Below are 50,790 nucleotides of genomic sequence, written 5' to 3' on the forward strand. Positions count from 1 at the left end.
AAATCCGTATGAAGATTGGTGTGATGTTTGGTAGTCCTGAAACCACGACAGGTGGTAATGCGCTTAAGTTCTATGCGTCGGTACGTATGGACATTCGCCGTATCGGGGCGGTCAAAAATGGCGACGAAATCATCGGTAACCAAACCCGAGTTAAAGTCATCAAAAACAAAATGGCACCCCCATTTCGCCAAGCTGAGTTTGAAATTACTTACGGTGAAGGTACCAACCATTTAGCCGAGGTCATCGACTTAGGTGTAGAGATCGGTGCTGTGGGCAAAGCTGGCTCTTGGTACAGCTACGGTGATGAAAAAATCGGTCAGGGTAAAGCCAACTCAGTATTGTTTCTAAAAGAAAACCCTGCGATCGCTCAAGAGATTGAAGCAAAAATCCGGGCAGAAAAGCTTGGAACAAAAAAAGAGAGTACTGAGGCAGAAACTGCTGAGAGTAATGAAGGCTTAGCTTCTGAGCCTGCACAGTAACGGCCCAAACATTCACCGTTGTTTACTGTTATGATGTATTATGAACATTAAAACTTTAGCTGAAATACTTGCTGAATCAGATATCGATTCAGCAAGTCATTCGCATGCCAAACCAAAAAAACCTGCCAAACCCGCTTATCCCTCATTTCAGGATAAGACCAAACAACCTGAAAAACCGTACCATCGTACAGACCATCACAACCAAAGTAACAAGCGAGGCTTATCCGACAACTCAAGCATTGATATAGAGGCTAGCGCTTCGTATTCACCGATTCAGTACGACCTGCCTCAAACTAAAAAGCAAAAAAAACGTAAAAAACGCTTTCATCCTGCGGCGACATTTAACCCTGAGCCTAGCAGTGTACCTACGTACCAACCACCTGCCGCCCAAAGCGTCAAAGAGATGTTGGCTGAGGTTAAGCGTGACGCTCATGATGTGACTAGCAATAGCGATGATCAGCAAAAAGAGTTCGCTGAAAGCTCTCAAACAGACCTTGATAACTTGCCCTCTGCACTCAAAGCGTATTTACGCACTCCTGAACAAAAACAAGCGGAAATTGACGCTATCAAAGCAGAAAGCCGTCTTCGTTGGTTGGCATTTTATTACCTATCACGCCGTGAGTATGGCAAAGCTGAACTCAAGCAAAAGTTAATCGACAAAGAACAAGACCCAGAAAAGGTTGACGCTCTGCTTGATGAGTTTGAGAAAAAAGGGTATCAAAGCGATTATCGTACTACCCTGATGCTTATCCGAGAAAATATTCGCAAAGGTCGTGGCCGTGGCCGCATCAAACAGGAGTTTTATCGAAAAAAGGTAGAGATGCCAGATAATATCGATGAGCTTATAGACATGGCAAATACAGAATCTGAAGAGTTTAGTGAGTTTGTTGACGATAGTGAAGACAGCCTAGTTGAAGGCGTTGACTGGCTTAAGCTTGCTGTCACCGCACGTATCAAAAAATACGGCAATGACATTCCTACTGAACAAAAAGATAAAGCTCGCCAACTGCGCTTTTTACAGTATCGTGGCTTTCAAAGCGACATCTGCTTTGCCGCACTCAATTATACATTAGAGACTTTAGATGAGCGTTTTTGAGTAACGCCCACCCTGCTTTTCATTGATATGGCTTCTAAGTACTGACTAATAATAACCAAGTACTTTCCACCAAATCAGACCTGCGCCTATCCATATCATTAAGTTAACCACACTCATTATCGCACCAATGCTCCACCACTCCTTTAGCGTCACATAGCCCGAATTAAAGATAACAGGAGCAGTACCTGTTGCGTAATGGGTCAAGGTCATCATGATATTTCCCGCTGCTGCAAGTATCAATGCATATAGCATCGGCGGTGCACCTAAGCTCAGTCCTACCGCATAAAAGGCAGCGAATAGTGCAGTAATGTGAGCTGTGGTACTAGCAAAAAAGTAATGAATATACAGATAAACCAAGGTCAAGATAGTCACTGCCCCTATCCAACCAAATCCAGTCGTGCCAATCATTGACTCGATGTTACTTGAGAACCAACCAATCAAGCCAAGCTCATTTAGGTAAGCTGCCATCATAATAAGAGCACCAAACCAAATGATAGTATCCCAAGCAGACTTTTCTTTAAGCACGTCGTCCCATGTGAGCACACCAGTTAGTATCAAAGTTGTCAATCCGATAAAGGCTGTCGTCGTGGCGTTAACACTAAAAGCTTCACCGAATATAAGAGCAGGAATATTCGCCCACAATATCAACATCAGTGCAAAGACACCAAGCATGATTTTTTCCTGTGTATCGATACTTCCCATTTCATCTAAATTATCTTTGGCGAAACCTCTAGCATTGGGAGTTGCTTTTATATCAGGCGGATAAATCATATAAATAATCAATGGCATAATGAGCAAGCATAATATTCCTGGTACGAACATTGCTATAGCCCACGTCGTCCATGACAGTTGAATATCCCCACCTGTCGCTTTATTAACTAGATCAACGACTAAAGGGTTAGGTGCTGTAGCCGTGATAAACATGCCTGAAGTAATGGGATTGGCATGGTAATTAACCATCGCTAAATAACGACCAATTTTATTTTGGGTGCCCTCCTCTGGTGTTGAGTTAAAACTTTTTGCAATGGACCTCATAATAGGATGAATAATACCGCCACCACGCGCCGTATTAGAAGGCGTAATAGGCGCTATTATCAGCTCAGCTGCTGTTAAAGAGTAAGCCACGCCGATGCTTTTTTTACCAAAAACTGAGATAAAGTAATAAGCAATACGTCGACCAAGGCCTGTTTTTATTAAGCCTCGTGATATCATTACTGCGATACCAATCAGCCAAATCAATGGGCTTGAATAGCTTGATAATGCATCACTGATTGCTTGCTTTGGACTATCACTCGTTACACCTGTTAATGCCACCAAGGTGACTGCAATGATAGCAATCGCCCCAATAGGCAACACTTTACCTATGATTGCCACAATAGTAGCGATAAACAATGCCAACATATGCCAAGCTTCGGGTGTAACACCAGTAGGCACTGGAATGACGAACCAAATGATCAGACCAACTAAGATAGCTATAGCAGCTTGAATAGGCTTAAATGGCATTATTGACTCAACCTTATTAAACTTTTTGGGATTGGTAAGATATTATTTATTAGCTTCGATAGCTTTGTAGTTCTGAAACCCGATTACTTGATAGTTCGAACTTATAAAGTTATGACTGCAACTAAACTATATATTGAAGCTACCATTAACTCATTATATAGCTATGATATAACGATTAGACTATTACTGCTTTGTTGCTCACTTTTTTTAACATAAATCTTCAAAGGTCAATAGTCTAAAGGGTAGTAGTGCTACAAATCTTGATTATTAATCATAAAAAAAGAGCACATTATTAAATGTACTCTTTTATAGATTAGCGCTGTTGATCACTAAAACTGGAAAATAATTATCTTACTTTAGCGTACCAAGACGACTAGATAGTTGACTGACAATCTGGTCTATCTCTTGATTGGCCTCTGCTTCATTGTCTAAATTGCCATGTGGCGTCAGCTGGTTCACTACTTCAGGGAGTAATTCAGCCAAGCCTTGGCGCACCTCGGCCTCGTTAGCGCCTGTATGTGCAGCAACTTGTTGAATCTCAGTGGTATCAAATAAGCGAGTAATATCATTAGGGTCTAGATTATCATTCGTTTCATTTGTACTCATCCAAGAGCGTGCTTGACTATCAAAACCCATGTTGGTGATTTTAGATAAGGCACCACCCAGGCCACCATTGCGCTGAATCCAGCTCATCACCATGGGTAACAGTGCGGCTATGAGCATGCCTTTGCCACCGCCAAAGCCACTTCTATTCGTCTGGCCACCTAGTACGCTGCCTAAGATATCACCTAAGCCACCAGCTCCTGAATTGGTATGGGTACGTTGATTACCACCCATCAAGCCGCCCAACACATCGTCTAAACCAAAGCCATTGTTTGCTTGAGCAGTATTAGAATTACCACCAAGCACCCCGCCTAAAATATCGCCGAGTCCACCTGTGCGTCGTGGATTGATATTCTGGTTTACGGGGTTTCTGCTTGAATCTTCTGGGTCCATAGCGCTGCGGGCCACTTGGGTAATTAAATTTCCTAACAAACTCATACTCTTCTCCTTTAATATAATATATGACTTAAGCAGTGACTCAGCTCCTGTCTAATGACTCACTATAAGATACTGCTTTAGCAAGTTATTGAGTCATGCTTTTTTATTAACATAACAAATTCTACCGAGTTTTGAGTTAAGTGTTTTGTTATCACCCGTAGCGTTTCGTTAGCTGACTGCTGCAAGCTCAAACCATAAAATAAAGCTTCATGCTTCTTTGGACTACATAGACTTCAAGTCAGCTGAATTCGCTAAAACCATCAGCTGACGCCATTGGTCTTTACTTACCTGATCTCGATATATCACAACCGTTATCTGACGTCTGAACGGCTCAACCGTCATGACATTACAGGTTATCAGCCAACTGTAGCTATTTATACTCTTTAACTCTGCCAGCCACAATTCGTCAGCACGACTTGTACGCATCAATAATTGCCAGTCTTTATCAACTTGTCTATCGACAGGGGGTTGACTAATATGCAGTAAAATCGGTTTAGTAAATACTAAATATATGCCTACCACTGCACTGATCGTTAAGACAAATATATATTGCCATAACACCAATTGGGCGAACCAAGCCAAAAACAGCATGACGCCAATCATGCTCAAATAAAGCACCGCACGTAAGCAGCTGTTTGGCTTGATGGCTGTATCTATACGTAGGGCGCGTACATCTTTAGCAGTCGTCATCTTGTCTAGCTTCTAATATACACAGGTTTTAGTCAGGTGTTTTTTGCATGACGCCACGTCTTAATCTTATTTACCAACGCCCAAATAGCATCTTCTTCTGGACGAGATTGATTGGTAAAGTAATCTAATAAGTCAGGATCTTCATGCGTAAGCATTTGGGCAAACGCTGCTTGCTCGGCAGCGTCTGCTGTCAAATATAGCTCTTTTACATAAGGGTCAATATAGAAGTCCAGCTCTTTTAATCCACGTCGAGCTTGATAGATAATACGTCGCTGCTCATTGGTGGGCTCAGGTTGAGGTTTTTTATTCATAGCATTTGTACTCATATGATCAGTCTCATCGGATAAATGTATCAAGGTAGTCGGTAAGGAGTTAACGTTGGGCCAAACTCAGTTGCTTTCATTGCGGCTGTGACAGCTTGTATTCAACTGGCTATAGCTGGATAGCTGCTGCCAAAGTGCCACAGCTTGCTGCATCATCGCCACATTGTGAGTACGGATGATACTTGCGCCCTGTTGCAAAGCAAATAAGCCAGCAGCGCTCCCTATCACATCACGCTCAGCCGCCTGAGTTTCAGCTACGCTATCAACACCACTCTTGGTCAACACATGCGCTAAAAAGCGTTTACGTGAAATACCAAACATCATTGGCAAGCCAAGTGATTGTAACTTATCAAGCTGAGTTAGTAACGCACAATGGTGTTCATAGTTTTTTGCAAAACCAAAGCCTGGGTCGATAATAATATTGCGGCGCTTGACGCCGATACCTGTCACCTCATCGATACGGTCGAGCAGCTCGCTACTGACCTCACCGACCACATCATTATACTGTGCCAGCTCATTCATCGTGGTTGGCTCGCCGCGCATATGCATCAGCATCACTGGAATGTCTAGCTCTGCAGCCAATGCTGCAGCACCGTCTCGCTTAAGCGCTCGTACATCGTTCCAGATATCAGCGCCAGCAGCAAAAGCCGCCTGCATCACTGCTGGGTTACTGGTATCAATAGACAGCCATATATCATCACCCATACTTCGTCTAATGGCTTGCACCACTGGCACCACACGTTGTATTTCAGTATATGTATCGACAGTGGCTGCATTTGGACGGGTAGACTCGCCGCCGATATCGATAATACTGACGCCCTCATTCATCATCTGCTGACAGTGGCGAATCGCTTTATCTACTGCATTAAATTGCCCACCATCTGAAAAAGAATCTGGCGTGACATTAAGAATGCCCATAATATGTGGCTGCGATAAATCCAGTACTTTATTGTGGCTGGTGACATGATAGGGCGGTAAAGGCTGAAATAGTGACATGGGCCATCCATCGTAAGTGAGGTTATGAAAAGCAGACTTAAATTTTATTATGTGGCTGCACTGCCTATGATACCAGTAAATTCTCTGCTTGTTTTACACCCCTTATGAAATAATGACCATAAAAAAGCCCTTTATACAAAAGGGCTTTTAATACTTACAGTCATTCGACGAGCAGTCCAATACCGCTAACTCTGCAGCTTACATCGCTGGTAATGGCGGCGGTGTCGGACGAGTCGTTTTGATATCATCTTTAGACAGATTGACTTCGTTAGGCTGATATACTCTTGGTGGACGTGGCTCTTCACCTGCTAAAATATCTTGTAGCTGGTCGCGATCTATCGTTTCCCACTTCATCAATGCATCAACCATCGCATGCATCTTGTCTTGATTGGCTTCAATTAGCTCACGAGCGATATCATATTGTTCTTCCAGCATACGACGTACTTCTTCGTCCACTTTTTGCTGAGTGGCTTCTGAGATGGTACGGCTGCTAGAACCAAAGTAGCCTTGTGAGCTGTCATCATCTTCATAGACCATGACGCCAAGCGCATCAGACATGCCATACTTAGTGACCATCGCTCGTGCCATCTTGGTAGCACGTTCAAAGTCATTTGAGGCACCAGTCGACATCTGATTAATAAACACTTCTTCAGCGATACGACCACCAAACAAAATCGCAATATCATTAAGCATTTTTGACTTATACATACTGGTCTGATCGTGCTCAGGCAACTGCCAAGTCACGCCCAGTGCAAAGCCACGTGGCATAATGGTCACTTTGTGCACAGGATCTGTACCAGGCAACAGTTCAGCAACCAGCGCATGACCTGCTTCATGATAAGCAGTGGCACGGCGCTCTTCTTCACGTATCACCATAGACTTACGCTCAGGACCCATATACAGCTTATCTTTAGCATCTTCAAAGTCATTCATGTCGACACTGGTCTTGTTACGACGAGCAGCAAACAATGCCGCTTCGTTGACAAGGTTGGCAAGTTGAGCACCACTAAAGCCAGGGGTACCACGAGCCAATGCATTCGCATCTACGCCAATAGTATTTGGCAGCTTTTTTAAATGTACTTTTAGAATTTGTTCACGGCCTTTGATATCTGGTAGGCCCACTTGTACCTGACGGTCAAAACGACCCGGACGTAGTAGCGCCTTATCTAAGACGTCGGCACGGTTGGTGGCTGCAATCACGATAACGCCTTCATTACCTTCAAAGCCATCCATCTCGACCAGAAGCTGGTTCAATGTCTGCTCACGCTCGTCATTACCACCGCCCATACCAGAGCCACGATGACGACCGACGGCATCAATCTCATCAATAAAGATAATACAAGGCGCACTTTTTTTGGCTTGCTCAAACATATCACGGACACGTGAGGCACCAACCCCGACAAACATCTCGACAAAGTCAGAGCCTGAGATAGAAAAGAACGGCACTTTAGCTTCACCAGCAATGGCACGTGCTAAGAGTGTCTTACCCGTACCCGGAGGACCAACCATCAAGATACCACGTGGAATCGTAGCACCAAGCTTAGTGAACTTATCAGGATCACGTAAGAAATCGACCACCTCAACGACTTCTTCTTTGGCTTCTTCACAGCCAGCCACGTCTTCAAAGTTGACGTTGATCTGATCTTCGCTGAGCATCTTGGCTTTTGATTTACCAAAGCTCATCGGTCCACCACCCTTGCCACCGGCGCCACCTTGCATATTACGCATAAAGAATAAGAACAAACCAATAATCAATAGAATTGGGAAACTGGCTATCAGTAATTGCATCAAGACGCTTTGGCGTTTTGGCGCAGTACCTTGAACTTCGACTTGATTCTCACGCAGCATTGGCATCAGCTGATCGTCAGATACAGCAGGTCTAATGGTTTCAAAGGTTGAACCATTTTTCTTTTCACCGGTGATTTGTTCACCATCAATTTCAACACTGGCTACTTGGTTTTCTGCTACTGCAGTGACAAACTCAGAGTAGTTAAGGTTATCCGGCTCAGAGGATTGATCAAAGCCGCTAAACACCAGCACTAAAATGCCGATGACCACCAGCCACAATAAGGTATTTTTTACCATGTCGCTCACAAGTTTTCCCATCCCTTACTTATTGGTGTGTCTACTAAACACGTGACGCCTTGTAACGTATCATTTAGTCTTTGCGTTATCACGCAATTTTTTAATGCAAATCGTATGTTCATACTATTATGCTCATCTTACCGCATATTTAAAGGTAAAAAGAGACAAATCAAAAGAATATATATAAAGACCTGTTACGTTATCAAACGACTTTGCTTAAAACAAAGTTAATATATAGATTTATATGTGGTATTGACCGGCATAATTCAAGCAAGAGCGCCATTTATTGGGTAAAGGTTTGTAGTGGTTTACCATTGTCACCCCATCTCGCCAGTCCTTATAGAGTAAGCATCTGTACTTAATAGTTTATTGCTATAAATTATTTGATAGCTACCCAAAACATCTCTTTAGAACGTGGTCTCGATGCCCCAGGCTTAATACTACGAATCTTACTAAAATCGTGCTGCATTTGCTTGCGTAATTCTTGTGCGCCTTCTCCTTGAAACACTTTCATAATAAGCGCGCCACCTTCTGGCAAGGTTTCTAAGGCGAAATCTACTGCAAGCTCACATAAGTACATCATTCTTGGTTGGTCAACAGCACTATTACCTGCCGTATTAGGCGCCATGTCAGACAACACCACATCGACCTGCGTATCGCCAACTTCCGCCATAATACGCTCAAACACTGCCGCTTCACGAAAGTCACCTTGAATAAAAGTGACATTTTCTAATTTATCCATTGGTAAAATATCGGAGGCAATCAAGGTGCCATTCTCGCCTACCAGCTGCCCTGCGACCTGCGACCAACTGCCTGGGGCACTACCTAGGTCGACCACGGTCATGCCAGGTTGAATGAGCTTGGTTTTTTCATTGATTTCAAGCAATTTATAGGCTGCACGGGCACGATAGCCGTCTTTTTGCGCTTGCTTAACATAATGATCATCCAGATGCTCTCTCATCCAAGCGCTACTACTCTTCGACAACTTTTTATTTTTAATGCGCGTAACCAAAATGCCTGCTCCTATCACTTATTAAAGCGTTAATGCACTTTTGTCATTAATGAAAATAAACGACTCACCATTTACGTCACTGAATTACAATAAACGCAGTCTGAATCAGATTGTTTATCACTAGGGCGTGTCCTCAATTCAATCGAAGGATACCTAAATGGGCTAAAAATGGCTAAATCTTGCCAAACAGCGTTAAATAGCTAGGTAATATCCCGATATTATCTGCGCTATTTTCCTTGTTTGACGGCAATTTATCTCATTTTTATCTCCATTTTTAAAATGAGGACACGCCCTAATGACTTTAATCACTAAATTCTATTGTCTAAACCACTGCTTTATCAGACAGTAGCGTTTATAATGTGACCAAACCTGCAGTTTAACATTTTCATCACGTAAAATCGTGCATAATCCTGCTGATCTCATGCAAGTTGATCATAGATTATCTATAATGTTCAATAACTGCTTTGGCAGTACCCTTTTTATTTTTATCAACACCTAGGAACGCTATGCAACTCGACAACGCTACCATCAAACGTCTAAAAGGCATCGGCCACGAGCTAAAACCTATCGTTATGATTGGCAATAAAGGCATCACTCCTTCAATTACTGAAGAGATAGACCGGGCTTTAGATGACCACGAACTCATTAAAGTGAAACTCCCTGCTGGCAGCAAGCATGACCGTGACTTGGTGAGTACCGAAATCGCCCAAGCGGTCAACGCTAAGGTCATTCATACCATTGGCCGCATGGCACTATTGTTGCGCCAAAATCCAAATGCCAACCCCAAGCTGTCTAATTTGGTGCGTCACCCGCAATAGATCAGGTGTGATAAAGTCGTATCCTCTTTGTTCGCTTTTTTATCAAAGAATTAAGATTGAGACCACGTTCCTTATGTTCGTGGTTTTTTGTCATTTATCATATTCACTTAGGCCATCATTATGAGCCATGTTATGAGCCAAGTTTTCAACTTACAACTCGCCCAAGATGATCTCAATACAGCAGCCAACACGCTTGGCGTGAGCATCGAGCAACTACAGGATATCAAGATACAGGTAAGGGTATCGATTAAACCCAGCTCTGCCCCTCATAATCCTGAGGCCAAAGGTTTTGATGAGCAGCTATGGTTTCATTACTGCATAACCCTACCCTCATCAATCCTAGCAAAGCAACTTGATTGGACGACTTGGCAGCAAGATAACGTGGGTTTCACGGATTACTTATGGGAGCAGACCTGTCTTGAATGCTTTATGAGTAACCGTATAGATGATGACAGCAGCTATATTGAGATCAATGTCAATCCAAACGGACAATATGCACTGTATCACTTCCACAGCTATCGAAGTCCATCCACACGGCCACCAGCGCCTTTAATGGCGGCTCAGCAGCGTGCCAACCTCATTTGGCCCAGCATGCTATCATCGCCGGCGACCTATAAACAAGGCTATCGCTATCATTGTAGTTTTGGTTTTGATTTAAACCAGCTGCCTAGCGAATGGTTTATTGAGGGCAAGGTCAGCTCTACCTGCCCTAAAAACATGTCAGGCCACCCTCTTTACTCGAATGTCAAAACCAGTAATCCCAGTAATCAGAGTAAAGCCATAGGGTATATACAGCCATGTGTTATTTTATGGTTTGGTACCACTGATTTATATTTTGCCCCTGTCCATGCTACGCCACCTGACTTTCATCAGCGTCATTTGTGGCCCTGCTTTGATCATCAGGCAGCATCGGCTCTATAAGTCTCGTGCGTCACTACTTGGTCGGTATGCGCTGTTATAAAGAGCGCTTGATGAAAACACAAAAAAACTCAGTAACATCTGCTTAGATATTACTGAGCCTGGAGAAAACGTCATACGCTATGCATGGATATGGCAATTATTAAATGCTATTACTCTGCCATAGCAAGATAGATACCACGATCTGACGCATCATCTACGTATTGCGAATCGCGCCAAGTGGTATAGCTGTGCGTGCCACTATAAGGGCTGATACTTTTTTGACGGAAATCTGATACCCAGCCATTACCATCAAAGATTTGGATATGACCGTGCGGGCGTCGTGAGGTACGGTCATAAACGACCACATCACCGATTTGTGGTGGCGTATCATTACTGATTTTGGTAAAGCCTGCTTGTGCTAGCGTACCACGAGAAGCGTACTGATACGCTGAAGGGTTTGGCGTAAACTCATAGCCAGCTGATTGTAGTGCTTTACGAACATAACGAGCACAGTAGCCTGTACTTCTAGCGTGTGCCGCTCGTGATGCTCTGGCTGCGGCAAGCGCAGGTGCTGAGTTACTATCAGGGATACGACTGCTTGCTTGCTGTTGGCGCTCATAAGAGAGGCGACTGGTTAATGAGGCCAGCTGATATTCTTTTTGTTTGGCATGAGCGCTTAGGTTATCGATAGCTTGACTGATTTCGTCGTTACTAAAGACATGAGCGCCACTATTGGTGCTATAGATATTACGGCTAGAGCCATAGTTGTTTGAGGCTGAGATATTAGTGGTGGTATGAGTCAAGGTATTATTTGATTGAAAGGTCGTTTCGACAGCACCACTCGTTTGTGCTATGCCCATTCCCAATACTGACAAAACTAATAAAGCTTGTTTCATAAATTTACTACCTATTGTTAATACAAGATTGCCTGTTATCCATAACGAAGCATCGATTAATGTGTAGAATATAATCATGAGACATTCATGATAAAATTCTGAATACAGCCGCCAGCTAACTGGTCTACAGTGTTCAACCTAGGCGTCATTGCCATTTGGGTCGTTCACCTCGTAATTAACTTGCTTGTCATTCTTGATAAGTATGAGCTTAACTCTTTTACATATCGGCTTAATCACCCACTTTCATTGCCACATCGATGAGTAAATACTATGCAAAAAAAACAGCCTAACCGGCTCGCTCAGCTTATTGATCATCAGGAGTTTGCTGGTAGCGCACTTCCTAAAACTTTAGCTGAAAATATGCACCTTTATAAACAGACCACTGATGAGGTAAAAGCGCTTTTGGTAGACTGCCTACCTGATGAAATCCTTAATACCTGCTGGGTGGTAGGCTTTACACCTGAACAACTCACACTCAGTGTTGGTTCAGTGACAGCAGCCAATCATATTCGTTATTTACACAATGCGTATTTGCAAGTATTAACAGAGCAGTCCATTACATTTCAACAACTCAAGAAAATTCGCATCGTGGTAACCAATACTGGTGCTATAAACACCCAAATCAAGCAGCAATTAGAACCATCGACACAAACGCTTAAATCACATAAAGCCAATGAAAATCAGGCGCTTAGCCAAAACACAAAGCGGACTATAACACAGGCTGCAGAGCATGTCACCACTGATAAAAACCTTAAAAAAGCCCTTTTACGCCTAGCAGAACAATAAAAAATAACGACTTACATTGTAAAGTTATGTAATCGAACAGCATAAGAAAACAGTGTGAGCAGATAAAAATATTTTTCTTTTAAATAAAAAAAATCGCCTGAACGTTAAATTCAAACTATGAACTTAACTTTCAAGCGATTAATCAACCGGTGAAACTTTTATATATTCAGGGTTTTAGAAAATATATTAACTTTCACAAATACAAATATTCACTAAAACGATTATAATCTCATCGTTTTTACGCACTACTCATGTAATCTTACGTAAATGTTTCGATACATCATGTATATTTGCGTATTCATCCTTCAACTGTCAAACCTTTTAAAGGTAAATACTCGATAGGACTGGTTACATTGTCATCAAATGTTACAATTTCAAAGTTATTTTCGTCTGACAATATTTCACGGACCAATAAATTATTTAAGGCATGGCCTGATTTATAGGCATTAAACCGACCCAAAATAGGATAACCAATCAAATATAGATCACCAATAGCATCTAGTATCTTATGACGGACGAACTCATCAGCAAAGCGTAACCCTTCAGTATTCAATACTCGCGTATCATCAATAACAATAGCATTGTCCATGCTACCGCCTAATGCAAGGTTGTTTTTGCGTAGGGTCTCAATATCTTGTAAAAACCCAAAGGTACGAGCCTCACTGAGTTGCTCAATGAAGTTTTGTGTCGAAAACTGCAACTGCGCGTGTTGGTAGTCTTTATTAAAAGCTGGATGCTCGAAATCAATCTCAAAATTCAGCTCAAACCCATCATAAGGGCGCAGCTCTGCCCATTTATCATCGACATTAACTCGTACCGGTCGCACAATTCGTAAAAACTTCTTCGGTGCATCTTGTTCACAAAAACCTGATTGTAATAGCAAGCCTATAAATGGAGAAGCACTACCATCCATAATAGGAATCTCACTAGCCGACACCCGAATCAATAAGTTATCAATACCAAGGCCCGCAATCGCACTTAACAGATGTTCAACCGTGCCTACCCGGGTCCCACCAAACACTAAGTTTGAGGACATCATGGTATCTTGTACCAAAAACGCACTGGCTGGAATCGGGGCACTTCCCTCTATATCCGAGCGCTCAAAAATGATTCCGGTATCTATCGGTTGCGGATGAAACTCTAAATCGACAGGTTCGCCACTATGTAGACCGATACCTGTAATAGCAATCGCTTTTTTTATGGTTCTCTGGTTCATGGCTACTTCCTCACATATCTTGTTACAATTAGCCTAGTGTACCATTAGCTACCCCCTGTTCGCTATAGCAAAAAATAGTAATTTGCTTATTTCTTCAATTGATTTGACTTATCATGGACATTTTTTTGGTAAAATGTACTAATTATGGGCTTTTATAACTGTAATGATATCAATGGTGACAGCCTACCCTCTCTTTTCTATTGAGGCTCACAATAGCCGAGGTCATGAAACTTATATCAAAAACAGCCAAAGCTCTTTGTTTGGACTAAATAGCGTCTAGCCTACATAAAACATAGGCTGATTGACTTTTGTAAGAGTGTTAACTTATAGAGTAAGTGCATTAAAATGATTGACTTGGCTCATAGTAAACTGAGAAATGAGCACAAAAAAAACCAGTACTTAAGTACTGGTTTTTTATAATGTTTATCAAAATATGCAAAGACAGTCTATTTTTCTACCATTAATACATGACTAAAAATGAGTATTTATCACCATGTATTTAGAGTTAAATCAAACAACCTATTTGTTTTGCTGGCGCTTTAGATAGTCTTGAATACTATTTGTTTTGGTTTGTGGCTGTTCTTGTGCCGGCGTAGAACGGGTCAAACTGTCTTGATAGGCGCGAGCTTGTGACAGTTTTTGACTGTTTAATGCGCTCGTATGCACAGTAGGATCTACTGGCTGCGTACTCGTCACAGGAGGTACGGATTGTGGTTGTTTGGCTTGCTCATTAGGACGCTCGTCTAAAGTAAGACCAGTCGCAATGACAGTGACATGAATATCATCGCCCATTTCTTCATCAACCACTGACCCATAGAATATGTTGGCATCGTCTGTATCCGTAATACCTTCTACGATTTCACTAATCTTGCTAAATTCATCCAAAGATAGGGTTTCTGATGAAATCACGTTGACCAATAGACCTTGAGCATTTTCTAAGCACAGATCATCAAGTAGAGGCGACTTAATCGCTTTTTCAGTTGCCTGACGAGCACGGTCGTCACCACTGGCACGGCCGATACCCATCATCGCATGGCCTTTAGCTGTCATAGCTGTGCGGATGTCATTAAAGTCAATGTTAATCAGACCTGAACGAGCGATGGTTTCAGCGATACCTTGTACAGCATGCAACAACACATCGTCTGCTTTTTTGAAGGCATCTTTCATAGAGATATTGCCGTAGACACTCATCAGCTTGTCGTTCGGAATGGTAATAATTGAGTCAACAAAATTGGTCAATTGCTCAATACCCGCTTTAGCAGATTTGTTACGTTTACCGCCTTCAAACTTAAAAGGTGTGGTCACTACTGCAACTGTCAGCACTTCCATTTCTTTGGCTATACGCGCAATAACTGGCGCGGCGCCGGTACCTGTCCCGCCGCCCATACCTGCGGTAATAAAGACCATATCTGAGTCTTCGAGCAATGTCCGAATGGCTTCTTCTTCACTCTCTGCCGCTTCACGTCCAACTTCTGGATTGGCACCTGCGCCCAAGCCACGGTTGGTTTTGGCACCAAGTTGTAATTTGTGCGGTACCGTTAGACGATCAAGCGCTTGCCTATCCGTATTGGCGCAGACGAAAGTAACACCTTTAATCCCTTGTTGAACCATATGTTCAACCGCATTACCGCCGCCGCCACCCACACCGAATACTGTAAAGCGGGCTTGACCGTTGTTTAGAGGTTGGTTTTCATCTGGCATGGTGTATTTTGACATAAAAAAGATTCTCCAGTTGCAGATAGCGTGATGGTCGATACGTGATAACGCACGCACATAATATACTATCGACTTACTATATATAAATGTATTTAAATTAAATAATTTCGTTTAAAGTGAGGCTTATGTTCCATTATTCTAAAGATATTTAGAGTATTTTTTTAAGTACACTAGTAAAGCGTTGTCCCACATTACGAAAGGTACTTTTCATCCCTCCCTTTTGCAATGCCTCAGGCTCGCTTTTTTCACTACGACGAAACTGCTCGCTTTGACTATAAAGCAAAGTACCAAATGCAGTCTGATAAGCACGATCATTAAGTTGTAAGTTGAGCTGCTTAAACAGTGCTTCATTATCAAAGTAACTATAGGCACTGATCGCCGGATGCGTATTAGACAATACCACAGGCATTTTCAGTAGCTTTTTGGCAAAAGGTACCATACCTTTAATCGTACTACCACCACCTGTCAATACGATGCCACGCTCAATGTAGCTGAGTAGACCTGCTTCGTGCAGCTGACGAGCCACCTCAGTAAATATTTGTATATAACGAGCCTCTATGATACGAGCCAAATTGTATACGCTGACATTGATCTCATCGCCTGAACCCTGCGGCTTAAACACAAAAAACGCACTTGGATCTATACTATGAAGGTCCACTGTGCCATGTTGTTTTTTTAATTTTTCAGCCTCTATCATGGAGATACCCATATCTGCTGAGATATCCATGGTCACCTCATGACCACCACTTGGGATACAATGAGTAAAGATAAGCTTGTTTTCTTTATAGACACAAAGACTGGTGCTTCCTGCGCCGATATCTACCAAGCAAACACCTTGTTGACGCTCTTCACTCATCAACCCATACTCTGCACTAGTAACGGCATCAAACACAATATGATCAATCCCAACATCACAGCTTTGCAGTAGTTTTTGAATATTTTGTCGACTGGCGACTGGCAGCATCATCATGTGATACATCACCGTGATGTCATGGGCAAACATCTCGATAGCATCATCTACCATGGTTTCTTGTTCATCGATATAAATGCCTTGCTGACAGCAATGCATCAAATAATAATCCGAGGGCAGATCTTTGGATTTAGCATTTGCAAGCGCCTGTACCATATCCTTAGCGCTCACCGTCTCTTCTTCTACTGTGACATAGCCTGAGCTGTTTTTGCTCAATAACTCAGGGGTCGCTATCGTCAACCATACACTATGCACGCGGCAATTGGCAGTATCTTCAGCATCTTGAATGGCCTGCTTGATAGCACCTTGCAAGCGCTCCCGATGTTTAATCTGCCCCTGATAATAATCACTGTTTTTTACCTGTCCGACACCCATAATTCGGATGTCATCTGCGGACACAACTCTGCCAATCACTGCATAGACTGCAGTGGCACTTATATGGACAACAACCAGGTTTTCAGTATTTTTCATGTTATCAAACAAATTATCGCTAAACAGGAAACCAGATGATGTTTCCATTAGATTATTAAAAGAGTGTTATATTTAAACGATTACACGACACCTTAGTACACCAAATCAAGCACTTTTCTATGGGCTATCATTTTCATTAGGGCAAATTATTGTTGCCGAATGACAATTCATCTTAATCAGATATAGCTGTGTTTGATCCAGTTACTTTCCAAGCAATAGTAAAGCCATTCTTGTAGCGCAAATCGATAGACTGCATCTCTTCAAGGCGTGTACTCAACTGATTGCCTAATAATTGACTAAGACTCAAGATTTTTTGCGCTGTATTTTCATTATCTACAATGACTCTTAAGCCATTATCAAAACGTACCAACCAAGTCATGCGAGGCGTTAAAATAATATCTTCCACCCGCATACCAAGTGGGGCGTACCAATCATTAATCTGCTGCATTTGCTGCATGATTACCGGTGCTTGACTGGTTTCTCCTTGCAGAGTAGCAAACTGGGCACTTGTCAGCTCTTGGCTGTCTGCAGGAACAAATACCGTACCTTTGGCATCTACCAGCCGTTCGGTACCAAAATGCGCCACGGCCTGTTTTGGTAGCGCAGTAATAATGATGCCCTGTTGCCAATCACGAGTGACACTCACTTGGTCAACCCAGGCCAGTCCCATCGCTATATCACGCAAAGATTGCAGATTCGTGGTAAAAAAACTATTGACCGGCTGTTGCTTCATAGTCTGATGCAAAGCCTGATGCTGAGCAGCGGTCAATCCTTGAGTGCTAACTTGTATAGACGCTGGAGGTGCCTCTCGTAGGGCTTTAATACCCATAACGAGTATCAGCAGCAACAGACCTATTCCTAAAGCGGTAAAAAAATATTTTGCCGCTGTGGGCAACTGCAAGTTGGTTTTTGGACGACGGGCGTTATCACTCATCAAGTCAGTTGCTCTGTTGACAGTTTGAGCCATAATCGCACGTGTCCCTATATTTAATATACGCTATTGAGTCATTTGTCACTTAATAATTTGTCTCAATGATTGACATCCGCTGGCCATCATTTACCAACACTTTGCTGACATTGATATATTATTAAGTCAACTTTACCCTAAAATGAGATGAATCTTGCCAAAATAAACTTATTCTTACAATATTAACGTATTTCGAGGGCAAACAATAGCCCAACTTAAGCTGTTGTTGTTGATTTTACACAAGTTTACATGATGATGTGTTATAGCAGCTCTAGAGATACATTTAATGTTTCTTAAACTGTTTGCGCTAATATATGCCAGCATAGGCTCTCAAAGTCCATACCTCTTGCCTTGGCAGCCATTGGCACCAAACTATGACTGGTCATGCCAGGTACAGTATTGATTTCCAGTAGCCAAAAATTGCCATTATTATCCTGCATGGCATCGATACGCCCCCACCCTTTTGCATCTACGGCACGAAATGCAGCCAAACTTAACGCTTGTAGATGTTTTTCATCATTATCGCTAAGGCCACAAGGAATATAATAACCGGTGTCATTACGGTTATATTTGGCTTCAAAGTCATAAAAGTTGCTGATATCAGCAGGCTCCAAACGTATCACGGGATACGCCTCATCATCTATGATGACGATGGTAAACTCACGACCAGTAATCCAGCGCTCTGCCATGACTTCATCACCACACTGGGCTGCTGTGGCATAAGCAGCTGGCAACTCATTTAAATGGTTGACTTTTGTCATACCGATGCTTGAGCCTTCATGAACTGGTTTGATAATCAGTGGTAGTCCTAGCATGTTTACCACTTGCTGCCAGTCCGTCTCGGCGGTTAATAGTGAAAATGGTGCCGTTGATAACCCGCAGCCTTGCCAAAGCTGCTTGGTACGTACTTTGTCCATACCCAATGCCGACGCCAATACTCCTGAGCCTGTTTGCGGTATGTCCAGCCACTGCAAAACCCCTTGTAGTAGACCATCTTCTCCGCCTCGACCATGCAGTACATTAAATACTCGGTCATAATCACGTAACTCAGTAATGTCTTGATACTTAGGATCAAAGTGAGTGGCATCAACGCCTTGGTTCTGTAGTGCTTGCAATACCGCAGCACCACTGTCTAAAGAAACGCTGCGCTCATTACTATGGCCGCCATAGACTACAGCGACCTTCCCAAACTCGCTGGCATCTTTTACCTTACTGCTTACAGTATGAGACATAGGCTCATGGTCTGATAGGTGATTGACTTGATCGCTTTGTTTTTGTTGTGCAGCAGCTGCCAATGCAGGCTCCGGATTGGTAATAGTCGTCGTATCCTCGGCGCTACCTATGCTATTAATGGCTTTAATAGGCGTATGCAGATGTGATGAATTACTATTGTCTTGGTCATTAACAGTCATGAGGATGGCTCCAAAAGTTCTTTAAAGGCTTACTTAAGATATAGATTATTAGCAGCCAGCTCAACCGCTATCTGGCCTACGTTGCCTGCGCCTTGGGTGAGCAGCATGTCACCGGCTCTAAGTAGACGCTGCATCGTCGGGGCCAGATTATCTTTATCGATGATTGTCGGCTCAACTTCGCCACGCAGACGGATACTACGAGCTAATGCCTTGGTATCAGCCCCTGTAATTGGCGTCTCGCCTGCTGAATATACATCCAATAATAGTAACTCATCCACACTAGATAGTACTTCTACAAACTCATCAAAGCAGTCACGGGTACGACTATATCGATGCGGCTGAAACAGCATGACCAAACGGCGCTCAGGGAAGCTTTGACGTGCCGCTTTAATCGTGGCATCGACTTCCTTAGGATGATGACCATAATCATCTATCAGCAGCACGTCCCCTTCATCGATCACTACAGGCGGATGCTGCTCAAAGCGGCGACCCACCCCTTCAAACTTTTGTAACGCACGCTCAATGGCGGCATCGTCCACGCCTTCGTCGGTCGCCATCGTGATAGCCGCTAGGGCGTTATAGACGTTATGGATACCGGGGATATTCAAGGTCAAATGCAACGGCTCACGATCACGGCGCAGTACCGTGAAGTGGGTTTTTGTACCTTCTGTGATGACATCTACAGCTTGCACATCGTTGAACGGTTCAAGACCAAAGGTTAATACAGGACGCCCAATCTCATCAATCATCGCATACAGCTCAGGGTCGTCACCACAGACTACCGCTAGACCATAAAACGGCATGTTTTGTAAAAACTGAATGTAAGCGGCTTTTAGTTTATCAAAGCTGTTTTCATAGGTTTCCATATGATCTTGATCAATGTTGGTGACAATCGCTGACATCGGATGTAAAGATAAGAATGACGCATCAGACTCATCAGCTTCGGCAATCAAAAAACGACTGCTGCCAAGGGCTGCGTTTTTGCCTGAGGCATTGAGCTTACCACCAATCACATAAGTAGGATCAAGCCCTTCTTCTGCGAGCATCGTCGTCAATAAGCTCGTCGTCGTGGTTTTGCCATGAGCGCCAGCCACGGCGATACCATGACGATAGCGCATCAACTCACCCAACATATCTGCCCGGCGTACTACTGGCAGACGAGCTTTGAGGGCGGCCGTAATCTCAGGATTACTGCGATCAATGGCGGATGACACCACGATCACATCAGCATTGGCGATGTTTCTTGAGTCGTGACCGATAAACACCTCTATACCGATGTTTTGCAGTCGCTGCGTCACTAAGCTTTCTGCGATATCTGAGCCACTCACTTGATAGCCTTGGTTGCTCATAACCTCAGCGATACCGCACATGCCTGAACCACCAATCCCCACAAAGTGCAGATGCTGAATACGGCGCATTTCTGGAATTTCAATCAAACGTTTAGGCAGGGTATTGTCTTTAGACTTAACAGCAAAAGCAGTGGGCGACATAGGGCTTCTCTTTATGAATAATAAATATAGTAGATTCAGTTCAAATGGGTTGCAGCGATACTGGGATGAATTTTCTCAGCCACTGTGTGAGCAGCACGCAAGGAAAGTTATACCAGTAGCGTTTTTAACGTTATAACAGCTTTATTGTCAACTGGCTATAGGATAGCCTAATGGGCAAAACTGGCACAAAACAGCTCAGACACTGATGCATCAGACAACCTGAAAGTACCGTTAAAGCTTTGACACGTTATTTGCTTTATAAAGCCAAATTATAACGACTGCCAAATAATATCGGCAACGTTTTGGCTGGCATGACGGTTGGCAAGCGCATGGGCTTTTTTAGCCATCGTTAAGCAGGCGCCTCGATCAAGAGCCGCAAGCTCAGCATGCAAGCGTTCGGGCGTCAAGTCAGACTGGGGTAACAAAATCGCCGCTTCATGATCCGTTAACGTGCGTGCGTTAGCGGTTTGATGATCATCGACAGCATGCGGCAGTGGGACAAAAATCGCAGCAATGCCAACGTTTTGAATCTCAGTAACCGTCAACGCTCCTGCTCGGCAAACTATCATATCTGCCCAATTATAAGCCGCTGCCATATCATCAATAAATGGCTGCACCACAAACTCGTGCAGACCCAATTCTTGCGCCTCATAAGCGGCCTGAGTCGCTGCTTCATTGTCACGTCCACATTGATGATGTACTACAAAAGGACGGTCCGTCAATGCCAATGCTTTTGGCACTGTCTCATTGAGCACCTGCGCCCCGAGTGAGCCGCCCACCACCAACAGCTTTAGGGGCGAGTCGTCATTGATATCATAGCGCTGGGCGGGCTCAGTGACACCTGTAATGGCATTACGTACTGGATTGCCCACGGTTTCGAGCTTCGCATCCTGTGAGCTATGAGCAAAAGTGTTCTCAAACGCTTGTAAGATTTTGGTGGCCATTTTGGCCAAGTAACGATTACTCATACCAGCGATGGCATTTTGCTCATGAATCACAAGCGGCGTGCCACTCAGACGAGCAGCAATACCGCCAGGCGCTGTGACATAGCCACCAAAACCTACCACCATATCGATACGATTACTGCGAATCACCTTGATGGCTGCCATAGTCGCTGACAATAAGGTAAACGGCAGTTTGAGTACTCGCCCTATACCTTTGCCGCGCAAGCCTTGCATCTCGATCGCATGAAAAGCATAGCCTGTCGGCTCAACCAAGCGGTTCTCCATACCTGAAGGCGTACCCAGCCAATGAATGACTGCACCACGTTGTGTGAGTTCCTCAGCAACAGCTAACGCTGGGAATACGTGGCCGCCTGTACCAGCAGCCATCATTAGTATATGCGGTGTCTTCATCAATCTTGCCTTTATTGTTTTTACTTTTCATCGACTACAGGGGTTCGTTAAAGTGCTGGATAGAGGCCATGGCTTAGCGCCTCAAACCTGCATAGTATAGAATAAGTTAAGTTACTTTATAAAGCTACTTATGCAAGCAACGTGCCTCTATCGCTACTATAAAATCAGTAGCTATGTCAGTACCACACTGATCATCAATCTCACGTACACAAGTGGGACTGGTCACATTAATCTCAGTGATACGGCCGCCAATTAAATCTAGGCCGACAAACATAAGGCCTTTTTCTTTTACAATTGGCGCCACTACCTCTGCAACTTGACGTTCAGTATCGGTTAGCGGCATCGCCACCCCATTACCCCCTGCTGCTAGATTTCCACGAGTCTCGCCTTTGATAGGGATACGGGCCAAGCTATAATCAACAACCTCTCCATCAACGATTAAAACTCGCTTATCGCCATCGACAATCTCCGGCAAATAACGCTGCGCCATAATCGGCAAAGTTTCAAGCTCAGTTAATATTTCTAGCGTTACCCCGATGTTTGGGCTATCAGCAGTCAGACGAAAAATACCAGTACCGCCCATACCATCGAGCGGCTTGACGATAACATCTTGTTGCTCAGTGATAAACTTGCGAATATGTGCTTGTTTGCTGGTCACAATCGTTGGGCTCATATAGTCACTAAACCAGGTCGCAAATAGTTTTTCGTTACAGTCGCGAATGGCCTGCGCATCATTGACCACCAGCACGCCTGCCGCTTTGGCGTGATCAAGCATGTAAGTTGAATAAAGAAAGCGCATATCAAACGGTGGATCTTTACGCATCAAGATCACATCGTAATCACTGACGGGACCTGTAGTCTTATCACCTAAAGTATAGAAGTTTTCAGGGTCACGCTTCACTGTCACTGGCTGCGTATCGACCATCAACTGTCCACGGTCTAACCATAAGTCATGAATCTGACAGTAGCCTAATGTATGACCACGATCTTGCGCTGACCACATCATAGCAAGGCTGGTGTCTTTTTTATAATTAACTTGCTCAATGGGATCCATAATGACAAGGATGCTCAGGGATTTATTCTCTTTTTCTTGGCTCATGATAGGACTCACTTACTTAATGTATGTTGATAAGATGGTTTAAACGCCGTACTGCTCACGGTAATGCTGCATTTTTGCCAGCTGTGCTGCCTCTTTATCCTGACTGTCTGCATCTGCTAAGTAGCTGATTAAGTCATCTATATCGACCAACGCCTGTACCGGCACTTGTAGATTGGCTGCAAGCTCCTGAATCGCTGAGTGCTCGCCCCGGCCTTTTTCTTTGCGATCAAGTGCTACGATAATACCAGCCACACTTGCACCTGCCTGCTCTAAGATGTCCACCACTTCACGCATAGCTGTGCCAGCGGTAATCACATCATCTAGCACCCATACCGCCTTGCCACTCACATCCGCACCGACTAAGTTACCACCCTCGCCGTGGGTTTTGGCTTCTTTGCGATTGTAGCCCCATTTGGCATTGATGCCATGGTGCTGCCACAAGGCTTGGGCTGTGGCTGCCACAAATGGAATGCCCTTATAGGCTGCGCCAAAGATAACCAACTCTTTATTACTCTGAGCTGCCATCTGCTTTGCTAATGCATCAGCATAGCCTCGTGCGAGCAACGACAACATCTCTCCTGTCGCCAGTAGACCGGCATTAAAAAAATACGGACTGACCCGTCCAGACTTAAGGACAAATTCGCCAAACTTGAGCACTTGGTTGTCTAAAGCCAGCTGAATAAATTGATGAGAAGAAAAAGACGTGTTTTGGATGTACTGAGCATCAGGCATAAGCGATTCCTATCAAAAAGGGGCGAATCAAAAAAAGCGAAAAAATTGCAGTATTGTACGTATTATTGTTTAGCTTGACCAACCATTGATATAGTAGCTTTGCATATCAGCATAGCGAGTTAGCAGTCGGCTACGTGATGATATATTAAAATAGCATTGCCCGTCCTTGCTAATATGTATACTCCAGCCCAAATGCACAGCAGCAACGATAATATGTCCAGAAAACAACCGTATCTGACGGTATGCATGGCGCTGCGTCGGCGCTAAGTTTACCTGACTCAGCAAGTAGCTACGGATATAACGACAAAGCTGCTCAGCATCATAACTGTGATTGATACTTTTACGGGTACTACATTGTTTTAGGGCATGTACCGCCACACTACAAGCCATAATATCAGTCGCCAGGCTGCCTACCCCTGTATCAAATTGCTGCGGCTGTAAGATAACTTGCCAGTCATCGGCATACAGGCCATTTAGCAGCTCATCGGGATTGTGGCGTTTGGCGATAGCATGCAGGCTCAGCGCTTGGCTATCATTATGAGGTACTGATGCTGTCTCAGCAGATGACTGAAACCCATAACGAGTCAGCTTCGGATATTGAGAAGTCACTGCCTGAATATCTGCCATATCCAATAAGGTCATGTGTTCAAGCGATGATAATAAAGACTGAGCACCTTGGTTGCTGTGTTGCCACTGGTTTTGGTAGGGACGGTAAAAACTATCTGGAAGCTCAATAAGCTTGGCGGCGCTTAATAACGCCAAATGCTCAGCAAAAGGCTCTGATTCGACCAGCTGCCATTTTGATAAGCTCTCCTCTCTAGGCTGATAAAAACGCACAGACTTACCATAAAGACGACGCAGCTGTTGATGGCCGCGGCGAGCAGGCTCTGGTATATCTGTTAACGGTCTGGCGGGATCAAGAGGCGTCTGACTAGGATCAAAGTTTGGGTGAACAATAGCCGGTTGAGTACTGTTGGCCCGGTGAGCTGATGAGTCAGTACCGTTTGCCGTAGACTTATCCTGCCCAAGCAATGACTGGACATGGGATAAGTGATTATCAGAAGTAAACGACTGAGTCATGCTCGCTCCACAAGTAAGAATGGGGTAATACCCCCCCTAAGACAGTATATAGTCAATCCTAAATAAAAATGACACACTATGCCACGTATTACTGGCATTCATTACAGGCAGCATCGAGCAGCATAGACATAGCACATAAAGGATATGAATATCAGTAGTCAGTAGCGCTGTGCCTGTTTTAAAGTGTGCTAACTTTAGCAACATATTTTAGAAACATTATAGCGTGACTGGCATTATTTTTACTCACTTACCACACACTTCATGCTAGTGCGTATCGGATAAACACTCAAACATATTGATGATGCTGCAAAATATCGTGATATCCGACTTGCCAATCAGGATAGCGCAGCCAAGCTAACGGAATATTGCTATGTAAGCGTTTCCCTGTCACTGAGAGTTGTTTGTCATCTATAGTAGGTGCTGTCGATCCCATCTGTGCGCTTAGCCACGTCATCAGCTCAAAGCTCGTAACTGGTGCATAATCAGTGGCTATATAAAGTGGCTTTGGCGCATCGCTCTTTAGTACTTGCACAATAATATTGACCAAATCGCTATCCATTATGCGATTGCTCCAGTGAGCCATAGGTAGGGGCTGTTTTTGTGCCTCCCGAGCCTGACGCAAGCGCATCAGACGCTCACGCCCATAAATCCCACTAGGACGGATGACAGTCGCTTGGTCACCAAAACCCTGCTGCAGTACTTGTTCAGCTTGCCATATAACCTGTGAGGCTTCACGCTTAGGCTTGACAGGCATGGTATGAACATCTATCCACTCACCCGCATCTTGTCCATATACCCCAGTCGATGAGATAAAAACAATGCGCTTGAGAGTCGTTAACTGCCCTGCAAGCTGCGCTATATGCTGATTAATAGCCAAGTAGCTGTCCTGATAGCCACTACTAGAGTACTCATCAGGGGTGACGATAATAGCGATGTGAGTAAAGCCCTGCAGGTGACTGGCTGTCAAGGTCAATGCATCCGCTTTTATAAATCGTGCCTCCTCATGTAAGTCATAATGCTCACGGGTACGACGAGCCAGCCCAGTGACCAAAAAACCATCTTTAGCAAGCGTATTGGTCACGGGCACACCGATATCGCCTTGACCGATGACAAGTATACGTTGATCACTCATAATATATCCTCAAAAATAACGCATATAAGACAGTTTTACGTCATCATTTGCTACGATACGGTCTTGCCACTCATAGCTGGCATTGATACGAAGGGCTTGTTTGCGGTCGATATCGTACTGCAGCCCAATTGTACTAATTGGCTGCCAATATCCGCTTTGAACGCCCTGCTGGTCACTGCTGCCATGATACCAATATGGTAATTGCAATTCAGCTTGAGCACGTAACCGATTGTTAATCTGATAGCGACAACCTGCATTTACCCCTGCCCCAATACGAAAACCTTTATTGATACCGCGGCCGCCTTGTACGGCACCTGTTGCAAAGGTATAACACAGCTGTGGCGGCATCTCGCCTGTATCTGTCGTTGGGGTGCCAAATACCCACGACTTACCATACTCAAGCGCCGTACTCGCCACCAGATGTGAGCCGCCCTCCGGCTGTGAGCCGTCATTAATACGTGTGGCTTCGACGTTTAACCCCCATGTCTGACCTTTTTTGGCTGAATTGACAGGATTAAAAGAGCGTCCTCGAATCAAAGTGGCGTTTTGCAAGACCACGCTTTTTGGCTGGTTGGGCTTGGCGCTGTCGGTATCGTATAAGCGTAGCGTCGCTGCCGCACCTTCAAGATCAAGAAACTGCGGAAACCCCGATGGGCGATCAAGCATACTATGATAGCCCGCCCGTAGACCAAGCTCGATGTAGCTGTTATCACCCTGACGCCCAACCCCTAGGTGTCCGCGCTGTAGGGGCTGACGATCGATTGGGTTATTGTCCGACGCCTCTATGTCAAATGACACTAGGCTTTGTTTGTCTGCTGATATGCTGGAGACCACATTCGCTTGTTCTGACTTAATGCTATTTATATCGTCTTGAGTAAATGTGGCGTAACCCAGCTGTAACGCTTCATTGGCTTTGTTGAGCTGTGCTTGACGCAAAGTGCCATCGGAAGGAGTATACAGTGTACTGGTCAGCAAGCTCTCATTATCAAGTAATTGGATCACATCGGAAGGAATGACAGCATAAGGTAACTGGCTCAATAAGCGCTGCTGCGGACGTACCACATCAATAAGGCGTAAAATCTCAGACGCACAGTTGTCGGTGGCGAAGTAGTAAGGAATATGTAGATCTTTGGTTTCCCAAACATGGCGCATGATTTGCTGCACCTCTGCTGGGGTCAAATCCAGTTGATAGGTCCAAGTATCACGCTCATCTTTTTTTAGATAGTTTGCCCACTTTTCTGGATAAGGGTCGATCTCGATACGGTTGTCATAGCCACCGCTTGCCGCTTTTATGGCAAAAATCAGAAAATTATCATCAGGATTGCCATCGACGGTATCGTTCAGCGCATAGGCGTGATGAACTTGGCTTGGGTCTGCCAAGCTGGCCTTGGAGTCAATGCGTAATAAGGTATGAGCAAAAGCTGAGATGGGATTGTCCAGATACTCTTGACCAAACATAATGGATAACTGCTCAGGCGCCAGCATCTCCATCCACTCATCTAGCTCTGAACAGGACGCTTTCAAGTTAGGGTGCTCGATACCTAGCGCCTCAGCCAAAAAACTTACCCGTGCTGGATAGCGACACAATACTGAATCACTACTTATATGCGACTGGGACAATGCTTGAGACAAGGCCATCAGCATAGCATCCAGCTCTGCTGCTGAATCATACTGGCCTTCGGTGCTCAAAAAAAACGCTGAATCACTGACGAGACTTTTATTTTTACCTTTAGTAAAGATGTTTTTATTGTCATCAAGAAAATAAAGCAGCCGTCGCCATGTGGTATGCTGAGCTAAATTATCAGCCTGCGCTTGCTGACGCCACGATGCCAGCATTGACGCGGCTGCTGTGCTTTTGATACTTTGGCGGTCATTATCACTGGTCGATAGCTCAGTATTACGGATCAGTGTTTCATGATTTAGCGTACTGGCCGTTTCTTCGTCGGCTTCCAAAACCGCCACAGGGACAGGTAAGGTAGCTTGCGCTGACACACTAAATAGCGCACCTACTATGAAGCCTATCATCGCTCCACCTGTCGTCATGGGGGCTGTCATGATACTGAACAGGGATAAACGAGGGGGAGAATCAGCCGTACAGGCATGTTTTCTAATCATGAATAAAGTCTCTTCTTTTAAAAGTACAATCTATACCGTTTATCATAGCGCTGTCGGCTACAAAATGCGTTATCATCTATCATAAATTCAGTCAGTGTCACTATTTTAGTAAAACCAGAGAAAACTATGTCATCTGCCGCTCAGACCCTGTCACACCCTTCTATGACGATTAACAATGGCCTCTTGTCCACTGCCACTTGGCTGGCTTCACCAAACTGCAATACCAGACCAGCTGATACCAGTATTGACACCATCGTCATTCATAACATTAGCCTGCCTCCCAATGAATTTGGAGCACGTGACGCAGATGGCCTGCACTATGTTAAGGCGTTATTTACCAATCAGCTAGATTGGGAAGCACACCCTTACTTCCAAACGATTAAAGGTGCAGAGGTCTCGGCTCATTTACTTATCGAGCGTGATGGTACAATCACTCAGTTTGTCAACTTTAATGAGCGGGCGTGGCATGCAGGCAGATCAAGCTACCTCGGCCGGTCTGAATGCAATGATTATAGCATTGGTATCGAACTTGAAGGGTCAGACTTTGTAGCCTTTACTGCTGCTCAATATGACACGCTCGTACACGTGATCGCTGCAATATACGACGCCTACCCCAAAACCCGCAGACACCTAACAGGACACAGTGATATTGCTCCTGGTCGTAAAACAGATCCTGGTGAGTATTTTGACTGGGCACGGCTACGGGAGGAGCTTTTCAAACATCTGACCCGATAGTATTCAACATACTCTAATACTTTCTCTACTGATGTTCACATTCAATTCATTTATCCGCATACAGAAAGTGCTATAATCCGTCAGTTTTTTGACAGTATTAAGTCAACAACTATATCCGCAGATAAATTAGCAAATAGGTTCTCATGGCAAAAAGTCGACTGTTTCGTTCTACCATGGTGGTCAGTAGCATGACCATGCTGTCACGTGTCTTAGGCCTGCTGCGTGATGTGGTGTTATTGAGTGTGTTTGGTGCAGGCGGGCTGATGGATGCCTTTTTGGTCGCCTTTAAGATCCCCAATTTTTTGCGGCGTCTATTTGCTGAAGGCGCCTTTAGCCAAGCCTTTGTGCCCGTCTTGTCTGAGTATAAAGAAAAATATAGCTTACAACAGGTACAGATACTGGTCAGTCGCACTTCAGGCGCCTTGCTATTGGTGCTGTCGATGTTGACAGTGGTAGTGATATTGATAGCACCTTGGGTCGTGACCTTGTTTGCCCCTGGATTTGCAGACCAGCCTGATAAATTTGCTGTCACCGCTGAGCTTTTGCGTCTGACCTTCCCTTATTTATTATTCATTTCCATGACTGCTTTTGCCAGCGGCATCTTACAAAGCTATGGGCGCTTTGCTGCCCCTGCCTTTGCGCCTGTTTTATTAAACCTATGTATGATTGGTGGTGCTTTGATCTTTGCACCGATGTTTGATACCCCAATTATGGCACTTGGTTATGCTGTCGCTATCGCCGGTCTGTTGCAGTTTTTGATACAGCTGCCGCAACTATGGCAACAAAAACTACTCGTCGCTCCCAAGGTTGATTTTGGCCATGAGGGCGTGCAGCGTATATTAAAGCTGATGCTACCAGCGATCTTTGGTGTGTCTGTCACTCAGATTAACCTGTTGCTCAACACCGTTTTTGCCTCATTAATGATAGGGGGCTCGGTCTCTTGGCTCTATGCTGCTGAGCGTATGAGTGAGTTACCATTAGGGCTAATCGGAGTGGCAATCGGTACAGTTATCTTGCCCAGTCTGTCTAAAAGCGAGGCTCAAAAAGACGATGTTAGCTTCAAAAAAACCATCGACTGGGCGGCACGGCTGATTATTTTAGTCGGGGTTCCAGCCTCTGCAGCTTTATTTGTACTCTCTGATGTGCTGATGCAGGCGCTGTTTTTGCGTGGTGAGTTTTCGTTGCGTGACGCCCAAATGAGTGGCCTGGCTCTGCGCAGTATGGCCGGCGGCATATTAGGGTTTATGCTTATCAAGATATTTGCCCCCGCCTTCTTTGCAAGGCAAGACACCAAGACGCCAGTAAAAATCGGTATCGTATCTGTGTTTGCCAATATGGTTTTTAGCGTGGTTTTTATCGGCATATTTTATCTGGCTGAGATGCCGCTGCATGGCGGTCTGGCGCTGGCGACCACAGGCGCTGCCTTTGTCAACGCAGGCTTACTGTATTACTTCTTGTATAAGCGTGAGATATTTCGCTTTGGCAGTCATTGGAAAAAGCTTTTTGCACAATTTATCATTGCGACAAGCGCCATGGTTGCCGTGCTTTATGTCATGCTACCTTACTTCCCGACTGCTGATGCCCAGTGGCGACGGATGGTAGCCCTGCTGATTATGTGTGCAGTTGGCGCTTTAGTATATGGTGTGGTGTTGCTGGCTACTGGCTTTAGGCCTCGTCAGTTAAGACACGGTTAGAGTCGCTAAAAAATGCCGCTTACCAAACCAAAACAAGCTTAATATGAGAATTGACAGCCAGCCATAGGATTCATTGTCATAATCAGTGATGAGCAATCAATGACGAATAAACCAACATTAAGGTTGACTATCTATGACATTAAAGTATTTTAAATCGCAAGAATGCCAAACACTATCTGCTGTGGTGACGGCAAGTATATTAAGCACTGGGCTAGTGTTGAGCGCCTGTAGTAATACAGATAGTACGCGAGTAGAGAGCGCCGCAGAGACAACCACGAATACTAAAGAGGCGGCAGCTGTGGTTGAAGATTCAGAAAACGACGCGGCGGTTCAAGTAAAAACAGTAGATGATGATGCTAAAAAGGAGCAGATAGCAGATGATACTCATGCTGATGTAGTAAAGAATGAAACCACCATCAGTAATGATAATATAAACCCTATTACCCACACTGATAAGCAACCCAGCCTGGTCACTAACGCTACTCAGCCCAACACACCTGAAGCGGCGCTAAAGCAGGCTGTAGATGCTTTGTATTATGGTGATGCAAAAACTGCTGCCACTTACTATAAAGTAGATATCGCCAACTTTGAGCAGGCGCTCGCCGACACACAAGCTGCGTTTCAACAAACGGTCGAGAGTATCACCATCACCGACACCAAATACAATGACGACAACACTCGTGCCACGATTACAGGTGAACTGAAGCTAAAAGGTCAGAGCCAACCTGCGCCTTTAAATTATGAATTACAAAAAATGGATGGCAAGTGGAAAATTTTGGGCTAAAGGTTTTGACCATTATGATTTAACGCTGTGTTGTCTGCCGTTACGGCGCGCCCTAGCATCACCACATCAGCGATAAAATCGTCCATATCACAAACTTTTGGCATATACCCCCACTGCTCGAAGCCAAGCTTACGAAACAGCCCTAAACTTGGCTGATTATGGGCAAATATCAATGCCACCACATTATGTATGCCAAGACGTGGCGCTTGTGTCAGCATCCAACGAGTGAGTAAGCTACCCAACCCGAGGCTCTGATAGGCTTGATGCAAGTAGATACTGATCTCAGTGCTGATATGATAGGCGGTACGTGCATACAGGTCACTAAAGCTGCCCCAAGCGACAATGGGCTGTTTACTCTGTGTCATGCGATAATGATAGCTGTTACTCTGATTATCTGCTGATACTGCGATAGAGCTATCCACCGCTTTAACCACATAGATAGGGCGTGTCGCACTGTTTAGGTGCTCGTTAAACCAAGCACTTCGCTCATCGACAGTCACTGGTGCCAGATTAGCCGTGGCCTGCTTACTAGGCACGCTCTGATTATAGATATCTAACACCATCGGTAAGTCATCTATACAGGCAAGCTGTACTATAAACTGATCGCTTAACTTATGTATCAATGATACGGGTGCTGTTGTGTTTGGTTCAGACACCGCTGTGTTTTGAATAATCGCTTCCTGATGAGTCATTAGAATCTACTGCCAAATAAATATGATGTACTGATATTAGTGCCAGGGCTGCTATTTTACTTTATAATGGCAAGTTTTGAACACATCTATGCTTATTATTGGTGCGTTTTTATTTATTATTTGACCTTATGATAGCCGCAAACTTATGAACACCTACTTTCTTGAGCAACTGATGGCGTCACCAAGCGCTATGCAAGATGATACTTGCCCAATAGCGCTCGCACCTTGTGTGCTGACTATTGGTAACTTCGATGGCGTACATTTAGGCCATCAAGCAATGCTTGCTCAAGTACGTGAGCTGGCAGATGAGCGCAAGCTTGGCTCAGCGGTGATGATATTTGAGCCGCAGCCACGTGAGTTTTTTTCGCCAGAGACGGCACCTGCTCGCTTGACCAATCTCACAGAAAAACAAGCTTTACTAAAAGAGCATGGTGTCGAGACCTTGATTGTTGCCAGCTTTGATGCTTCGTTTCGAGCATTATCCGCACAAGCTTTTGCTGATATATTGGTTAATGACCTCAACGTAAAAGCGTTGGTATTAGGAGATGATTTTCGATTTGGTCATGACCGCACAGGAGACAGTCAGTTTTTGCGTGACTATGGCTTGCATGTGACCAACCTACACACAGTGACAGATGTCAATACTACAGATACTGCCACACGTATTAGCTCTACCCGTGTTCGAGACTTGTTGCTTGCCGGTGATATCAGTGCAGCCAATGCTTTATTAGGCCGTGACTATGCTATCTCTGGTACCGTAGTGGGGGGCGACAAGATCGGCCGTACTATGGATTTTCCTACAGCCAATGTTGATCTGGCACGGCTAAAGCCTGCCTTGCATGGTATCTTTGCAGTCGATGTGGTCTTGCTTGATACTGATGGACAGATCATACCAAATGGGCTGGCTGATTTAGCTGATAATAAATCGCAAGTGGGTTTATCAGGTCTACGGCCTCACAGCTTATTTGGTACCGCAAATATTGGTACTCGCCCTTCGGTAACGAAAGAAAAAGAGTGGCGCTTGGAGGTGCATTTTCCAGAACTGAAAGCCAATCTATATGACAAAAAACTACACGTACGCTTTCTGCACTTTTTGCATGGTGAGCGGCGCTATGATAGCTTGGAAGCACTCAAAGACGGTATTCAAAACGATATAAAAGAACTATTGGCATGGCGCATACAACAGCTGGATTCAATGACAGCTAAAAAGCCGCAATAATGAATTACCCCTTATAAGGAGGATCTTATAAGGGGTAAGGTATGATGCGCTTGTTTAAACAATGCTTATTTAAACAAAAGATAATATTAAGCGCTCGGATGCATACGCACATTTAAATCATCGATAACCTCTACCCACGCTGCATCTTTCTTCCACTCCTCTTGCAAAAACATACGTTGACTGTCTGTCCAAACGTCTGCTTCTATAAGCTTCTCTTCTTTATCCAATTGGTTTTTTTTGATAAAGTCATCAATAGCGTCATCAGAGCTGTCCATACCTAGTTGGGCAAATAATTCATTCATGTTGTATTCTGGTTCACCTAACATATATTGTCTCCTTAAGTATTCCATATTTAATTGTGGTTATTATCAAATCGAACATGTTTATTGTAGCAAGCTTTATTCTAAGCGCTGTTAAACAATGTTTATCTAACGTTAGGGATTCTGTTAACGATAAATACCTTCTACAAAAAAACCCTCAATAAATGAGGGTTTTTGTCTTTCTTAGATAAATAACTGAGTTTTTAGTATGCTAGCTACTTATGGAAGTAGATGAGATACCGCATCACGCTCTTCACTAAGCTCTTGCTCAGTCGCCGCCATTTTCTCTTTTGAGAAATCAGAAGACACGTCTACGCCATCTACAATAGACCAATCGCCATTGCTACAAGTACATGGGAATGAGTAGATTAAGCCTTCAGCGATACCATATTCGCCGTTTGAGTATACGCCCATTGATACCCAGTCGTTTTCGTCAGTACCAAGTGCCCAAGTACGCATATGTGCGATCGCAGCATTGGCCGCAGAGGCAGCTGATGAAGCGCCACGAGCTTTAATAATAGCCGCCCCACGTTGTTGAACTTCTGGAATATAAGTGTTTTCGTACCAGTCACGATCTACCAAATCTAGCGCTGGCTTACCATTTACTGTACAAGCCGTTAAATCTGGGTACTGGGTTGACGAGTGGTTGCCCCAAATCGTCATATGCTTGATGTCATTGACAGTGCTGTCAGTCTTTTCAGCCAACTGTGCCATAGCACGGTTGTGATCCAAGCGAGTCATCGCTGTAAAGTTACGTGGGTCAAGATCTGGTGCGTTACGCTGTGCGATCAGCGCATTTGTATTGGCTGGGTTACCGACGACCAAGACTTTTACATCACGGCTTGCCGCATCATTAAGAGCCTTACCTTGTGCTGAGAAAATCGCAGCGTTGGCTTCTAGTAAATCTTTGCGCTCCATACCAGGACCACGAGGACGGGCACCTACTAATAATGCATAATCAGCATCTTTAAAAGCGACATTAGCATCATCAGTTTGTACGATACCAGCCAACAAAGGGAATGCACAATCTTCTAGTTCCATAACGACACCTTTTAAAGCATCGAGAGCTGGAGTGATTTCTAGTAATTGCAAGATAACAGGCTGATCTTTTCCTAGCATCTCACCAGATGCAATACGAAATAACATAGCATAGCTGATATTACCAGCAGCACCAGTCACGGCAACGCGTAAAGGCTGTTTCATAGACATAGAATATTCCCTAATTGATTATTAGATAATTTTGTCACTGTTGTTCTTGCGTTGCTATCAGTGCTTTAAACACAAAACGCTTTGAACGCAAAAATGGTAGATGACATATACCGAGAGGTAGTGTATCACTTCATTTATAGCATCGTCTAGATAGAATATAACGATGACAGATAATTATATTGTTACATTTTATGCTAACAAAAGTTGGGGTTCATAGAATTACTTACGCCCGGAAATGATAAAGTTTTTACCGCAGCTGTTGACGACATTGTTGCACCGGCCAAAATCATTACCTTCATAGCAGATATGCACATCAGTCAATATCGATTGTCTGCGGCTACCATCTTGACAGATCAAATCGATACTCGAAGCAGACATACCTTGATTCAGACGCGTCATTTGCTTGATAAAACGTGACTTAGAAACAGTATAACTGTTACCAGTGTTTAACTCATCAGGTAGTTTTAGCTGACCTGCCAGATTGACCACTTGACGAAAATAACTGCTTGCGCTTAGAGGGCTACAGGCGCCGTAGTGTTGCCATGCTTGGGTACGAACACTACTGTCTGGCATGATACGGTTCACGACTTTTAGTTGTAGAGGGCTGAGTCTTGGCTGACTGCCACGACCACAGCGCTCACCATATCCCAAATCTAAGCCTGATACCGTTAATGAGTACCCTTCTAAGCATTGGCGCATACGGGCACGAGAGGGTTGCATGCGACATAAAGCAGGTGTCATCTCAATCATCAGAACGCGCTGTCCTATCTTAGACGCACTGGCTGCGTGTGCTGACGTTGGCAATAAAGTCACCCCTTGCAGTACTGCTGCACTGGCAATCATTGACAATATAGAATGGCGTTGAATCACTGGATTTTTACGGGCCTTTGATTTGTGTATGCTTGGCTTAAATGGCTCGTACTTATTCGTTACTTGTGCTTTTGTCATCATAGATCGTATTACTTGACGCACACGCTGGCTGAATGCCTGACATTCAGCTTTTTTTTGTACAAGCGTGTCGTTATATTGTTTTATCATAAGTAAAGGGCTATCAAACCATTATCAATCATACACAGAGGCACTCAAGCCATCTGCTACTCAAGCGATATTGCCAAACTAAAACATACGTTTAACGAAAAAAAGGTAGGTCACTGCTATAGTTGACCCTGTATAACACGGATACGTCTTTGCATGTGCTGCCAGTATATTTTTGCGTGCTGTGCCACCTTACAGAGTGGTGCGTATTTAGCCATGAGGAGCTGAGTTTAGATTTAGGCGTACTGTTTGACAATAGTAGCAAATACCTTTTTTTAATCCATAGCTAAATCGTAGGGTTAACGTAAAAATACAATCCATTAAAAATAAAATATCTAAAGGCTACTATGCTTTGAAAACCCCTCGTTGCCACGACCGCTATAACCTCTCTAAGTCTTATGCCTGCAAAATCTATTCCACCAACGCTACAGTCTTTAGAACGCAAAGCTTATATGGGAACTTTCGACATAAAAAAGCCATTAATCTTTGTGATTAATGGCATGTAGCTGTTCAACAGCTATAAGGGCTACTGAAGTAAAGGTTTAAAATGCTGCTGGAACCACGCCCATGCGTTGACTGATCGACTGGTTTCGGCCTAGAAGGCTACTATAGATAGTGGCGTTTTCCATAACATGCTTGGCATAATTGCGAGTCTCTGGAAAAGGAATTGACTCGATATACTGATCAGCGGCAAGCGAGCCGTAGACAGGCTGCCAGCGCTTAGCATTGTTAGGTCCTGCGTTATAACCAGCGGTTGCCAGTACAGGCTGTTGGTTGAGCTTGCCTAAAATATCACTCATATACCAGGTTCCATAACGAATATTGGTATCACCGCTATTGGCACGGCTGGCGCTATAGGACTCACCCAAATTACGGGCAATATACTTCGCCGTACCTGGCATAATCTGCATAAGACCGCTTGCACCCACATTGGAGCGTGCTGAGGTGACAAAGCGGCTCTCTTGACGCATGATACCGTATGCCCACGCAGGGTCAATACCAACAGATTGGCTATAACGCACCACTGCACTTTGATGCGGCATGGGATGCGACAATGCTAGATTATGCACGCTGTCGGTATTGTCAATGGCATAAATCGCCCGATCCAGCCAGCCCATATCATAAGCCTGACGAGCTGCAGCAAAGATTAAAGCATCATCACGATTGTCACGGGCTTGCTTCACTGCCCAGTTCCATTCACGATTGGCATAAGCACGGCTGGCATCCGCATTGTATAAGGCAAACGCACGGGCGAAATGCGGGTTTTGCATGACACGAGCACGATCAGCACTACTCACGTTAGGCAGATTTCCACCACCCATACTACTGACACTAAAGCGCTGACCGACCTTGTCTTTTGCCATCAATCCATAGTAGTCATTGCTTTTAGCCAGATGTTGATACATTTTTTTGGCGATATTGCGTCTACTGCCAGCGCTGGACTGTTCATAAGCCCGTGCCAACCAATATTGCCACTGATTGGTTTTTTGAACCTCGGCATCCATTTGGGAGATTGCTTCGATCACATCATCCCAGCGACTATAGCGAATCGCTGCCATGGCGTAATACTCCGCTTCCTCAAAGCTAAAGTCATCGTCTAAGCTTTGACGAAACCAATCAACAGCCTCGCTATTAAACCCGTCATCAGTGTTATGGTTCATACGCTGAACCCCAAGGATACGGTAGGCATAACGGCGGGTTTCATCATTCAGTAACCTGGCTGAGCGTCGGTTGTCTTGTTTGATGTCATAGTCGAGCTGTAGCGCTGCTTCACGATAAGACTTGCTGGCCAGACGGCCCATGGCATATAAGTATAGATATTGATTGGTTTGACTGTTTGGCTCAAGAGCAAAGCGACCAAAAAAAGCGGCTGGATTGAGTTGAATCTCACTGAGTTTTGAGTAAGGAATTGGGGTGCCAAGACGTGACGACAATGCCATGATGTCGCCAGTTTTGCCAGCACGCAGCATACGCTTAAGACGGGCGGCTCTATCTTGATTGCTAATCAAAGCATTGTTGTTCATCTCCATCGCCAACTGATTGCACAGTGCGGGCTGCTTTTTGACAGTCAGCCAAACATCAGACTTGGCAGCCAGTGCCCGCATACTATCACCGCCATTATTGAACCCAAGCGCTATCGCACAGCGCTCACTGGCATCTGCGTTGGTAATTAGATTGGCCACTTGACGCACAGCGGCATAGTCATTTGATGCCGCTTTGGTCTCCGCAAAGTCAGCGACCAGCTTTTCTGCCATTACTGTTCCTGAGTATTGGCGTACAAACTGTGATATCGCTGCTGAGCTTTGGCTGTTTAAATCTAAATTCATGCGCCAATACGTTGGGTACATCGCAAACAGACCCCCACTCATCATCTGCTCATAGTTAAATAAGGCACTAACATCGCCTCGATCAGCGGCGATTGCAGCCGCATTGAAATGGTTGATACTACTGTCTTGGTAGCCACTGCTTTGTTGGGTACTGTTATCACCCCACGTCAGATCCGCACAAGCCACTTGTGACAACCCCAACGCCCCTACCGCTGTCGCTAGGCTCATTACGCTCAATCGCAGCGGCCTTATATTTAAGCTTTGAGATTTCTTGGGTGAGCGGATGAATTTGTTTTTATTGATCAAGCGGACAAGGTTTGGCTTTGTCATATAGGCTCTCTTGGTCTCTATACAGGTGTTTGGATGGCGATCAGATAGTCATCGCTGAAGTAATGGTATTTATCATACTATAGCCGTTGTACTCTCAACCAGTGCTCTTACCATTTATCTATAAATAGGTTAGCCCTGTGTAACACAAAGATGATATAAGCATAAGCCTCAAAGCTGATTTTGCGATCAGTAGAGTAGATACTTCGGCAATATAAACAATTGATAGTATTGCAAATAATCTAGCACAGGCCCAATGAATAGTGCGTAGTTACTTTTCACATTGCTAGACGCTTATGATAAAATACGCCACCTATTAATGGCCAAGCTGCTACCTATTATTTGCTAATCATGGATAATCCTTATGAGTGTTTCTGTATTTAACCCCCGTACCGATGAGGTAGCAGACACTACCCGGACCTCTTCTTTGATGACACTCGAAGAGCCCCATTCTCATCAAGCTTCAGTCGAGACCTCTGCTGTAAAAAAGGTTTTTATCACCACTCAAGGTTGTCAGATGAACGTCTACGACTCTGATAAGATGCTTGATGTACTTGGCGACTCACACGGTATGGTAGTCACGCATGACATCGATGATGCTGATGTACTCTTAATGAATACATGCTCGATTCGTGAAAAAGCACAAGAAAAAGTGTTTTCAGAATTGGGGCGTTGGCGCAAACTTAAAGAAAAACGCCCTGATTTAGTCATTGGTGTCGGTGGCTGCGTGGCTTCACAAGAGGGAGACAATATCCAAAAACGTGCGCCTTATGTCGATATGATATTTGGGCCTCAAACGTTGCATCGTCTGCCAGAGCTTTATGACCAATCTAGCGAACAAAGCAGTGTCGCTCCTAAAAACCGTATCGGTACGATTGACATCTCCTTCCCTAGTATTGAGAAGTTCGACTTTTTGCCTGAGCCAAAGGTCGAGGGTTACAAAGCTTTTGTATCTATTATGGAGGGCTGCTCTAAATACTGCTCATTTTGCGTGGTGCCTTATACACGGGGTGAGGAATTATCACGTCCGCTTGACGATGTTTTGGCTGAGATTGACAGCCTAGCCGAACAGGGCGTGCGTGAGATTAATCTGCTGGGCCAAAACGTCAATGGCTATCGCGGCGAAAAAGACGATGGTAGTGTGTGCCGCTTTGCCGAATTATTACATTATGTCGCACACGTCGATGGAATTGAGCGTATTCGCTATACCACCAGTCACCCGCTGGAGTTCACCGATGACATCATTGATGCTTATGGCAAACTACCCGAGCTGGTCTCGCATTTGCATCTGCCCGTCCAAAGCGGATCAAACAATATACTTGCAGCGATGAAACGTAACCACACCATCGATGTGTATATCAATCAAATCAATAAGCTCAAGGCCATTCGTCCAGACATTCATCTGTCTAGCGACTTTATCATCGGCTTCCCAGGGGAGACCGATCAGGACTTTGAAGACACTTTGAACTTGGCAAAAGAATTGAACTTTGATCACTCTTATAGCTTTATTTACTCAAAGCGTCCTGGCACGCCAGCGGCTGAGTTACCTGACGATGTTAGCCTAAAGACTAAAAAAGAGCGTTTGGCGACATTTCAAAAAGTCATCGTCGACTCCACCTTACAAAAAACCCATGAAATGGTCGGCACCACGACCCGAGTGTTGGTAGAGCAAGTCGCTGATCGTCATCCAGACTGCCTCATCGGTACCGCTGATAATACACGAACAGTGATGTTCCCATATGATGAAGATAAAATGGATGAGCTATTGGGTAAAATCGTCAACGTACGTGTGACTGACTTTGTCAGTCCACATATGGTGAAAGGTGAGTTGATTGAGGTGTTGGCTTGATTTAATACTCTGTATGTTGATGATTTTAGACTAAAAAAGCCGTTTGCCCTCACCAGCAAACGGCTTTTTTGTATTTATCTTAATCTATTAGCCCATAAACCCGCTTACCACCTCTCCCAACAAAGCCGCCGCAATCAAGATAAATATCACGCCGCAAGCACGATTAAGCCATGCCAAACGATCACCGATATCGAGCCACCCTGCCAGCTGCTTGCCACCCACAGTATAGATAGCCTGCCAAATGGTTTCACTGAAAAACAGCCCTAACGTCAAGATAATATATTGTGGCCATAACGGCATACTAAAATTAATAAACTTAGGAAAAAAGGCAGCAAAGAATAAAATCGCTTTTGGATTAGATAACGACACCCAAATGCCCGTTCGAAATAGCGTCCAATCACTAGGAGCCACTTTGACTGCTGCGCTAGACAATGAGCGTGGCTGTGGCTGTGACTGCTGGCCAAGCTTGTTCTGGCTACTAAAATAATCAGCTGCTACAGCCTCTGTACCCATCGCACTGGCATCCTCTATCAGGCTACTTTGCCCAGTATCTCGCCACGAGCTGACACCCAAATAAATCAAATACAAGGCACCAACGGTCTTTATTACATCCAACAACCAAGGGGACTGACGGCTAATAGCATCCAACCCCAGCAAGGTTGACAACAGTAAGATAAACAGCCCAAGACTTAATCCAGCCAGTGTCCATAAGGTACGTTTGACGCCGTAGTTTAGTCCATATTGAAACGCCAACAGCATATTAGGGCCTGGGGTTGCGGAGATAAAAAACGTGCTGATAAAAAACATGGTAAACAGATGCCAAGACATCAATGCCCCTTACTTCTTATGTAGAAAATTTTAAATGTGATGTCACGAAAAAAACTAGGGTCTGTTGAACCCTCAAACAGACCCTAGATACCGCCATAAAAATAATGCATTGTATGTGAACTTACCGCAAAAACAAATACTTTAGGCCATATCCTCATTTAAAAAATGACGACCATCATAGCCCACTACTGATATGAGTTATGCCGTACAGCTCTCCAGCAGCTTTTGCAAAAACCCATCACAGCGCTCAATTTCACTAAGCGCCACAAACTCATCAGCTTTGTGCGCCTGCTCAATACTGCCAGGACCACAGATAATCGTGGGAATACCGCTATTGGTATACTGTCCGCCCTCGGTGGCATAAGCGACTTTATGGCGCTCATCATCACCTGTCAGTGCGGTTACTAGCGCTTGTAGTTCAGCATTATCACCATCTCTCATCGCCGGAACGCTTTCTTCTTGCAGCAGCTCGATCCCTGTCTCTGGTGCGCGTGCCTGCATCTGCTCTGTCAGTTCAGCGATTTTCGTCTGAATCGGTGCCACAATATCATCTTGCGTCATATGTGGCAGATTACGATAATCAAAAGTAAACTCACACAGGTTAGGCACGATATTGGTCGCTGTACCGCCGTGTATGGTGCCTACAGAAAGCGTCGAGTATGGCACATCAAACAAATCGTCGTTGTCATCACGATGGCTAATCGCTTGTGCCAGCTCATCGACAAACCCAATCAAACGACTGGCATAGCTGATAGCGTTGACACCTTGGTGGGTCAATGAAGAATGTGCTGACTTACCATGCACACGGCAACGATAGACAGCAATCCCCTTATGAGCCACGACCATGGTCATATTAGTGGGTTCGCCAACGATACAATAATCAGGGGTGATGCCACGCATTTTTAGATCCGCTAATATCAAGGGCGCACCCAGACAGCCTACTTCTTCATCGAATGACAACGCCAGATGCAGGGGTCGACGCAGCTTACCTTGATTAGACAAGGCGACGGCTTGGGGCAATAACGCCAGCGCACAAGCGATAAAACCCTTCATGTCACAAGCACCGCGGCCATAAAGCTTGTCGTCACGAATAGTGGCGACAAAAGGATCAGAGGTCCATGTCTGTCCATCGACAGGCACAACATCAGTATGTCCTGAGAGTACCAAGCCATGATTGATTTGGTCAGCATCCTGTCCAGCTGGTACAGTGACAAATAGATTGGCTTTGTTTTTTTCTTTATTAAAAGTTAAGTCTACTGTCAGACCCAGCTGCTCACAGTATGCTTGCACATCGTTGATCAGCGCCAAATTTGAATGGCGACTGACGGTATCAAAGCCAATCAAGCGAGTCAGCCAATCGATACTTTTTACAGGATAATCAGTAGATGACGCCTCTTGGCTCACCTTGTTCACTGTATTTAGGCTCATAAGATGTCCTTATCTTAAAGTATTAGTCAGGTTGATGGGCACGTTGGTGTAGTGCTTTTACCACTTTATCAAGGCCAGCAACTGGGCCTTCTACTGGGATACCTGGCGCTACTTGCTGGATAGACAAGGTATTGATAGGCGATGAGGAATTAGCACCAAACTCTTCCATCCACTCACCCAACTGCGTAGAGGAGCTGACATAGACGATGCGATCAAGCCCTGCCCATGCATGAGCTGCTGAGCACATCGCACAATGCTCACCTGAGGTATAGACGACCGCTTTTGCACGAGCGTCAGCAGTCATGTTTTGTGCCGCCCACTTTGCGACAGCGATCTCAGGATGATAGGTTGCATCGACTGTATTGGCACGATTACGATCCTCTCTTAGTACCTTGCCTTCTGCATCGACCAACACACTACCAAACGGCTCATCCCCTGCCGCTAGCGCTTCACGGGCCAGATCGACACAGCGGCGCAGATGAATCATATCTTTATCAGTAATCATGGCAGTCCCTTATTATCATAAAGTTCAGCAAGTTAAAAAGTATCACTTACGATGGATTATGCTGGTTCATCACATCGACGACAGGTGGTATCGGTTTGAGCAATGCGCCCTCTGCTTGACGCTCCTGCGTGGTTTTAGCATCTATCGGCAACCCTGCTATCAGCGCCAGCTCCTTTACAGATTTGCGCTTGCGGGTAGCAAAGCTCACTGGCACCATACGTGCAAACTCATAAATATAAAGATAGGACTCTTCACCACCTTCATAATCCTCATCTTCTGCCAAACGAATAGCACCAATCTTTGCCAAATCACTCAGCATCTCGTTTTCTTCAGCTGTTAGACGACAATCGCTAATACCAAAACCCGTCATAAAGCCATTGGCCCACTGTTTCAGTGCCATTACACGCTCGTATAGATCATGTTCATCATCAGGCACCAGTGGTGTGTAGGCATAGGCATCATCTTTATCTTTGAGCTGAAACACCGTATCTTCAGCCTCCTCTGTCAGCAAAGTCAAGGCAGGCTCTGGCAATGGTGCAAAGCTGAGCTCCTCGAGCACGGTCGCCCAACCTTGCTCATCTGGCGCATAGCACGCCGTCATCAGTCCCGTCATCAAGCCATGCAGCTCGCTAATGCTAACATCATTCCATTGTTCAAAAGCTACAGACCACTCATTCCAACCAGAAATATTATCATTCATAACCTACTTCCTATCGATTTATTTACGCTGACTGATTAGCGTCTCTTGATTTTAGATAATTATCGCTCTCTCTTATCCATAGATTATCTGCTTACCCAGAATAAAACAGAGCACAATATACGTATAGTCAAGGAATTTTAAAATCGCTACAAAGCGACCGACCGCAGATAGTACACTAAGTATATCTAGGGCGAGTAACACCGTAGCGGTTTCAAAGTACTCCGACTATAATTACTTTGTTGATATAGATATTATGCGGTCACCTATGGCATTATTAAACGTAACAGAGAAAATTCATCCACGTATCACATGTTAAGGATAAAAACTGACTATGTATGACCAACTCAAAGACCTAGAAAAAATGATACTCGACATCAAAAAACAGTATCAGCTTGTCAGTGCTGAACTTAGCAGCCTCAAACAAAAACCCAACGTTGACCCAAAAGAGTTGGCAACGCTAAAAACCCAGCTCGAAAATCGCAATACTGAACATGCTCAGGCAAAAAAGCAGCTGAGCGATCTTGATAAACGCTATCAAAGTTTGGCTGAAGCTCATCATATGATTGGTGAAGAACAAGACAAACTACAAAATCAGTTTGATAAGCTGCAACAACAAAATAGCGAACTCAAGCAGCAAAACCATGATCTTCAACAACAAAATAGTGAGCTGAAACAGCAAAACCATGATTTGCAAGAAAAAAATCAATTGGCAGCAGAACGTACACAGGTGGTACTAAAACGCCTGACTCACATCGATCAGATGGAAGGGTAACTCACTAAAAAAAGCGATGAGTTAAGTATGCAGCTGATACCCGCTATCTTTGTTAGCGTCTCCATACCCTGCTCTCAGAACTCTGATGACACCTTAGAGCTACTCAATACCATTACCTTGTAGGATTTCTCATGACTGACAATAATAGTACACCCACTACCAACGAAAAGCCTCAGCAAGCTAAAGATACGCCAAATCAAGCCAACGACACAAAAAAACCGACACTAGAATCAAGCGCTGCTCAGGATACGCCCACAAAAAAAACCGATCCTGAACCTCAAATGAAAAAAGTCGATATCGTCATCGCTGGCATCACATATCAGATTTACTGCCCAGTACACGAAGAAGCAGAACTGCGCTCAGCGGTCTATTATATAAACAACTTTCTTCTCGATATCAAAAAAAATGCGCCAAGCTTGAGCCAAGAAAACTTACTGGTATTATGCTGCTTAAACCTTTATGAGAAGATTCATAGCAACGCCAAAGCTGCTGAAGATGCCGAACAAGCGTCCAAACAAGCGAAAATGCTGCTCAGCAAAATCATGAAAGATGCCCAGTCTGTATTATAAGCTGATACCGTTATCAGCCGCAGTGACAGCAGGCTGTCATCCGCCAGCTCGATAGCTCTTGCCTGCGTGATAGTCTGCTTGATGCTCATAATTGCAAAAAAACAACGGCTTTTTTGCCAAGCCATCTGTATCAGTAGCTGTGGTAGAAGGCGTTTCCAGCACCCCGCGATATTCAGCAAGGCTGTTGCCACAAAAATCGCAATGGCGTGGGGTGGTCACATCGCCTTCTTTAGGCATCATGCTTTTTGGGGGACGGGGATACATAAACTTATAAAACGCCCACATCACCGCCCAAATAATGAGAATGACAATAATAGCAGCGAACACAGTAGTGCTCCTTTTGTTAGTCTTCGATAAGTGATCATACTTACATAGCGTAAAGCCATGATATAAATTCTACGTAAACAATGCTGATAGTACAATTGCTGCCCTGTCATTTAGCAGCACCTTTGTAACGCTGATAAAAATCAAAAAACTGGCTACAGTGTAGCCAGTTTTTTATGGTTTGTTGAACCTAGCTTTGTTCATTCACTTGTTCATTGAACTGCTTTGATTCACTCATAATCAGGTCATACTAAATTCTATTGAAACTTAGATTTTAGATTTGTAGCTCGCTGATATCAGCCACTGTCAAAAACAAAGCACGCACTTGTTGTAGTAATGCTAAGCGATTGGCTTTGAGCGCCTCATCATCGCTATTGACCATCACATTCGCAAAAAACTGCGCCAATGGCGCATCCAGTTGCGCCAAGGTCTGTAGTACCTGTGTGTAGTCAGCGGTTGCAAGCAATGGCGTGACGGCTGTTTGTGCTTGCTGCGCGGCCTGATACAAGTCCTTTTCAGCAGACTCAGTCAATAGGTCTGCATCGACATGGTCAGCCACCTTACCTTCTGACTTGGCCAGTATATTTGCCACACGTTTGTTTGAATCAGCCAGCTGCTCTGCTTGTGGCAAAGCGCTAAACGCTTGTACAGCGCGAATACGCTGATCAAAGTCTAGCGGCATATGCGGATGAATCGCTTGTACTGCTTGAATGGTATCGACACTGACACCTTGCTCGGTATACATCGCCCGATAACGTGAATTTAAAAAGCCCATCACTTGAGTAAAGGTATCACCCATCTTAGCGATTTTATGACCATCGGTATCACTGTAGTTTTTCACTGCTTGTTCAACCAACGCCACTAGGTTAATCGGCAGCTGCTTTTCAATCAAAATACGCAGGATACCAATAGCTGAGCGGCGTAAGCTAAATGGATCTTTCGAGCCGGTCGGTGCTTGATCTATAGCAAAGATACCGACGAGCGTATCTAGACGATCGGCAAGCGCCAAACAAATACCAATAGGAGTTTTTGGCAATACGTCACCACTGAATTTTGGTAGATACTGCTCTTCTATACTGGCCGCAATGGCCTCACTTTCGCCGTCGAGACGAGCATAATAAGTACCAGCAATACCTTGCAGCTCAGGATACTCTCCCACTAGCGAGCTTGCTAAGTCAGCTTTAGACAGTATGGCCGCTCGTACGGTGTCATCGACAGTAATATCGTGTCCTTGCTCTTGCAGGAGTGTCGCAATAAAAGCAGCCAACTTCGCAATACGCTCAGATTTTTCCCAAATCGTACCTAACTGGTCTTGGAACACACGAGTTTTTAGGCTTTCTGTCAAAACAAATAATGGCTGTTTTTGGTCTTGTAAAAAGAAAAACTCCGCATCGGCCAGACGTGGACGCACCACCTTTTCATTACCCTCAATGATTTGTTGCGGGTCTTTTGACTCGATATTGGTGATGAAGATAAAGTAGGGTAACAGGGTGCCTTCTTTGTCCGTTAGACAAAAGTACTTTTGATCCGCTTGCATGGTTGAGATCAGCGCCTCTTGTGGCACTCGTAAAAACCGTGGCTCAAAGTCCGCTCGTAGGGCAATCGGAAAGTCGACTAAGGCAGTCACTTCATCAAGTAAGGCTTGGGGTACGATAGCGTCAGCATTGACTTCATCAGCCAGTGTTTTGACTTGGTTTTTGATCAGCACCTGACGCTTATCAAAATCAGCGACGACCTTTAAACCGCTTAATAACGCCTCATAATCATTGGCGTGCTCGATAGTATGGTAGTCAGGACTGTGGAAACGATGGCCACGTGTCTGCTGGCCAGTCTGATGTCCTTGGATAGTGGCATCGATAACGCCATCATCTTGCATCAACACCGCCCACTGCACTGGACGCACAAACTCATTACGACTGCTACCAGCGCGCATACGTTTGGCGATGGGCAAGTCATCTAAAGCAGTTTGAAAGATCTCTGGCAATAGCTCTGTGGTGGCCTGGCCGTGGATGGTCTGCTCATAACCGACGTAATCGCCTTTGTCAGTATTGATGGTAATAAGCTCACTAGGTTCAATCCCTAGCCCTTTAGCAAAGCCCATTGCAGCACGGGTTGGATTGCCATCAGCGTCAAACGCTGCTTTGATCGCAGGGCCACGTTTTTGTTCTGTACGGTCAGGCTGCTTGTCACTGATGCCCTGAATCTGCAATGCCAAACGACGCGGGGCTGCAAATGCTTTGATGCTATCAAAACTGATATTGGCCTCTGTTAGTTGCTCGATTACGCTTGTTTTTAGCGCATCACGTAAGGGCTTTAGACTCTTTGGCGGTAGCTCTTCACACCCCAGTTCAAATAAAATAGTACTCATGGGATGCTCCTATTTATCGTTGTTTTGTTGAGTAGGTTCTGAATGTTTAGCTGCCATGTCATTTTCTTCTTTTGGCAAATACTTATCAAGAGCAACTTGGCGATGAGCCTCGTCTGCTAGAGGGAAGCCAAGCTTGGCCCGTGCTTCTACATAACCAAAGGCGACCTTGCGTGCCAGCGTACGCACCCGCAAGATAAAGCGCTGACGCTCAGTGACCGAAATAGCGCCACGGGCATCAAGTAAATTAAAGGCGTGTGAGGCTTTGAGCACCATCTCATAAGCAGGCAAGGGCAAGCCCGCCGCTACCAACTTATCTGCTTGCTGCTCGTAAAAGTCAAACATCTGACCCATCATGGGCACGTCAGCGTGTTCAAAATTATAAGTCGACTGCTCCACTTCGTTTTGATGGAACACATCGCCATAAGTGACACGGCCAAACTCGCCATCTGCCCACACCAAATCATAGACGCTATCGACGCCTTGCACATACATGGCTAGGCGCTCAAGACCGTAGGTAATCTCGCCGGTGACCGGGAAGCATTCGATACCACCGACTTGCTGGAAATAGGTGAACTGAGTGACTTCCATACCATTAAGCCAAATCTCCCAACCCAGCCCCCAAGCGCCAAGCGTCGGCGACTCCCAGTTGTCTTCGACGAAACGCACGTCGTGCACCAAAGGATCAATCCCAATGGCTCTAAGGGAATCTAAATACAGCTCTTGAATATTGGGCGGATTGGGCTTGAGTACCACTTGAAACTGATAATAATGTTGCAAGCGGTTGGGGTTGTCACCGTAGCGACCATCAGTTGGGCGACGTGATGGCTGTACATAAGCGGCGTTCCAGCGCTCGGGGCCTAGTGAGCGTAAAAAGGTAGCAGTATGAAACGTCCCGGCTCCGACCTCCATATCATACGGCTGTAGAACCACACAGCCTTTGGATGCCCAAAAGTTCTGCAAGGTTAAAATCAAATCCTGAAAAGTCATCGGTTGAAGAGTGCTTTGTTGAGAGGTCATAAAAGAATCACTGTGCAATGAGTAGTGTTAAGTGTGATACAAAATATATTCTATACAGTCTTGTCGTCCCATGCTTGACCCAAGTCTGTGCGCACGCTTACCTTACTAAAAATTCGCTATTTTATCTATATCTATAGCGATTAAATTTTCTGTTATCACTCGGTATGTTGCACAAAAAAATACCCAGATGAATGAGCATCTGGGCAGGAGGAAAAACGTGTCGCTATTATCCTGTTTGCATCAGGCTTTTTGATTATTTTGGGCCATCGAGTATAAGCCACTGTATTTGTAACGACTGACTATTTGTTAAGTATCATACCTACTCGTTAAGAATGTAGTTCATTGCCATATTTCATTGATATGACTGGCTAGTAGCCTTTGGCATGACAATCCATAAAATAATATAGATCAATATGCCAGGGACCGCAGCGCTCAGTGAAGATACCAACACAAATAGCACCCGCACCCACATCGGCGACCAGCCTAAATACTCTGCGATACCGCCCATCACACCTGCAATCATACGGTTATTACGTGAGCGATGTAATTTTGCTAATTTAGCCAAACCCCATACCTCTCTTCTTTCTATAATTGAGTTATATTTCGACCTATTTATTATTTAATAGGTATATTTAATTTATTCTTATATAGGTCTTTATCAAGTTATAAACAATTATAACAAGCATTCACTTTTAATCTGTTGACAGTGTGGGTATGCTTTGTGACTTTATGCTATTTAAACTTACAAGAGTCTGTCATATGTACCAGTAACTGCCTGATTTTAAACATATATTTCAAAATGTTTCATGGTTCGATTTGTTACGCCTTTCTTACACTAATTTTTAGCGCATTTTGCAAGAGTACTAGACCTCTTGCAAAAGTAGTTGTCAGACACAACGTATATTATTGAACTCTACTTACTTAATAGATATGCCAAACATAGATAAGCTACTCAAACAAAGTGACGCTGGTTTTAAACGCTACACTGGCATTCATAAAGCCACTTTTTATGACATGCTTGAGGCCATGCAAAAGCATGAAGCATCTAAGACCAAATCAGGTAGACCAAGTGTGCTCAGTCTTAAGGAGCAGATACTACTAGCCCTGACTTATTGGCGTGAATACCGCACGCTTTATCATATCAGTATGGACTTTGGTATTCATGAGTCTTCTGCTAGCCGTATCATTCGTAAAGTAGAAGACACACTGATTAACTCTGGCAAGTTTGAATTGCCCAAAAAGCTGCCTAGTCGTGTCGATGAGGACATCAATTGGTCAGTCGTCATTGTCGATGCCACCGAAACCCCAATTGAGCGTCCAAAAAAAACCAAAGAGACTACTACAGCGGCAAGAAAAAACAACACACCTTAAAAGCGCAGGTTATCGTTCATTGGCAAACCGGTTTGATACTTGATGTGCAAACCTGTAAAGGGTCCATCCACGATTTTAAGCTGTATAAAGATACTTGTCCTGATTGGTTACCTGAGAACACTAACTATCTAGCAGACAGTGGTTATCAAGGGTTAGCAAAGCGACATAACCAAACTTTCACACCATTTAAGAAACCTCGTGGTGGTCAGTTATTGGAGATATGCAAACAAGCCAATCAGTATCTGGCAAAGTTCCGTATTGTGGTTGAACACAAAATAGGCTTAATCAAGTTGTTTAAAATCGTGGCTCATAAATATCGCAACCGTCGTCAGCGCTA

General features: G+C 44.5%; 46 protein-coding genes and 1 pseudogene (1 of these 47 cut by a window edge). 14 read left to right on the forward strand and 33 right to left on the reverse strand.

The window, feature by feature from the left end; translation table 11 throughout:
* Positions 1–479: the 3' portion of a recombinase RecA gene (gene recA / locus J3492_RS06520; RefSeq protein WP_207990996.1), read on the forward strand. 580 nt of this gene lie to the left of the window's left edge; the window shows 479 of its 1,059 coding nt (coding positions 581–1,059); the start codon falls outside the window, past its left edge; the stop codon is at positions 477–479.
* Between the two features lie 40 nt (positions 480–519).
* Entirely contained in the window at positions 520–1,575 is a 1,056-nt protein-coding gene (locus tag J3492_RS06525; protein WP_207990997.1) for a regulatory protein RecX, read from the forward strand.
* Between the two features lie 45 nt (positions 1,576–1,620).
* Here J3492_RS06525 and J3492_RS06530 read toward each other — a convergent pair whose 3' ends face one another.
* The 7 genes from J3492_RS06530 to J3492_RS06560 all read right to left on the reverse strand — a co-directional run bounded on the left by J3492_RS06530 (position 1,621) and on the right by J3492_RS06560 (position 9,225).
* Positions 1,621–3,078, reverse strand: a complete 1,458-nt coding sequence (locus J3492_RS06530; protein WP_207990998.1) for an anion permease — start codon at positions 3,076–3,078, stop codon at positions 1,621–1,623.
* A 351-nt stretch (positions 3,079–3,429) separates the two neighbouring features.
* Positions 3,430–4,119, reverse strand: a complete 690-nt coding sequence (locus tag J3492_RS06535; RefSeq protein ID WP_207990999.1) for a YidB family protein — start codon at positions 4,117–4,119, stop codon at positions 3,430–3,432.
* 222 nt (positions 4,120–4,341) lie between these two features.
* Positions 4,342–4,809, reverse strand: a complete 468-nt coding sequence (locus J3492_RS06540; protein ID WP_207991000.1) for a hypothetical protein — start codon at positions 4,807–4,809, stop codon at positions 4,342–4,344.
* Positions 4,810–4,841: 32 nt separating this feature from the next.
* Positions 4,842–5,135: an FAD assembly factor SdhE gene (locus tag J3492_RS06545; RefSeq protein WP_243453140.1), complete on the reverse strand. Its 294-nt coding sequence runs from the start codon at positions 5,133–5,135 to the stop codon at positions 4,842–4,844.
* Between the two features lie 63 nt (positions 5,136–5,198).
* Positions 5,199–6,128, reverse strand: coding sequence for a dihydropteroate synthase (folP, locus tag J3492_RS06550; RefSeq protein WP_207991001.1), 930 nt, complete (start codon positions 6,126–6,128; stop codon positions 5,199–5,201).
* Between the two features lie 198 nt (positions 6,129–6,326).
* Positions 6,327–8,222, reverse strand: a complete 1,896-nt coding sequence (ftsH, locus tag J3492_RS06555) for an ATP-dependent zinc metalloprotease FtsH (protein ID WP_207991002.1) — start codon at positions 8,220–8,222, stop codon at positions 6,327–6,329.
* Positions 8,223–8,592: 370 nt separating this feature from the next.
* Positions 8,593–9,225 carry an RlmE family RNA methyltransferase gene (locus tag J3492_RS06560; RefSeq protein ID WP_207991003.1) on the reverse strand — a complete coding sequence of 211 codons (633 nt, stop codon included), beginning with the start codon at positions 9,223–9,225 and terminating at the stop codon, positions 8,593–8,595.
* A 506-nt stretch (positions 9,226–9,731) separates the two neighbouring features.
* Here J3492_RS06560 and J3492_RS06565 point away from each other — a divergent pair.
* Both J3492_RS06565 and J3492_RS06570 read left to right on the forward strand, forming a co-directional pair.
* Positions 9,732–10,043, forward strand: coding sequence for a YhbY family RNA-binding protein (locus J3492_RS06565; protein WP_207991004.1), 312 nt, complete (start codon positions 9,732–9,734; stop codon positions 10,041–10,043).
* 132 nt (positions 10,044–10,175) lie between these two features.
* On the forward strand, positions 10,176–10,964 hold the full coding sequence (locus J3492_RS06570) for a DOMON domain-containing protein (protein ID WP_207991005.1): 789 nt from the start codon (positions 10,176–10,178) through the stop codon (positions 10,962–10,964).
* Positions 10,965–11,113: 149 nt separating this feature from the next.
* Here J3492_RS06570 and J3492_RS06575 read toward each other — a convergent pair whose 3' ends face one another.
* Positions 11,114–11,839 (reverse strand): CHAP domain-containing protein, encoded by a 726-nt coding sequence (locus tag J3492_RS06575; protein ID WP_207991006.1) that lies wholly within the window; start codon positions 11,837–11,839, stop codon positions 11,114–11,116.
* A gap of 270 nt (positions 11,840–12,109) precedes the next feature.
* On the opposite strand from J3492_RS06575, the gene J3492_RS06580 reads away from it, so the two are divergent.
* A complete protein-coding gene (locus J3492_RS06580) occupies positions 12,110–12,625 on the forward strand; it encodes a hypothetical protein (protein ID WP_207991007.1) in 516 nt (171 codons plus the stop codon).
* A 298-nt stretch (positions 12,626–12,923) separates the two neighbouring features.
* On the opposite strand, the gene lpxC is transcribed toward J3492_RS06580, so the two are convergent.
* The 12 genes from lpxC to J3492_RS06640 all read right to left on the reverse strand — a co-directional run bounded on the left by lpxC (position 12,924) and on the right by J3492_RS06640 (position 28,380).
* Complete coding sequence (lpxC, locus tag J3492_RS06585; protein ID WP_207991008.1) at positions 12,924–13,841, reverse strand: UDP-3-O-acyl-N-acetylglucosamine deacetylase; 918 nt, start codon at positions 13,839–13,841, stop codon at positions 12,924–12,926.
* A 519-nt stretch (positions 13,842–14,360) separates the two neighbouring features.
* A complete protein-coding gene (ftsZ, locus tag J3492_RS06590) occupies positions 14,361–15,557 on the reverse strand; it encodes a cell division protein FtsZ (protein ID WP_207991009.1) in 1,197 nt (398 codons plus the stop codon).
* A 148-nt stretch (positions 15,558–15,705) separates the two neighbouring features.
* A complete protein-coding gene (gene ftsA / locus J3492_RS06595) occupies positions 15,706–17,046 on the reverse strand; it encodes a cell division protein FtsA (protein ID WP_341534090.1) in 1,341 nt (446 codons plus the stop codon).
* A gap of 124 nt (positions 17,047–17,170) precedes the next feature.
* A complete protein-coding gene (locus J3492_RS06600; protein WP_207991011.1) occupies positions 17,171–17,965 on the reverse strand; it encodes a cell division protein FtsQ/DivIB in 795 nt (264 codons plus the stop codon).
* Between the two features lie 293 nt (positions 17,966–18,258).
* Positions 18,259–19,197, reverse strand: a complete 939-nt coding sequence (locus tag J3492_RS06605) for a D-alanine--D-alanine ligase (protein ID WP_207991043.1) — start codon at positions 19,195–19,197, stop codon at positions 18,259–18,261.
* 209 nt (positions 19,198–19,406) lie between these two features.
* A complete protein-coding gene (murC, locus tag J3492_RS06610) occupies positions 19,407–20,867 on the reverse strand; it encodes a UDP-N-acetylmuramate--L-alanine ligase (protein WP_207991012.1) in 1,461 nt (486 codons plus the stop codon).
* A gap of 269 nt (positions 20,868–21,136) precedes the next feature.
* Positions 21,137–22,222 carry an undecaprenyldiphospho-muramoylpentapeptide beta-N-acetylglucosaminyltransferase gene (gene murG / locus J3492_RS06615; RefSeq protein WP_207991013.1) on the reverse strand — a complete coding sequence of 362 codons (1,086 nt, stop codon included), beginning with the start codon at positions 22,220–22,222 and terminating at the stop codon, positions 21,137–21,139.
* 124 nt (positions 22,223–22,346) lie between these two features.
* The gene (gene gshB / locus J3492_RS06620) at positions 22,347–23,321 is read right to left on the reverse strand and encodes a glutathione synthase (protein ID WP_207991014.1); all 975 of its coding nucleotides are present in this window, start codon (positions 23,319–23,321) and stop codon (positions 22,347–22,349) included.
* Between the two features lie 39 nt (positions 23,322–23,360).
* Positions 23,361–24,053: an orotate phosphoribosyltransferase gene (pyrE, locus tag J3492_RS06625; protein WP_207991015.1), complete on the reverse strand. Its 693-nt coding sequence runs from the start codon at positions 24,051–24,053 to the stop codon at positions 23,361–23,363.
* Positions 24,054–24,122: 69 nt separating this feature from the next.
* Entirely contained in the window at positions 24,123–25,133 is a 1,011-nt protein-coding gene (locus J3492_RS06630; protein WP_207991016.1) for a hypothetical protein, read from the reverse strand.
* Positions 25,134–25,419: 286 nt separating this feature from the next.
* The gene (locus tag J3492_RS06635) at positions 25,420–26,265 is read right to left on the reverse strand and encodes an SDR family oxidoreductase (protein WP_207991017.1); all 846 of its coding nucleotides are present in this window, start codon (positions 26,263–26,265) and stop codon (positions 25,420–25,422) included.
* A 9-nt stretch (positions 26,266–26,274) separates the two neighbouring features.
* Positions 26,275–28,380 carry an Lnb N-terminal periplasmic domain-containing protein gene (locus tag J3492_RS06640; protein ID WP_207991018.1) on the reverse strand — a complete coding sequence of 702 codons (2,106 nt, stop codon included), beginning with the start codon at positions 28,378–28,380 and terminating at the stop codon, positions 26,275–26,277.
* Between the two features lie 126 nt (positions 28,381–28,506).
* On the opposite strand from J3492_RS06640, the gene ampD reads away from it, so the two are divergent.
* From ampD to J3492_RS06655, 3 genes are all read left to right on the forward strand, one after another.
* The gene (gene ampD, locus J3492_RS06645; RefSeq protein ID WP_207991019.1) at positions 28,507–29,115 is read left to right on the forward strand and encodes a 1,6-anhydro-N-acetylmuramyl-L-alanine amidase AmpD; all 609 of its coding nucleotides are present in this window, start codon (positions 28,507–28,509) and stop codon (positions 29,113–29,115) included.
* A gap of 143 nt (positions 29,116–29,258) precedes the next feature.
* Positions 29,259–30,809, forward strand: a complete 1,551-nt coding sequence (murJ, locus tag J3492_RS06650; protein ID WP_207991020.1) for a murein biosynthesis integral membrane protein MurJ — start codon at positions 29,259–29,261, stop codon at positions 30,807–30,809.
* A gap of 133 nt (positions 30,810–30,942) precedes the next feature.
* The gene (locus J3492_RS06655; RefSeq protein WP_207991021.1) at positions 30,943–31,593 is read left to right on the forward strand and encodes a hypothetical protein; all 651 of its coding nucleotides are present in this window, start codon (positions 30,943–30,945) and stop codon (positions 31,591–31,593) included.
* Here J3492_RS06655 and J3492_RS06660 read toward each other — a convergent pair.
* Positions 31,590–32,285: a GNAT family N-acetyltransferase gene (locus tag J3492_RS06660; RefSeq protein ID WP_207991022.1), complete on the reverse strand. Its 696-nt coding sequence runs from the start codon at positions 32,283–32,285 to the stop codon at positions 31,590–31,592. The genes J3492_RS06655 and J3492_RS06660 overlap by 4 nt on opposite strands.
* 190 nt (positions 32,286–32,475) lie before the next feature.
* On the opposite strand from J3492_RS06660, the gene ribF reads away from it, so the two are divergent.
* Positions 32,476–33,504, forward strand: coding sequence for a bifunctional riboflavin kinase/FAD synthetase (gene ribF, locus J3492_RS06665; protein WP_243453148.1), 1,029 nt, complete (start codon positions 32,476–32,478; stop codon positions 33,502–33,504).
* An 86-nt stretch (positions 33,505–33,590) separates the two neighbouring features.
* On the opposite strand, the gene J3492_RS06670 is transcribed toward ribF, so the two are convergent.
* The 4 genes from J3492_RS06670 to J3492_RS06685 all read right to left on the reverse strand — a co-directional run bounded on the left by J3492_RS06670 (position 33,591) and on the right by J3492_RS06685 (position 38,623).
* On the reverse strand, positions 33,591–33,830 hold the full coding sequence (locus J3492_RS06670; RefSeq protein WP_207991024.1) for a DUF2789 family protein: 240 nt from the start codon (positions 33,828–33,830) through the stop codon (positions 33,591–33,593).
* A 213-nt stretch (positions 33,831–34,043) separates the two neighbouring features.
* Positions 34,044–35,033, reverse strand: coding sequence for a malate dehydrogenase (locus tag J3492_RS06675; RefSeq protein WP_207991025.1), 990 nt, complete (start codon positions 35,031–35,033; stop codon positions 34,044–34,046).
* Positions 35,034–35,252: 219 nt separating this feature from the next.
* Entirely contained in the window at positions 35,253–35,984 is a 732-nt protein-coding gene (locus tag J3492_RS06680; protein WP_243453141.1) for a ribonuclease T2, read from the reverse strand.
* A 626-nt stretch (positions 35,985–36,610) separates the two neighbouring features.
* A complete protein-coding gene (locus J3492_RS06685) occupies positions 36,611–38,623 on the reverse strand; it encodes a lytic transglycosylase domain-containing protein (protein ID WP_424108391.1) in 2,013 nt (670 codons plus the stop codon).
* Between the two features lie 463 nt (positions 38,624–39,086).
* Here J3492_RS06685 and miaB point away from each other — a divergent pair, with 463 nt between their 5' ends.
* Entirely contained in the window at positions 39,087–40,571 is a 1,485-nt protein-coding gene (gene miaB / locus J3492_RS06690) for a tRNA (N6-isopentenyl adenosine(37)-C2)-methylthiotransferase MiaB (protein ID WP_207991027.1), read from the forward strand.
* Positions 40,572–40,658: 87 nt separating this feature from the next.
* Here miaB and J3492_RS06695 read toward each other — a convergent pair whose 3' ends face one another.
* The 4 genes from J3492_RS06695 to J3492_RS06710 all read right to left on the reverse strand — a co-directional run bounded on the left by J3492_RS06695 (position 40,659) and on the right by J3492_RS06710 (position 44,032).
* Positions 40,659–41,399 carry a LysE family translocator gene (locus J3492_RS06695; RefSeq protein ID WP_207991028.1) on the reverse strand — a complete coding sequence of 247 codons (741 nt, stop codon included), beginning with the start codon at positions 41,397–41,399 and terminating at the stop codon, positions 40,659–40,661.
* 198 nt (positions 41,400–41,597) lie between these two features.
* Positions 41,598–42,827, reverse strand: coding sequence for an acetylornithine deacetylase (gene argE, locus J3492_RS06700; protein ID WP_207991029.1), 1,230 nt, complete (start codon positions 42,825–42,827; stop codon positions 41,598–41,600).
* A 22-nt stretch (positions 42,828–42,849) separates the two neighbouring features.
* A complete protein-coding gene (locus J3492_RS06705) occupies positions 42,850–43,332 on the reverse strand; it encodes a nucleoside deaminase (RefSeq protein WP_207991030.1) in 483 nt (160 codons plus the stop codon).
* Positions 43,333–43,378: 46 nt separating this feature from the next.
* The gene (locus J3492_RS06710) at positions 43,379–44,032 is read right to left on the reverse strand and encodes a UPF0149 family protein (RefSeq protein ID WP_207991031.1); all 654 of its coding nucleotides are present in this window, start codon (positions 44,030–44,032) and stop codon (positions 43,379–43,381) included.
* 331 nt (positions 44,033–44,363) lie between these two features.
* Between J3492_RS06710 and J3492_RS06715 the strand changes: the two genes are divergently transcribed.
* Positions 44,364–44,804, forward strand: coding sequence for a hypothetical protein (locus tag J3492_RS06715; protein WP_207991032.1), 441 nt, complete (start codon positions 44,364–44,366; stop codon positions 44,802–44,804).
* 131 nt (positions 44,805–44,935) lie between these two features.
* Complete coding sequence (locus tag J3492_RS06720) at positions 44,936–45,373, forward strand: cell division protein ZapA (protein ID WP_207991033.1); 438 nt, start codon at positions 44,936–44,938, stop codon at positions 45,371–45,373.
* A 36-nt stretch (positions 45,374–45,409) separates the two neighbouring features.
* Here J3492_RS06720 and J3492_RS06725 read toward each other — a convergent pair whose 3' ends face one another.
* The 4 genes from J3492_RS06725 to J3492_RS06740 all read right to left on the reverse strand — a co-directional run bounded on the left by J3492_RS06725 (position 45,410) and on the right by J3492_RS06740 (position 49,647).
* The gene (locus tag J3492_RS06725) at positions 45,410–45,700 is read right to left on the reverse strand and encodes a hypothetical protein (protein WP_341534091.1); all 291 of its coding nucleotides are present in this window, start codon (positions 45,698–45,700) and stop codon (positions 45,410–45,412) included.
* A gap of 271 nt (positions 45,701–45,971) precedes the next feature.
* On the reverse strand, positions 45,972–48,065 hold the full coding sequence (glyS, locus tag J3492_RS06730; RefSeq protein WP_207991034.1) for a glycine--tRNA ligase subunit beta: 2,094 nt from the start codon (positions 48,063–48,065) through the stop codon (positions 45,972–45,974).
* Positions 48,066–48,074: 9 nt separating this feature from the next.
* The gene (gene glyQ / locus J3492_RS06735) at positions 48,075–49,052 is read right to left on the reverse strand and encodes a glycine--tRNA ligase subunit alpha (RefSeq protein WP_207991046.1); all 978 of its coding nucleotides are present in this window, start codon (positions 49,050–49,052) and stop codon (positions 48,075–48,077) included.
* Positions 49,053–49,434: 382 nt separating this feature from the next.
* The gene (locus J3492_RS06740; RefSeq protein ID WP_207991035.1) at positions 49,435–49,647 is read right to left on the reverse strand and encodes a PspC domain-containing protein; all 213 of its coding nucleotides are present in this window, start codon (positions 49,645–49,647) and stop codon (positions 49,435–49,437) included.
* A 365-nt stretch (positions 49,648–50,012) separates the two neighbouring features.
* On the opposite strand from J3492_RS06740, the gene J3492_RS06745 reads away from it, so the two are divergent.
* Positions 50,013–50,453, forward strand: coding sequence for a transposase family protein (locus J3492_RS06745; RefSeq protein WP_207990864.1), 441 nt, complete (start codon positions 50,013–50,015; stop codon positions 50,451–50,453).
* An 8-nt stretch (positions 50,454–50,461) separates the two neighbouring features.
* A pseudogene (locus J3492_RS06750) lies at positions 50,462–50,790 on the forward strand (transposase family protein); the annotation flags it as partial.

Origin of the sequence: Psychrobacter coccoides (assembly GCF_017498085.1) — a bacterium.
Taxonomy (GTDB): domain Bacteria; phylum Pseudomonadota; class Gammaproteobacteria; order Pseudomonadales; family Moraxellaceae; genus Psychrobacter; species Psychrobacter coccoides.

Coding starts and splice junctions, on each gene's coding strand:
- J3492_RS06630 (WP_207991016.1), bottom strand. CDS start 25,133: ATGACTCAGTCGTTTACTTCTGATAATCACTTATCCCATGTCCAGTCA.
- J3492_RS06640 (WP_207991018.1), bottom strand. CDS start 28,380: ATGATTAGAAAACATGCCTGTACGGCTGATTCTCCCCCTCGTTTATCC.
- ftsZ (WP_207991009.1), bottom strand. CDS start 15,557: ATGTCAAAATACACCATGCCAGATGAAAACCAACCTCTAAACAACGGT.
- J3492_RS06685 (WP_424108391.1), bottom strand. CDS start 38,623: ATGAGCCTAGCGACAGCGGTAGGGGCGTTGGGGTTGTCACAAGTGGCT.
- J3492_RS06660 (WP_207991022.1), bottom strand. CDS start 32,285: ATGACTCATCAGGAAGCGATTATTCAAAACACAGCGGTGTCTGAACCA.
- ftsA (WP_341534090.1), bottom strand. CDS start 17,046: ATGGAAACATCATCTGGTTTCCTGTTTAGCGATAATTTGTTTGATAAC.
- argE (WP_207991029.1), bottom strand. CDS start 42,827: ATGAGCCTAAATACAGTGAACAAGGTGAGCCAAGAGGCGTCATCTACT.
- pyrE (WP_207991015.1), bottom strand. CDS start 24,053: ATGCCTGATGCTCAGTACATCCAAAACACGTCTTTTTCTTCTCATCAA.
- J3492_RS06675 (WP_207991025.1), bottom strand. CDS start 35,033: ATGTCTATGAAACAGCCTTTACGCGTTGCCGTGACTGGTGCTGCTGGT.
- J3492_RS06670 (WP_207991024.1), bottom strand. CDS start 33,830: ATGTTAGGTGAACCAGAATACAACATGAATGAATTATTTGCCCAACTA.
- J3492_RS06580 (WP_207991007.1), top strand. CDS start 12,110: ATGCAAAAAAAACAGCCTAACCGGCTCGCTCAGCTTATTGATCATCAG.
- ampD (WP_207991019.1), top strand. CDS start 28,507: ATGTCATCTGCCGCTCAGACCCTGTCACACCCTTCTATGACGATTAAC.
- murJ (WP_207991020.1), top strand. CDS start 29,259: ATGGCAAAAAGTCGACTGTTTCGTTCTACCATGGTGGTCAGTAGCATG.
- J3492_RS06680 (WP_243453141.1), bottom strand. CDS start 35,984: ATGATGACAAAAGCACAAGTAACGAATAAGTACGAGCCATTTAAGCCA.
- folP (WP_207991001.1), bottom strand. CDS start 6,128: ATGTCACTATTTCAGCCTTTACCGCCCTATCATGTCACCAGCCACAAT.
- J3492_RS06695 (WP_207991028.1), bottom strand. CDS start 41,399: ATGTCTTGGCATCTGTTTACCATGTTTTTTATCAGCACGTTTTTTATC.
- J3492_RS06540 (WP_207991000.1), bottom strand. CDS start 4,809: ATGACGACTGCTAAAGATGTACGCGCCCTACGTATAGATACAGCCATC.
- murG (WP_207991013.1), bottom strand. CDS start 22,222: ATGAAGACACCGCATATACTAATGATGGCTGCTGGTACAGGCGGCCAC.
- J3492_RS06720 (WP_207991033.1), top strand. CDS start 44,936: ATGACTGACAATAATAGTACACCCACTACCAACGAAAAGCCTCAGCAA.
- ribF (WP_243453148.1), top strand. CDS start 32,476: ATGCAAGATGATACTTGCCCAATAGCGCTCGCACCTTGTGTGCTGACT.
- J3492_RS06530 (WP_207990998.1), bottom strand. CDS start 3,078: ATGCCATTTAAGCCTATTCAAGCTGCTATAGCTATCTTAGTTGGTCTG.
- J3492_RS06575 (WP_207991006.1), bottom strand. CDS start 11,839: ATGAAACAAGCTTTATTAGTTTTGTCAGTATTGGGAATGGGCATAGCA.
- J3492_RS06705 (WP_207991030.1), bottom strand. CDS start 43,332: ATGATTACTGATAAAGATATGATTCATCTGCGCCGCTGTGTCGATCTG.
- glyS (WP_207991034.1), bottom strand. CDS start 48,065: ATGAGTACTATTTTATTTGAACTGGGGTGTGAAGAGCTACCGCCAAAG.
- lpxC (WP_207991008.1), bottom strand. CDS start 13,841: ATGAACCAGAGAACCATAAAAAAAGCGATTGCTATTACAGGTATCGGT.
- J3492_RS06600 (WP_207991011.1), bottom strand. CDS start 17,965: ATGGCTCAAACTGTCAACAGAGCAACTGACTTGATGAGTGATAACGCC.
- miaB (WP_207991027.1), top strand. CDS start 39,087: ATGAGTGTTTCTGTATTTAACCCCCGTACCGATGAGGTAGCAGACACT.
- J3492_RS06745 (WP_207990864.1), top strand. CDS start 50,013: ATGCCAAACATAGATAAGCTACTCAAACAAAGTGACGCTGGTTTTAAA.
- J3492_RS06635 (WP_207991017.1), bottom strand. CDS start 26,265: ATGAGTGATCAACGTATACTTGTCATCGGTCAAGGCGATATCGGTGTG.
- J3492_RS06535 (WP_207990999.1), bottom strand. CDS start 4,119: ATGAGTTTGTTAGGAAATTTAATTACCCAAGTGGCCCGCAGCGCTATG.
- J3492_RS06710 (WP_207991031.1), bottom strand. CDS start 44,032: ATGAATGATAATATTTCTGGTTGGAATGAGTGGTCTGTAGCTTTTGAA.
- J3492_RS06605 (WP_207991043.1), bottom strand. CDS start 19,197: ATGTCTCATACTGTAAGCAGTAAGGTAAAAGATGCCAGCGAGTTTGGG.
- J3492_RS06525 (WP_207990997.1), top strand. CDS start 520: ATGAACATTAAAACTTTAGCTGAAATACTTGCTGAATCAGATATCGAT.
- J3492_RS06565 (WP_207991004.1), top strand. CDS start 9,732: ATGCAACTCGACAACGCTACCATCAAACGTCTAAAAGGCATCGGCCAC.
- glyQ (WP_207991046.1), bottom strand. CDS start 49,052: ATGACTTTTCAGGATTTGATTTTAACCTTGCAGAACTTTTGGGCATCC.
- murC (WP_207991012.1), bottom strand. CDS start 20,867: ATGTCGCCCACTGCTTTTGCTGTTAAGTCTAAAGACAATACCCTGCCT.
- J3492_RS06545 (WP_243453140.1), bottom strand. CDS start 5,135: ATGAGTACAAATGCTATGAATAAAAAACCTCAACCTGAGCCCACCAAT.
- J3492_RS06570 (WP_207991005.1), top strand. CDS start 10,176: ATGAGCCAAGTTTTCAACTTACAACTCGCCCAAGATGATCTCAATACA.
- J3492_RS06715 (WP_207991032.1), top strand. CDS start 44,364: ATGTATGACCAACTCAAAGACCTAGAAAAAATGATACTCGACATCAAA.
- gshB (WP_207991014.1), bottom strand. CDS start 23,321: ATGAGCCAAGAAAAAGAGAATAAATCCCTGAGCATCCTTGTCATTATG.
- J3492_RS06655 (WP_207991021.1), top strand. CDS start 30,943: ATGACATTAAAGTATTTTAAATCGCAAGAATGCCAAACACTATCTGCT.